This window comes from Klebsiella sp. R445, assembly GCF_051131755.1.
In the GTDB taxonomy this organism is placed as follows: domain Bacteria; phylum Pseudomonadota; class Gammaproteobacteria; order Enterobacterales; family Enterobacteriaceae; genus Klebsiella; species Klebsiella lignicola.
Map to the genome: position 1 here is coordinate 4,240,979 of NZ_CP180446.1, position 56,568 is coordinate 4,297,546.

Below are 56,568 nucleotides of genomic sequence, written 5' to 3' on the forward strand. Positions count from 1 at the left end.
ATACGGGCCGACGGTAGCCCGGACAGGCAGCGTGCTATCCGCTATACGGCGTTTTGATTCCTGGCATTTTGCAGGCTTCCCGCGTGACATTATCCATCTCATCCAGCAGTTCAAGCAGCTCCGGCTCCAGATCTTCAGCTGCGGTTCCGGTCCGCAGCTGGCTTTCAAGGGTCTGACACAACTTTTTCAGCCGCGGCACACCGCTGTAGCTACAGCTGCCGTGGAGCTTATGAATCAGATCCAACAGCCCCTCCGGTTCTTCGCCCACCAGCTGCTCTTCCACTTTATTGCGCACCTCCGGCATAAAGGCGATCAGCATTTGCAGCATTTCTCGCGCCAGGTCAGGCTTCATTGCGGCCTGGCGTAGCGACAGCTGCCAGTTGAGTGTTACGTTATGGTCGATGGGCGGCTCGATGGTTTCTGCCGTTAACGGCGGCGCGACATGGCCTCCCGGCTGATAGCGCAGCAGCAGGTTGTATAACTTCTCTTCCTCGATGGGCTTCGCCAGATAGTCATTCATGCCGGCGTTCATCAGCTTTTCTTTCTGCCCGTCGAAGGCGTGGGCGGTCACGGCGATCACCGGGGTTTGCTGCTGATGGGGAAGATGACGAATCAGCTCGCAGGCACGAATGCCGTCCATATCCGGCATCTGGATATCCATCAGAATCAGATCCAGCTGCATCTCTTTGGCCTGCTCCACCGCGCGCTGGCCGCTTTCGCACAGCGTCACGTGCTGCACCAGATCCTCCAGCAACACGCCGATAAGCTTGAGGTTTGCCGGATTATCATCCACCGCCATGACCGTCATCGGCAGCTTATTGCTGTCGGTGTGGGGAAGGGCGGCGGGGGTTCTGGTGCGGCTGGAGGCGATAAGCGCCGGCACTAAACGCGTGGCGGTCAGCGGTTTGAGCAGGCAGGCGGCGACGCCATCCTGCTTCAGGGATTCGGCATTTATCTGCGCGTGGCAGGGGAGCGCCAGCAGCAAATGATCTGCGATGGCGCAGGCTTTCGCCAGGTTGTCTTTCTGCTGGCTAATATCGCGCATCGACACCGGGAGCCCGGCCAGCAGAATATCGTAGTGCGCTTTCGGCAGCGCGGAGAAGGTTGGGCTGTAGACCACCTCCAGCGGCGTGGTGGCCAGCAGCTCCAGAGTGCACTGCGCCGCCGTCGCGTTGGCCTCGATATAGGCCAGCGTTTTGCCCGCCAGAAGCGGCGTCAGCGGACTCTCCTGAACGGCGTTCGGGTTGAGGTCGAGACTGATATGGAACCAGAAGGTGGAGCCGCGATTGGGCTGGCTGTGGAAGGAGATATCGCCGCCCATCTCTTTGACCAGCCGCTGGGTAATCACCAGCCCAAGCCCGGTGCCGCCGTGACGGCGGGAAATACTGGCATCGGCCTGGCGGAAGGCCTGGAACAGCCGGGACTGGTCGCGCTCGGGAATACCGATGCCGGTATCGTGGATTTGGATCTCTATCTGCACGCTGGTGTTGCTGAGCGCCCGCTGTTCGACCAGCACGTCGATATTGCCATGTTCGGTAAACTTGATGGCATTCCCGACCAGATTGGTGATGATTTGCTGCAGGCGCAGCGGATCACCGATAATATTATCCGGCACATCGTTTTTGATGTTTAACGTCAGCTCCAGCCCCTTATCATGGGCCGAATGCGCCAGCAGGGTGACGACTTCATCCAGGGTATTGCGCAGCAGGAACGGAATGCTTTCCAGGATCAGCTTACCGGCTTCCAGCTTGGAGAAGTCCAGCACGTCATTGATGATCGCCAGCAGGTTATTTGCCGAGCGTTCAATCGTGGTGAGATGGTCACGCTGGGTGGTGTTCAAGTCAGTTTTCAGCGTCAGGCGGGTGAAGCCAATCACCCCATTGAGCGGGGTTCGCAGCTCGTGGGACATATTAGCAAGGAACTCCGACTTGATACGCGCGGCTTCCTGGGCGCGCTTCTTCGCCAGATCCAGCTCAACGTTCTGAATCTCCATCTGCTCGAGAGTTTCGCGAAGATCGGACGTCGCCTGATCGATATTGTGCTGCATCTCTTCGTGGTAAGCCGCCAGCGACATCGCCATCGAGTTAATGCCATTTTTCAGCATATCCAGCTCGCCGAGCATAAAGCCTTCGACGCGGCTATCCAGTTGCCCACGGCGAATTCGGTCAACGGTATTCACCATATTGCGGATCGGGCCGGTGACATCGCGCATCAAGCGCCAGCCGAAAATGAGCGCAATGCCAATGCAGAACAGCATCATGACGCTGGAGATAAAGATCTCTTTGTACTGCTGCAAGCGTACCGATTTCAGATCGAGCTCGAGGGCCACATAGCCCAGCATATTGCCGGGCATCTTGGCGTCGGTCCCCGGTGATTCATCTGGCGAATAGCTTTCGGAGACGATCGGGGTACGCAAAATCATCACGTCGCCTTCGCGTATCGCGGTGAGCTGAGTGGGAAATTTCGCCCCTTTCGGCAGACGCAGTTCGCTGGGGTTCAGCTGAAAGTTAGAGGTGACAAACAAGCGGTTCTGCGAATCGTAGATGGAAATGGCCCGCACAATATCGGAGTGGCGGCGATGCAATACGCTAATGAGCTGGCCGATTGACTCGCGGTTTTGCAGATTCATGCCATATTCACTGGAGACCGCCAGTGGTTCAATAATGCTGGCTCCGGCGTCTTCCAGCTGACGCTGCAGGTCGTGATAGCGATGGGCGACGAAGAAAATACTGAGCAGCAAACCAATGAGTACGGTAGGTGCCAGAATAAGAATCATCATGCGAGCACGTAGGCTGTAGTTGGTCATGCGGTTCCGTTATGGGAGAATATACGCTTCATCCTTCAAGTGCCTCTGCGTTGCTGGCCTCAGTGCCGGGCTTACACACGCTGTCGTGGACTCCTGCCCGCCGCGCTGATGTATCTTGAAAGGACTCGTGTATAGAGTCGGTTTATTTTGATTGAGACAAATCTCTACGATGGCGCAATTCTACTCTGCAAAACGGCGTGTGACGACGCGCCAGATCATAACCGTGACAGTAAACGACCTCGATCCCTTTGGCCAGGGCGTTGCGCGTCACCATGGTAAAGCGCTATTTGTTAGTGGCTTACTGCCACAGGAACAGGCCGAAGTTGTGCTGGTGGAAGACAAAAAACAGTACTCCCGGGCCCAGGTCAAACGCCGTCTGAGTGATAGCCCGCAGCGTCAGGCACCGCACTGCCCGCATTTTGGCGTTTGCGGCGGCTGCCAGCAACAGCATGCCAGCATTGAGCTACAGCAGCACAGTAAGCGTGCCGCGCTTGCGCGACTCATGAAACACGATGTTGACGATATTATAGCCGCTTCGCCGTGGGGATATCGCCGGCGTGCGCGTCTGAGCTTGAATTACCAGCCGAAGTCCCAACAATTACAGATGGGGTTTCGCAAGGCCAATTCCAACGACATTGTCGATGTGGTGCAATGCCCTGTTTTGGTGCCCGATCTTGAGGCATTACTGCCGGCGGTGCGGGCCTGCCTGACGGGGCTGAAATCCCAGCGTCAGTTGGGGCATGTCGAACTGGTGCTGGCGGATAATGGCCCGGTGATGATCCTGCGCCACACGGCGGCGTTACCGGCAGGCGACAGAGAAAAACTGGAACGATTTTCGCAAACTCATGATCTTGCCCTGTATCTGGCCCCACAAAGCGAGATACTGGAGCATATTCGTGGCGAAGCGCCATGGTATACGTCAGACGGGCTACGCTTAATGTTCAGTCCGCGCGACTTTATTCAGGTGAATGACGGCGTCAATCAACAGATGGTGCAGACCGCTCTGGCGTGGCTGGACGTTCAGCCGCAGGACCGGGTGCTCGATCTGTTCTGCGGTATGGGTAATTTCACGCTGCCGCTGGCGACACGCGCCACTGAGGTCGTCGGGGTTGAAGGTGTTCCGGCGCTGGTGGAGAAGGGGCGGGAAAATGCCGCACTCAACCAGTTGCACAACGTGACATTCTTTCATGAAAATCTGGAAGAAGATGTTACCCGTCAGGCGTGGGCGAAGCGTGGTTTTGATAAAATATTGATCGATCCGGCGCGAGCCGGGGCGCCAGCGGTGATACCGCAGATTATAAAACTCGCGCCGCGTCGCGTGGTTTATGTCTCCTGTAACCCGGCGACGCTGGCACGTGATAGCGAACACCTGTTACAGGCAGGCTATACGATCCAACGCCTGGCGATGCTGGACATGTTCCCGCATACCGGACATCTGGAATCGATGGTGTTGTTCGAGCAAAAGCTTACATAACATCATTCGTATCGTATCGAGGTGGCAACATAGTCAGTTCCCAAGCACAGGCCCAGGTCGGTGGCTGAGGTGAACGAAAAAGCCAACGCTGATGCGGTTTGAAGGATGAGGTGTAAAAGTTGAGGCTTGCCGACTTCGGCAGGCCAGGTCCCTTAAGGAGAGGACAATGGTTGCGGTAAGAAGTGCACATCTTAATAAAGCTGGTGAATTTGACCCGAAGAAATGGATCGCGAGTCTGGGAATTTCCAGCCAGCAGTCGTGTGAACGCTTAGCCGAAACCTGGGACTACTGTCGCGAAAAAACGCAGGGACATCCTCGAGCGGACCTTCTGTTATGGCGCGGCGTGGAGATGGTGGAAATACTCTGCACGTTGAGTATGGATATCGACACGTTACGGGCCGCCATGCTGTTCCCGCTGGCGGACGGCAACGTCGTTAGCGAAGAGGTGATGCAAGAGAGCGTCGGTAAATCCGTCGTCACATTGATTCACGGCGTGCGCGATATGGCGGCTATTCGCCAGCTTAAAGCCACCCACACCGATTCCGTCTCCTCGGAGCAGGTTGATAATATCCGCCGCATGCTGCTGGCGATGGTCGATGATTTCCGTTGTGTGGTCATCAAGCTCGCCGAGCGTATCGCCCACCTGCGGGAAGTCAAAGATGAGCCCGAAGACGAACGCGTGCTGGCGGCAAAAGAGTGCACCAACATCTATGCGCCGCTGGCTAACCGCTTAGGGATCGGCCAGCTGAAATGGGAGCTGGAGGACTACTGCTTCCGCTATCTGCATCCCGATGAATACAAACGCATTGCTAAACTGCTGCACGAACGGCGCATCGACCGTGAACACTACATCGATGAGTTCGTGGGGCATTTACGCTCCGAAATGAAAACCGAAGGCGTCAAGGCTGAGGTCTACGGGCGGCCGAAGCATATCTACAGCATCTGGCGAAAAATGCAGAAAAAACACCTCACCTTTGATGAGCTGTTTGACGTGCGGGCCGTGCGTATTGTCGCCGAGCGCCTGCAGGACTGCTATGCCGCACTGGGGATCGTCCATACCCACTATCGCCACCTGCCGGATGAGTTCGATGATTACGTTGCCAACCCCAAACCGAACGGCTACCAGTCGATTCATACCGTGGTGCTGGGGCCAGGGGGAAAAACGGTCGAGATCCAGATCCGTACCCGGCAGATGCATGAAGATGCCGAGCTGGGCGTCGCGGCGCACTGGAAGTACAAAGAGGGCGCCAGCGCAGGCGTGAGCGGCGGGCGCGGCTATGAAGACCGTATCGCCTGGCTGCGTAAACTGATCGCCTGGCAGGAAGAGATGGCCGATTCGGGTGAAATGCTGGATGAAGTCCGTAGCCAGGTCTTCGACGACCGGGTGTATGTCTTTACGCCGAAAGGCGATGTGGTGGATTTACCCGCCGGTTCCACGCCGCTCGACTTTGCCTACCACATTCACAGTGACGTCGGTCACCGCTGCATTGGTGCCAAAATCAGCGGGCGCATCGTGCCGTTTACCTACCAGTTGCAGATGGGCGATCAGATTGAAATCATCACCCAGAAGCAGCCGAACCCCAGCCGCGACTGGCTGAACCCGAACCTCGGCTATGTGACCACCAGCCGCGGGCGTTCCAAAATTCACGCCTGGTTCCGTAAACAGGATCGCGACAAAAACATTCTTGCCGGGCGGCAGATCCTGGACGATGAGCTTGAGCACCTGGGGATCAGCCTCAAGGAGGCAGAGAAACACCTGCTGCCGCGCTATAACTTCAACGAGCTGGACGAACTGCTGGCGGCTATCGGCGGCGGCGATATTCGCCTTAACCAGATGGTCAACTTCCTGCAGGCGCAGTTCAATAAGCCGAGCGCCGAAGAGCAGGATGCGGCAGCGCTGAAACAGCTACAGCAGAAAAGCTGGGCGCCGCAGAGCCGCAGTAAAGACAATGGTCGGGTGGTGGTGGAAGGCGTCGGTAACCTGATGCACCACATTGCGCGCTGCTGCCAGCCCATCCCGGGCGATGAGATTGTCGGCTTTATCACCCAGGGACGCGGGATTTCGGTACACCGGGCAGACTGCGATCAACTGACGGAACTGCAGTCGCATGCGCCAGAGCGTATCGTCGATGCGGTGTGGGGAGAAAGCTACTCCGCCGGTTATTCGCTGGTGGTTCGTGTTGTCGCCAACGATCGCAGCGGCCTGTTGCGGGATATCACCACGATCCTCGCCAATGAAAAAGTTAACGTGCTCGGCGTCGCCAGCCGTAGCGATACCAAACAGCAGCTGGCGACGATCGACATGAACATTGAAATCTACAACCTACAGGTGCTGGGCCGCGTGCTCGGGAAACTGAACCAGGTACCGGATGTGATTGATGCCCGCCGTCTGCACGGTGGCTAATTGATCGTATTTTGCTTTCTCCGGCAGCGCCGGGGATACGCTTTCACGTTAGCCGGGTAAGGCGAAATCCGTACCCGGCATTATCGTTTTCAACAGGAAAAAAGATGAACCAAATCGACCGGCTGCTCGGCATTATGCAGCGCCTGCGCGACCCGGAAAACGGCTGTCCATGGGATAAAGAGCAGACCTTCGCCACCATCGCCCCCTATACCCTCGAAGAAACTTACGAAGTGCTGGATGCCATCAGTCGTGAAGATTTCGACGATCTGCGCGGTGAGCTGGGCGACCTGCTGTTTCAGGTGGTGTTCTACGCGCAGATGGCGCAGGAAGAAGGGCGCTTTAACTTCGACGATATCTGCGCGGCTATCAGCGACAAGCTTGAGCGCCGCCATCCGCATATCTTCGGAGAAGCGACCGCCGGCGATAGCGCCGAAGTGCTGGCGCGCTGGGAGCAGATAAAAAGCGCCGAGCGGGCCGAAAAATCACAGCATTCCGCGCTGGATGATATTCCGCACAGCCTGCCGGCGTTGATGCGCGCGCATAAAATTCAGCGCCGCTGTTCGGCGGTAGGGTTTGACTGGACCTCGCTGGGCCCGGTGCTGGACAAAGTGCATGAAGAGATCGACGAGGTCATGCATGAAGCGCAGCAGGCCGTCGTGGATGAGGCTAAACTGGAGGAGGAAATGGGCGATCTGCTGTTTGCGACCGTCAATTTATCCCGCCATTTAGGGGTAAAAGCCGAAGTGGCGCTGCAAAAAGCGAACCTTAAATTTGAACGCCGTTTCCGCGAAGTTGAACGAATTGTGGCCGCCCGTGGGCTAGAAATGACCGGCGTTGACCTCGAAACCATGGAAACCGTGTGGCAAGAGGTAAAACGGCAGGAAACTGATCTCTAACGAGTTTTCGTGATCAAGCGCCATTTGTGTGATTTTTTAAATAACAAGCGCTTGATTTGCGTCAAAAACATTTCGCCAAAAGCGGCTATTTTCTCACTCCCTGTGTTTGTGTGAGCCTGCTGAAAAGGAGGGAGAATGAAAGTTTGTGGCGTCAGTCATGATCGGGTATACTGCTTTCCCGTCTTGGTTATTCCATCGTCTTTTAAACCTAACTTCTCAGGTTCAGCATGACAACGAACTATATTTTTGTGACCGGCGGGGTCGTATCCTCTCTGGGTAAAGGCATTGCCGCAGCTTCCCTCGCCGCTATTCTTGAAGCCCGTGGGCTTAACGTGACCATGATGAAACTGGATCCGTACATCAACGTCGATCCGGGTACCATGAGTCCAATCCAACACGGGGAAGTGTTCGTTACTGAAGACGGCGCTGAAACCGACCTGGACCTGGGTCACTACGAGCGCTTCATCCGCACCAAAATGAGCCGCCGCAACAACTTCACTACGGGCCGTATCTACTCCGACGTTCTGCGTAAAGAACGCCGCGGTGATTATCTGGGCGCGACCGTACAGGTCATCCCACACATCACCAACGCGATCAAAGAGCGCGTGCTTGCCGGTGGTGAAGGTCACGACGTGGTGCTGGTTGAAATCGGCGGTACCGTCGGTGATATCGAATCCCTGCCGTTCCTCGAAGCTATCCGTCAGATGGCCGTAGAGATTGGTCGTGAGCATACTCTGTTTATGCATTTGACCCTGGTGCCGTACATGGCAGCCGCCGGCGAAGTCAAAACCAAACCGACTCAGCACTCCGTGAAAGAGCTGCTTTCTATCGGTATTCAGCCAGATATTCTGATCTGCCGCTCCGATCGGGCGGTACCGGCCAACGAACGTGCTAAAATTGCATTGTTCTGTAACGTTCCGGAAAAGGCTGTTATTTCTCTGAAAGACGTCGATTCCATTTATAAAATTCCGGGCCTGTTGAAATCTCAGGGGCTGGACGATTATATTTGTAAACGATTCAGCTTAAGCTGTCCGGAAGCGAACCTGGCCGAATGGGAACAGGTTATTTACGAAGAAGCCAATCCGGCTGGCGAAGTCACCATTGGTATGGTCGGTAAGTACATTGAACTGCCGGACGCCTACAAATCGGTGATCGAAGCGCTGAAACACGGTGGTCTGAAGAACCGCGTTACCGTCAACATCAAGCTGATTGATTCGCAGGATGTGGAAACGCGCGGCGTCGAAATTCTGAAAGATTTGGACGCTATCCTGATCCCGGGTGGCTTCGGCTACCGCGGTGTTGAAGGTAAAATTGCCACTGCACGCTATGCGCGTGAAAACAAAATTCCATATCTGGGTATTTGCCTGGGTATGCAGGTTGCGCTGATTGAGTTTGCGCGTAACGTCGCGGGAATGGAGAACGCCAACTCGACGGAATTTGTGCCAGACTGTAAGTACCCGGTTGTGGCCCTGATTACCGAATGGCGTGATGAAGAAGGCAACGTTGAAGTTCGTTCTGAGAAGAGCGACCTCGGCGGCACCATGCGCCTTGGCGCGCAGCAGTGCCAGCTGGAAGACGAAAGCCTGGTTCGCCAGCTGTACGGCGAATCAACCATTACTGAGCGTCATCGTCACCGCTACGAAGTCAACAACATGTTGTTGAAACAGATTCAAAATGCGGGCCTGCGTGTTGCGGGCCGTTCCGGGGATGATCAGTTGGTCGAGATCATCGAAGTGCCGAATCACCCGTGGTTTGTCGCTTGTCAGTTCCATCCGGAGTTTACTTCAACGCCACGTGATGGCCACCCGCTGTTTGCAGGTTTTGTGAAAGCGGCAGGCGAGTATCAAAAGCGTCAGGCGAAGTAAAATGAGTTAGAACGGCAATGCACCCATTTGGGTGCATTGTTTGTCTGGAGTTTTAGTTTAACTTGTACTGAGGAAAACCTAATGTCCAAAATCGTTAAAGTCATCGGTCGTGAAATCATCGACTCCCGTGGTAACCCGACTGTTGAAGCCGAAGTACACCTGGAAGGTGGTTTCGTTGGTATGGCAGCAGCTCCGTCAGGTGCTTCTACTGGTTCCCGCGAAGCGCTGGAACTGCGCGATGGCGACAAATCCCGTTTCATGGGTAAAGGCGTACTGAAAGCTGTTGGCGCTGTCAACGGCCCGATCGCTCAGGCAATCCTTGGCAAAGACGCCAAAGATCAGGCTGGCATCGATAAAATCATGATCGACCTGGACGGTACTGAAAACAAATCTAACTTCGGTGCAAACGCCATCCTGGCCGTGTCTCTGGCTAACGCCAAAGCAGCTGCTGCCTCTAAAGGCCAGCCGCTGTTCGAGCACATCGCTGAGCTGAACGGTACTCCGGGCAAATACTCCATGCCGGTTCCGATGATGAACATCATCAACGGTGGTGAGCACGCTGACAACAACGTCGACATCCAGGAATTTATGATTCAGCCGGTTGGCGCTAAATCCCTGAAAGAAGCCGTACGTATGGGTTCTGAAGTGTTCCACAACCTGGCTAAAGTTCTGAAAGCTAAAGGTATGAACACTGCAGTTGGTGACGAAGGTGGCTACGCGCCGAACCTGGGTTCCAACGCTGAAGCTCTGGCAGTTATCGCAGAAGCGGTTAAAGCTGCTGGCTACGAGCTGGGTACCGACATCACTCTGGCGATGGACTGTGCAGCTTCTGAATTCTACAAAGACGGTAAATACGTTCTGGCTGGCGAAGGCAACAAAGCGTTCACCTCTGAAGAGTTCACTCACTTCCTGGAAGACCTGACCAAACAGTATCCGATCGTTTCTATCGAAGACGGTCTGGACGAATCTGACTGGGATGGTTTCGCATACCAGACTAAAGTCCTGGGCGACAAAATCCAGCTGGTTGGTGACGATCTGTTCGTAACCAACACCAAGATCCTGAAAGAAGGTATCGACAAAGGCATCGTTAACTCCATCCTGATCAAATTCAACCAGATCGGTTCTCTGACCGAAACTCTGGCTGCGATCAAAATGGCGAAAGACGCTGGCTACACTGCCGTTATCTCTCACCGTTCAGGCGAAACTGAAGACGCTACCATCGCTGACCTGGCTGTTGGTACCGCTGCAGGCCAGATCAAAACTGGTTCTATGAGCCGTTCTGACCGCGTTGCTAAATACAACCAGCTGATTCGTATCGAAGAAGCGCTGGGTGAAAAAGCACCGTACAACGGTCGTAAAGAGATCAAAGGTCAGTAAGTCTGACTTTCGCTCTTAAGAAAAAACCCGCTTCGGCGGGTTTTTTTATGTCTGCAATCCGTCTATTTAAAATCAACGGCCATCTGCTGCGGAATGGTCAGCCCACGGGTGGTCTGCACGCAACGGTCGATATAATCGGTAAAGCGCGGCGGCTTCGGCATTCCCATACTGAGCAGCTTATCGTTGCTGAACCGTACGTTAAGCGTGGCGAAAGCCCCATACAGGCGCATCGCTTTGAGCATCAGGCGTTCATTGCAGGGCCCAAAGATATCCTTCAGCTCACGGCGCATCTTCACCAGCGTCTCATAGCTCACCTGGGCATACTTATCGCCGACGGGAACCTTCTCCAGCGCGCACGCCATGGCGTTATCAATCTCGGCAAATTTCACGCTATTCTCCTCCCCGGCAGAAATATGAACCACCTCGCCACGGGCCAGCGGACTGCTGAGCAGCATCAGCAATGCATCGGCACAGTAATCGACGGGGATCACATCGATACGGTCTTCCATCGAACACATGAATTTTTGCAGCATCAGCCCCATGCTGAACACCCAGAAGATACTGCTGGAAGGCTGGCAACCGTGGTGAGTGTGGCCCACCACAATCGAGGGGCGGGCGATGACCAGCGGTAGCGTCGGGCATTCCTGCTGCATCAGGCGTTCGATGGTTGATTTGGAATGGGTGTACTCAACCAGATGCTCTGCACGTTCACGGAATACTGCGCTTTCCGCCACCAGTGAATCGGGTTCTGGCGAGCAGGACATCGCGGTGCCCACATGCAGGAAGCGTTGCAGCGTACCTACCTGCGCCATGGTCTGGGCAAACTTCAACGTGCCTTCGACATTCACTTTCCAGATCAGTGGATTGTTGCCAAAGGAAGCGACGGCGGCACAGTTAATCACGTGGGTCACCTGCTGCAGTCGCGGGTCGCTGAGAAAGGTGTCGGGATTGGCCAAATCTCCCAACAGCATATTGCGCGGGGTCAGCGCCGCCAGATTCTCTTCGGCGATGTTGAATTTACGCAGGTTTTCTTTGACCCGTTCCACCGCGGCCATGTCCGAATCGGCACGGACTAACAGCAGCAGGTTCACCTCATTCATCTGATTAAGAATGTTTTCTAAAACCGCTCCGCCCAGAAATCCGGTCACGCCTGTAATTAATAATGTGTTCATGAATACCGTCTCATCATGGTTGATTTGCGGATTTTAGGCGCGGGAAATTAAACGGTGGGTAAATAAAAAAAGGGCTATTTGTGCGCTGTCTTAAGACTATTTTAAGTTAATGAAGCGCGGCGGATTAGGTTGGACTATGGCAGCCGATAATAGATTCACAATAATATGTATCTGTTTGTACGTATTTGAAATTTAGCTGTTTTATTATTTTTGTTTGATTTTTATATGACGGTTATTAAACATATTCTGTTACATCAAAATGACCCCGCAGCTGCGGACAAGACCTGAGCCGACAAATCTGCGATAATGTGCGCTCATAACCCCACACCGAGATGATTATGCAGTACCCGATTAACGAGATGTTCCAGACCTTGCAAGGCGAGGGTTACTTCACCGGCGTGCCCGCCATTTTTATCCGTCTGCAGGGATGCCCGGTCGGTTGCGCCTGGTGCGACACCAAACATACCTGGGATAAGCTTGCCGATCGGGAAGTGTCGCTGTTCAGCATTCTGGCGAAAACCAAAGAGAGCGATAAATGGGGTCCGGCTAGCGGCGAAGATCTGCTGGCTATTATTGGCCGCCAGGGCTGGACGGCCCGCCATGTGGTGATCACCGGCGGAGAGCCCTGTATTCATGATTTAACGCCGCTGACCGTGTTGCTGGAGCAAAACGGCTTTAGCTGCCAGATAGAAACCAGCGGCACCCATGAAGTGCGCTGTAGCCCTCATACCTGGGTGACGGTATCGCCGAAGGTGAATATGCGCGGCGGCTATGATGTGCTGTCCCAGGCATTGCAGCGGGCCGATGAAATTAAACATCCGGTAGGACGCGTGCGCGATATTGAAGCCCTCGATGAACTGCTGGAAACGCTGACGGATGACAAGCCGCGGATTATTGCCCTGCAACCGATCAGCCAAAAAGAAGACGCAACGCGCCTGTGCATCGAGACCTGCATTGCGCGGAACTGGCGCCTCTCCATGCAAACGCATAAGTATCTGAATATCGCCTGATAAAAAGGCCCGGTCACATACTGTGAACCGGGCCTTTTTGCTCGACAGACCAGGCGGACGACACGCCGCCCGACCGGGATATCACTCGCCGCGATAGATGCATCCTGCAGTACAGGTTTCTTTAATCATCACTGCGCTCAGCAACGGCACGACAGGTTTCATCTGTTCCCAGACCCAACGGGCCAGCACTTCGCTGGTCGGGTTTTCCAGGCCAGGAATATCGTTCAGATAGTAGTGATCCAGACGATCGTAGATCGGCTTAAAGGCGGCCTTGAGCTCGGCAAAATCCATGATCCAGCCCGTGTGGGGATCGACTTCACCGGTAATCTCCAGACGCACCATAAAAGAGTGACCGTGCAGGCGACCGCACTTATGACCTTCCGGTACGTGAGGCAGGTGATGGGCGGCTTCGAAGGTGAAATCTTTAAACAGGGTGGTGGACATCTTTCATTCTCATAAGACAAAAAAACCGCCGTAGGGTACCGGAAAGTCTATTTTTTATCATTAACTAAAACCGATCCTGAGGGAAAACAGCATCATTGACTATGTTGTCAGGAAAGATATCGTTATATTTTATGTAGTTAGATAATCGTTTTTGTTGTTAATAACTATAACTAAAACAGGTTAGTCCATTTGGTTATTTGTTATTTCCATCCCTTCTTTAATTGTTATTATCTGCGCCGTTAACCTTACAATCTCTTCTGTTTTTGCCGCGCTGACAGGGTGCGATGAACAGCTTAGCTTACTGGAACATAACGACGCATGACGACACAGGCCCCATCTTCCAATTTGCTGCCGCTTAACCCGGAGCAAATGGCGCGCCTTCAGGCGGCCACGACAGATTTCACCCCAACTCAGCTTGCCTGGGTTTCTGGCTATTTTTGGGGCGTGCTGAATCAGCAGTCCGGTGCCGCGGTTGCGGTACCTGCCCAGGCGGCAGAAGCCCCGAGCATTACTCTTATCTCCGCATCGCAAACCGGCAACGCCCGTCGGGTAGCGGAAGCGCTGCGGGACGATCTCCAGGCAGCGCAGCTGAACGTGAAGCTGGTTAACGCAGGCGACTATAAATTCAAACAAATTGCCTCCGAAAAACTGCTGGTGATCGTGACCTCTACTCAGGGTGAAGGCGAGTCGCCGGAAGAAGCCGTCGCGCTGCATAAGTTCCTGTTCTCGAAAAAAGCGCCAGCGCTGACCGGGACGGCTTTTGCGGTCTTCGGCCTGGGCGATACCTCTTATGAATTCTTCTGCCAGTCCGGGAAAGACTTCGATAGCCGCCTGGCGGAGTTGGGTGGTGAACGCCTGCTGGATCGCGTGGATGCCGATGTCGAATATCAACCGGCGGCGGCAGAATGGCGTGCGCGGGTGGTCGAGGTGCTGAAAGCACGGGCACCGGTCGCGGCGCCGGTTCAGGCTGTTGCATCCGGTGCGGTCAACGACATTCACTCCAGCCCGTATACCAAAGAAGCGCCGCTAACGGCGACGCTGGCGGTGAACCAGAAAATCACCGGCCGTGATTCCGAAAAAGACGTGCGCCACATTGAAATTGACCTTGCAGATTCCGGCCTGCGCTACCAGCCGGGCGATGCGCTGGGCGTGTGGTATCAGAATGACCCGGCGCTGGTAAAAGAGCTGGTTGAACTGCTGTGGCTGAAGGGCGATGAGCCTGTTACCGTTGACGGTAAAACGCTGCCGCTGGCCGAAGCGCTGGAATGGCACTTTGAACTGACGGTGAATACCGGCAATATCGTCGAGAACTATGCCACCCTGACCCGCAGCGAATCACTGTTGCCGCTGGTGGGCGATAAGGCGCAGCTGCAACATTATGCGGCGACCACACCGATCGTCGATATGGTGCGCTTCTCCCCGGCGCAGCTTGATGCCGAGGCGCTGATTGCGCTGCTGCGTCCGTTAACGCCGCGTCTGTACTCTATCGCCTCGTCGCAGGCGGAAGTGGAAACTGAAGTCCACGTGACCGTGGGCGTCGTGCGCTTTGATATCGAAGGCCGCGCTCGTGCAGGGGGCGCCTCCAGCTTCCTCGCCGACCGTCTGGAAGAAGATGGTGAAGTTCGCGTCTTTATTGAACACAACGATAACTTCCGTTTGCCGGCTAACCCGCAAACGCCGGTCATCATGATTGGTCCGGGTACCGGCATTGCGCCGTTCCGTGCCTTCATGCAGCAGCGTGCGGCGGAAGGGGCAGACGGGAAGAACTGGCTGTTCTTCGGCAACCCGCACTTTACGGAAGATTTCCTGTATCAGGTCGAGTGGCAAAGCTACGTCAAGGAGGGCGTACTGAGCCGTATCGATCTGGCCTGGTCCCGCGATCAACAACAAAAAGTCTATGTTCAGGACAAGCTGCGCGAGCAGGGGGCCGAACTGTGGCGCTGGATTAATGACGGTGCCCATATTTATGTCTGCGGCGATGCCAATCGTATGGCAAAAGACGTCGAACAGACGTTGCTGGAAGTGATTGCCGAATTCGGCGCGATGGACGCCGAAGCGGCGGACGAATTTTTAAGTGAGCTGCGCGTTGAGCGCCGTTATCAGCGAGATGTCTACTAATGAGCGAAAAACATCCTGGACCCCTGGTGGTTGAAGGTAAACTGGCCGACGCCGAGCGTATGAAGGTAGAGAGCAACTACCTGCGCGGCACGATTGCAGAAGACTTAAACGACTCCCTTACCGGTGGCTTTAATGGCGACAACTTCCTGCTGATTCGCTTTCACGGCATGTATCAGCAAGATGACCGCGACATTCGCGCCGAGCGTGCGGCTCAGAAGCTGGAGCCGCGCCATGCGATGCTGCTGCGCTGCCGCCTGCCGGGTGGCGTGATCACCACCACGCAGTGGCAGGCGATTGATAAATTCGCCGCCGATAACACCATTTACGGCAGCATTCGTCTGACCAACCGCCAGACCTTTCAGTTTCACGGCATTCTGAAGAAGCATGTGAAGCCGGTGCACCAGATGCTGCACTCGGTGGGCCTGGATGCGCTGGCGACCGCCAACGACATGAACCGTAACGTCCTGTGCACCTCGAACCCGAACGAGTCTCAGCTGCATGCTGAAGCCTACGAGTGGGCGAAAAAGATCTCTGAGCATCTGCTGCCGCGTACCCGCGCCTATGCTGAGATTTGGCTCGATCAGAAAAAGGTCGCCACCACCGACGAAGAACCGATCCTCGGCCAAACCTATCTGCCGCGTAAGTTCAAAACCACGGTGGTGATCCCGCCGCAGAACGATATCGATCTGCACGCCAACGACATGAACTTCGTGGCGATTGCTGAAAACGGTAAGCTGGTTGGTTTTAACCTGCTGGTGGGCGGTGGTCTGTCTATCGATCACGGCAACAAAAAAACCTATGCCCGCACGGCGAGCGAGTTCGGCTATCTGCCGCTCGAACATACGTTAGCGGTGGCGGAAGCGGTGGTGACGACTCAGCGCGACTGGGGTAATCGTACCGACCGTAAAAATGCGAAGACGAAATATACCCTTGAGCGCGTTGGCGTTGAGACCTTCAAGGCTGAAGTTGAGCGCCGGGCAGGCATTAAGTTCGAGCCGATCCGGGCGTATGAGTTCACCGGTCGCGGCGATCGCATTGGCTGGGTCAAAGGGATCGATGATAAATGGTATCTGACGCTGTTTATTGAAAACGGTCGTATCCTTGATTATCCGGGCCGTCCACTGAAAACTGGCCTGCTGGAGATCTCGAAGATCCACCAAGGTGAGTTCCGGATTACGGCGAACCAGAACCTGATTATCGCCAGCGTACCGGAAGCGGAAAAAACGCGGATTGAAAAGCTGGCGCGCGATCACGGGTTGATGAATGCCGTCACTCCGCAGCGTGAAAACTCGATGGCCTGCGTCTCCTTCCCGACCTGTCCGCTGGCGATGGCCGAAGCCGAGCGCTTCTTACCGTCGTTTATCGATAAGGTGGACGGGGTGATGAGCAAACATGGCGTCAGCGATGAGCATATCGTAACGCGTGTGACCGGTTGCCCTAACGGCTGTGGCCGTGCGCTGCTGGCGGAAGTCGGGCTGGTGGGTAAAGCGCCGGGTCGTTACAACCTGCACCTGGGGGGTAACCGCAGCGGAACGCGTATTCCACGCATGTATCGCGAGAACATTACCGAGTCGGAGATCCTCGACTCGATTGACCAGCTGGTAGGGCGCTGGGCGAAGGAGCGTGAAGCGGGTGAAGGCTTCGGCGACTTTACGGTGCGTGCGGGCATCGTTCGCCCGGTGCTCGACCCAGCCCGTGATTTCTGGGAATAACTCAGCATCGCCCGCTAAGGTTATGCTTATCGGGCGTACTGGTTTTGTAGGCCGGGCACAGGCAGTATCGCCCGACGAAACAGGCTAATGAGGTCCTTATGTCCGTACTCGATCTAAACGTGCTTAACGAATTACCGAAGGTCGATCGCGTTTTGCAACTAGCGGAAACCAACGCGCAGCTGGAGAAGCTCAGCGCCGAGGAGCGCGTCGCGTGGGCGCTGGAAAACCTGCCGGGCGACTATGCGCTCTCTTCCAGTTTCGGTATTCAGGCGGCGGTCAGTTTGCATCTGGTGAATCAGATCCGCCCGGATATCCCGGTGATCCTCACCGATACCGGCTACCTGTTCCCGGAAACCTATCAGTTTATCGACGAGCTTACCGACAAGCTGCAGCTCAATCTGAAGGTGTATCGCGCAGAAACCAGCCCAGCCTGGCAGGAAGCACGCTACGGCAAGCTGTGGGAGCAGGGCGTTGAAGGGATTGAGAAATACAACGAGATCAACAAAGTCGAACCGATGAACCGGGCGTTGAAATCGCTGAACACCCAGACCTGGTTTGCGGGCCTGCGTCGGGAGCAGTCCGGCAGCCGCGCCACGTTACCGGTGCTGGCTATCCAGCGCGGCGTCTTTAAGGTGCTGCCGATCATCGACTGGGATAACCGTACCGTCTACCAGTATCTGCAAAAACACGGCCTGAAGTACCACCCGCTGTGGGACCAGGGCTATTTGTCGGTGGGCGATACCCATACGACCCGCAAATGGGAACCGGGCATGGCGGAAGAAGAGACGCGCTTCTTTGGCCTGAAGCGCGAGTGCGGATTGCACGAAGGGTAAATAGCTGGCCCTGTAGCCATTTTCCTGTAATGCCCTCTGTCTGAACGACGAGGGCATTTTTGTAACCAGCCAGCCCAGTCAACGCTGCGTTTCGGTCTTCGCCAGCTCTTTGATCAGCGGCAGCATCACTTTGACGACATCGCGGCTGCGGTGCTCGATGCGGCCCGGCAGGGCTTTATCGATATGCTGTTGGTTATCCAGCTGCACGTCATGCCAGCTGGTGCCCTGCGGGAAAGAGGCCGATTTGTTGCGCTGCTGATAGCCATCTTTCTTGCCCAGCGCCCAGTTGGTAGCCTCTACGGATAACACCGGGATCCCGGCGCTATCAAAAACGCTGGCGTCATTACAGCACCCGGTACCTTTGGGATAATCAGGATTGAGCCCAGGATTGGTGTAGGCGGCAATGCCTTTGCTGCGGGCGATGGCCAGGGCGCGGTCACGGGTAAGTTTGCGGATCGCGGCGGGAGTGCTGCGGCCGCTGTTAAAATAGAGCTTATCGCCGACCACCAGATTGTCGAGATTAATCACCAGCAGCGTATTTTTCTTCTCCGCATCGCTCATCCGTTTGAGGACATTTTGCGCGCCGAGGCTACCTTCTTCTTCGCCGCTGGAGGCGATAAAGCGGATGCTGTAACGGGTCGGGACATTTTTCAGGTGTTCCGCCAGCTCCAGCAATACGCCTACCCCGACGGCGTTATCGTCAATACCCTGCAGGGTTAAGCCACCGAGGTTGTTCTCGACATCGGTATCGCTTCTTGGCGCATAGGTATCGAGGTGTGCCATCACGATGATCTGCTGGCGATCTGAGCCCTCATGTGCCGCGATGACGGTGCTGCCGGTGACGTTTTGCCAGTTTTTGCGCGCATCTTTATTACTGTAGATATAGCGCGCGTGGAAGCTGCGAATGTCGCTCTGGTAGCCCATCTGGGCAAATTGCTGGCGAACGTAATCCGCCGACAGCATCTCTGCGGGCGTTCCGGTCATTCTGCCGGGGAAAACTGTCGCGATATGACGAGCCTGGGTATTTGCGGTATCACCCATGGCGCTGAACGCCGGGGCGGAGAAGACAAAACCTGCGCCAAGCGCCAGGGGAAGCAGGCGGCGGCACAACGCGGAATACATAGAAAGGTCCTTTCTCGGCGGGAATATTTTAACCCATGTAGTATGAAACTGTGACCGGGGTTAAACAATTTCATTTCCTCTTAAATCGCGGAAAAATCGCGTGTTAAGCACTTTTTGATATTTGTATTTCCAGCTCGTTATTCTTTTGGGTAACAACTCATTCCATTTAGTAATTTCATTTGCTCTAAGCAGCACCCTATAGTCGCTCTATGACTGAATGTAAGCGAGTTGTTGCACCGTGGACTATTTGCCCTTATTTGCCGAAGTGAAAGAAAGACCTGTGCTGGTAGTTGGCGGTGGGGAGATTGCTGCGCGCAAAATTCTGTTTCTGCGCAGGGCCGGCGCCAGGGTTCAGGTGGTGGCAGCGGAGCTATCCGAAGCCATCGCCGGGCAGGTTGAACGCCAGGAAATCAGCTGGCGCGCTAAGGCGTTTGAAGAGCAACAACTTGACGATGTTTTTCTGGTGATTGCCGCGACCGACGATGATGCGCTTAATCAGCGAGTCTCGGCGGCGGCAAATGCCCGTTACCGCCTGGTTAACGTTGTCGACAATCAGCCGCTGTGCTCGGCGGTGTTTCCCTCCATTGTGGACCGCTCCCCGCTGCTGATTGCCATTTTCTCTGGCGGTTCGGCGCCGGTACTGTCCCGGCTGATTCGCGAAAAAATTGAAGCCTTACTGCCGACCAATCTCGGACGCGTTGCCGAAGCGGCAAGCTACTGGCGGCATCATATTAAAACCCATCTGACCACCACGGCAGCGCGGCGTCGCTTCTGGGAGCGGGTGTTCAATGGCCGTTTTGCCAGCCTGATGATCGCCGGCAACAAAGCCGCCGCCGATAAGGCGCTGGAAGATGAACTGCATCAGCCGGAAAAACGGCTGGGCGAAATTATTCTTGTCGGAGCAGGGCCGGGAGATGCCGGGCTGCTGACGCTGCGAGGCCTGCAGGCGGTCCAGCAAGCCGACGTGGTGTTTTATGACTCTCTGGTGACGCCGGAAATCCGCGAGCTGGTGCGTCGTGATGCCGACATGATCTGCGTCGGCAAACGGGCTGGCGAACACTCCGTGCCTCAGCATGAAACCAACCAGATGCTGGTGGATGCGGCGCGAGAGGGCAAAACGGTAGTGCGTCTGAAAGGCGGCGATCCGTTTATTTTCGGTCGCGGTGGCGAAGAGCTGCAGGCGGCTGCGGCGGCGGGGATCCCGTTTCAGGTGGTCCCGGGCGTTACGGCAGCGGCAGGGGCCACAGCCTACGCCGGTATTCCGCTTACCCATCGCGATTATGCCCAGAGCGTGACCTTTGTGACCGGCCATTTCAAGGCGGACAGCGCGTCGCTCGACTGGACGCAGCTGGCACAAAGCCGACAAACCCTGGCTATCTACATGGGCACCCTGAAAGCGGCAGAGATCAGCGCACAGCTGATCGCCCATGGCCGGGATGCTAACACGCCAGTGGCGGTGATTTCTCGTGGTACCCGTGCCGATCAGCAAACGACGACGGGCACGTTACAACAGCTGGAACAGCTGGCGAAAGAGGCTCCGATGCCAGCTCTGCTGGTCGTGGGCGAAGTGGTGCAACTGCATCAACAGCTCGCCTGGTTTCAACACTCAACTCAAGCAGAGGCATTTAATGCGTCTGTGGTAAATCTGGCTTAGTCCCGGCGCGACAGGCCTTATAAGGAACGGTTATGGACCAAAAACGACTCACTCACCTGCGGCAACTGGAAGCAGAAAGCATCCATATAATTCGTGAGGTGGCCGCCGAATTCTCTAACCCGGTGATGATGTACTCCATCGGTAAAGATTCCAGCGTGATGCTGCATCTGGCGCGTAAAGCGTTTTATCCGGGAACCTTGCCTTTTCCGCTGTTGCACGTGGATACCGGCTGGAAATTCCGCGAGATGTACGAGTTCCGTGACCGTACCGCGAAAGCCTACGGCTGCGAGCTGCTGGTGCATAAAAACCCGGAAGGGGTGGCGATGGGCATTAACCCGTTCGTTCACGGCAGCGCCAAGCACACCGATATCATGAAGACCGAAGGCCTGAAGCAGGCGCTGAACAAATACGGCTTTGACGCCGCGTTTGGTGGAGCCCGTCGTGATGAAGAGAAGTCGCGCGCCAAAGAACGTATCTACTCGTTCCGCGATCGCTTCCACCGCTGGGATCCGAAAAACCAGCGCCCGGAGCTGTGGCACAACTACAACGGCCAGATTAACAAAGGCGAAAGCATCCGCGTCTTCCCGCTCTCCAACTGGACCGAGCTGGATATCTGGCAGTACATCTACCTGGAAAATATCGAGATCGTTCCGCTGTATCTGGCAGCCGAGCGCCCGGTGCTGGAACGCGACGGGATGCTGATGATGATCGATGACGATCGCATTGATTTACAACCGGGTGAGATGATCAAAAAACAGATGGTGCGCTTCCGTACTCTGGGCTGCTGGCCGCTGACCGGCGCGGTAGAATCCAATGCGCAAACGCTGCCGGAAATTATTGAAGAGATGCTGGTTTCCACAACCAGCGAACGTCAGGGTCGCATGATAGACCGCGACCAGGCCGGCTCCATGGAGCTGAAGAAACGTCAGGGGTATTTCTAAGGAGCCGCCATGAACACGACAATTGCACAACAAATTGCTAATGAAGGCGGCGTAGAAGCGTACCTGCACGCGCAACAGCACAAAAGCCTGCTGCGTTTCCTGACCTGCGGTAGCGTCGATGACGGCAAAAGTACCCTGATTGGCCGCCTGTTGCACGATACCCGTCAGATTTACGAAGATCAGCTCTCATCGCTGCATAATGACAGTAAACGTCACGGTACCCAGGGTGAGAAACTGGATCTGGCGCTGCTGGTGGATGGCCTGCAGGCCGAGCGCGAGCAGGGCATCACCATCGACGTGGCCTATCGCTATTTCTCCACCGAGAAGCGCAAATTTATCATCGCCGATACCCCGGGGCATGAGCAGTACACCCGTAATATGGCGACCGGTGCCTCCACCTGCGACCTGGCGATTCTGCTGATGGACGCGCGTAAAGGCGTCCTCGATCAGACCCGTCGCCACAGTTTCATTTCTACCCTGCTGGGGATTAAAAACCTGGTGGTAGCGGTGAATAAAATGGACCTGGTGGACTTCAGCGAAGAGACGTTCAACCGCATTCGCGAAGAGTATCTGACCTTTGCCGGACAGCTGCCGGGCGATATCGATATCCGCTTTGTACCGTTGTCTGCCCTGGAAGGGGACAACGTCGCTTCCCAGAGCGCCAGCATGCCGTGGTACAGCGGCCCGACGCTGCTGGAAGTTCTGGAAACCGTTGAAATTCGCCGGGCGGTAGAAAACCAGCCGCTGCGTTTCCCGGTGCAGTTCGTCAACCGCCCGAACCTCGACTTCCGTGGTTTTTCCGGCACGGTAGCCTCAGGCAACGTGACGGTCGGACAGCGTCTGAAGGTGCTGCCATCTGGCGTAGAATCCAGCGTTGCCCGCATCGTGACCTTTGACGGCGACCTGCAGGAAGCCGGCGCCGGTGAAGCCATCACCATCGTACTAAAAGATGAAATTGATATCAGCCGTGGCGATTTGCTGGTGGATGCGCAGGTTTCTCTGCCGGCGGTACAGAGCGCCAGCGTGGATGTGGTGTGGATGGCAGAGCAGGCGTTAGCTCCGGGCCAGAGCTATGACATCAAAATTGCCGGCAAGAAAACCCGCGCGCGGGTCGACGGCATTCGCTATCAGGTGGACATCAATAACCTGACCCAGCGTGAAGTCGACGCACTGCCGCTGAACGGCATTGGGCTGGTGGATCTGACCTTTGACGAACCGCTGGTGCTGGATAAATACCAGCATAACCCGGTGACCGGGGGACTGATCTTTATCGACCGTCTGAGCAACGTCACGGTAGGGGCTGGCATGGTGCGTGAGCCGCAGGAACAATCCCAGGCATCGGCATCGTCCTTCAGCGCATTTGAACTGGAGCTGAATCAGCTGATTCGCAAACATTTCCCACACTGGGACGCTCGCGATCTGCTGGGAGGCAAGTAATGGCCCGGCATGACGAAAATGTCGTCTGGCACGCCCATCCTGTTACTCAGCAGCAACGTGAACAACACCACGGCCATCGCGGCGTGGTGCTGTGGTTTACCGGGCTGTCCGGCTCCGGTAAATCCACCGTCGCCGGTGCGCTGGAAGAGGCGCTGCATCAGGCCGGCGTCAGCACCTATCTGCTGGATGGCGATAATGTGCGTCATGGCCTGTGCAGTGACCTGGGATTCAGTGATGACGATCGCAAAGAGAACATTCGCCGCGTTGGCGAAGTCGCCCGACTGATGGTTGATGCGGGACTGGTTGTGTTGACCGCATTTATATCTCCGCATCGTGCTGAGCGACAGATGGTGCGGGAACGGCTGGGGGAAGGACGCTTTATCGAAGTGTTCGTCGACACCCCGCTGGCTATCTGTGAAGCGCGGGACCCGAAAGGGTTATACAAGAAGGCGCGTGCGGGTGAGTTGCGTAACTTTACCGGGATTGATTCAGTGTATGAATCACCGGAACAGGCGGAAATTCATCTGGATGGGGAACAATTGGTAACAAATTTGGTGCACCAACTATTAGACCTCCTCAGACAGAGCGATATTATCAGATCCTGAAACGGCGACGGCACTGCGATACCGGTCGCCCGGTCAACAGGATTCGATATGCGTAACACCCAGAACCTCAGTCTTATTCGTTCAGAACCACCCGCGGTGGCCAATGACGAGACCACCTGGTCTCTGTCAGGGGCGGCCGTGGGCTTTATATCATGGCTGCTGGCGCTGGGTATTCCCTTCCTTATGTATGGCAGCAACACGCTGTTTTTCCTGCTCTACACCTGGCCGTTTTTCCTTGCACTGATGCCGGTCGCCGTGGTGGTCGGTATTGCACTGCACTCTTTGTTGAACGGTAAACTCCTCTACAGCGTCTGCGCGACGATTTTGACGGTAGGACTGATGTTTGGCCTGCTGTTCCTCTGGTTACTGGGATAGTTCTTTTTGTGTGAGAATCTAGCCTGGGTATCAGCGACAGAAATGTGTTACAGTCCCCGCGTTACGCGGCATCGTCCGCGCGTCGGAGCAACAAACTCAGACGAGTTTTGGGATGATGATGCCGTTTTTCAGGGGGCAGAATGGGTAAATTAACGCTGCTGCTATTGGCTTTGCTGGTCTGGCTGCAGTACTCACTGTGGTTCGGTAAAAATGGTCTGCATGACTATAGCCGGGTGAACGACGACGTCACCGCGCAGCAAACCACTAACAGCAAATTAAAAGCGCGCAACGATCAGCTCTTCGCAGAAATCGACGACCTCAACGGTGGTCAGGAAGCGATCGAAGAACGCGCACGCAATGAATTAAGCATGACCCGCCCGGGCGAAACCTTTTATCGTCTGGTCCCGGATGCGTCTAAACGCAACCAGGGGTCGGCGCAGAACTCTCGATAAACCAGCCCAGGATTAAGACATGGCAGCCACTTTTCCGGGTGTTTGCGCCGTGGTGCCGGCCGCCGGCTTTGGCCGCCGGATGCAAACGGAATGCCCGAAACAATATCTCTTAATCGGTAACAAAACGATTCTCGAACACACGGTTGCCGCGCTGCTGGCCAATGCCTGTGTTCAGCGCGTGGTGATTGCCGTCAGCCCTGGCGATGTTCGCTTCAGCCAGTTGCCGTTAGCCAGCCACCCACAAATTACCGTCGTCGACGGCGGCGCAGAACGCGCTGACTCTGTACTGGCTGGCCTGCAGGCGCTGCCAGACGCCGGGTGGGTGCTGGTGCATGATGCGGCGCGTCCGTGCCTGCATCAGGACGATCTTAACCGTCTGCTGACGCTGCGTGAAACCAGCCGCGTGGGCGGTATTCTCGCCGCGCCGGTGCGCGACACCATGAAACGCGCTGAACCCGGCAAGACCGCCATTGCTCATACAGTCGATCGCAATGACTTATGGCACGCCTTAACACCGCAATTTTTCCCTCGTGAATTACTCCTCGAATGCCTGACGCGTGCGCTCAATGAACGGGCCACCATCACCGATGAAGCGTCGGCGCTGGAGTACTGTGGCTTCCATCCCGAACTGGTAGCCGGACGAGCTGATAATATTAAAGTGACGCGCCCGGAAGACCTGGCGCTGGCAGAATTTTACCTTACCCGTTCCCCACACCAGGAGAAAGCATAATGCGAATTGGACACGGTTTTGACGTACACGCTTTTGGCGGTGAAGGCCCAATCATTATTGGTGGGGTGCGAGTGCCTTATGAGAAAGGGCTGCTGGCCCACTCTGATGGTGACGTAGCGCTGCACGCGTTGACCGATGCTCTGCTGGGGGCCGCGGCGCTCGGGGATATCGGCAAGCTGTTCCCGGACACCGATCCGGCTTTCAAAGGCGCCGACAGTCGCGAACTGCTGCGTGAAGCCTGGCGGCGGATTCAGGCCAAAGGCTATACCCTTGGCAACGTCGATGTCACCATTATTGCCCAAGCGCCGAAAATGCTGCCGCATATTCCTCAAATGCGCGTCTTTATTGCCGAAGACCTCGGATGCCACATGGATGACGTTAACGTAAAAGCCACCACCACCGAAAAGCTGGGGTTCACCGGCCGCGGCGAAGGTATCGCCTGCGAAGCGGTGGCGCTGCTGCATAAGGCTGCGCAATGATTGCTTTCAACGACCTCACCTGGCTGCATGGTCAACCGCAGGGGCAGGGGCTTCTGAAAGCCAATCCGGAAGATTTCGTGGTGGTCGAGGATCTGGGCTTTGGGCCTGATGGCGAAGGCGAGCATCTGCTGGTGCGGATCCTCAAGAAAGACTGCAATACGCGGTTTGTCGCCGACGCGCTGGCGAAATTCCTTAAAATCCATGCCCGTGAAGTGAGCTTTGCCGGGCAGAAGGACAAGCATGCCGTCGCCGAACAGTGGCTATGCGCCCGGCTGCCGGGTAAAGAGATGCCTGACCTGAGCAAGTTTCAGCTGGAAGGCTGCCAGGTACTGGAATACGCGCGGCATAAACGCAAGCTGCGTCTCGGCGCCCTGAAGGGTAACCAGTTTACCCTGATTCTGCGGGCAATCAGTGACCGTGACGATGTTGAACAGCGTCTGCAGGCCATCGCTGCGCAGGGCGTGCCGAACTATTTCGGCGCCCAGCGTTTTGGGATCGGCGGCAGCAACCTGCAGGGCGCACTGCGCTGGGCGGAGAGCGGCGCACCGGTTCGCGATCGCAATAAACGCAGTTTTTGGCTGTCGGCGGCACGTAGCAGCTTGTTTAATCAACAAGTCAGTATTAGATTAAAAAAACCGGAATTTAATCAGGTTGTTGATGGCGATGCGCTACAATTAGCGGGGCGCGGGAGTTGGTTTGTCGCCACCTCTGAAGAACGCGAGCTGCTGCAGGCACGGGTTGATAGCCGTGAACTGATGATTACTGCTGCCTTACCGGGGAGCGGTGACTGGGGCAGCCAACGCGATGCGCTGGTTGCCGAACAGGCGGCCATTGCTGAAGAGACGCAGCTTCAGGCTCTGCTGGTGCGTGAAAAAGTGGAAGCGGCACGCCGGGCGATGCTGCTCTATCCGCAGCAGATGAGCTGGAACTGGTGGGATGACGTAACCGTTGAACTGCGTTTCTGGCTGCCAGCGGGCAGCTTCGCCACCAGCGTGGTAAGGGAACTTATCAATACAACGGGTGACTATGCGAATATTGCTGAGTAACGATGACGGGATTCATGCGCCGGGCATTCAGACCCTGGCGAAGGCCTTGCGCGAGTTTGCTGAGGTCCAGGTAGTTGCACCCGATCGTAACCGCAGTGGCGCATCGAATTCCCTGACACTGGAGTCTTCGCTTCGTACTTTCACCTTCGATAACGGCGATATCGCCGTCCAGATGGGCACGCCAACGGACTGTGTCTATCTCGGCGTTAACGCCCTGATGCGTCCTCGCCCGGATATTGTGGTCTCAGGGATCAACGCCGGGCCAAATCTCGGCGATGACGTCATCTACTCTGGCACCGTCGCAGCCGCGATGGAGGGCCGCCACCTTGGCTTCCCGGCACTGGCCGTCTCTCTGAACGGCCACAAACACTACGATACCGCGGCGGCCATCACCTGTTCCATTCTGCGCGCCTTAAACCGCGAACCGCTACGAACCGGTCGAATCCTCAATATCAACGTCCCGGATCTGCCGCTGGAGCAGATTAAAGGCATTCGGGTCACCCGCTGTGGCAGTCGTCATCCCGCCGATCAGGTGATCCCGCAAAAAGATCCGCGCGGCAATACGCTGTACTGGATTGGTCCGCCGGGGGAAAAACACGACGCCGGGCCGGATACCGATTTTGCAGCAATAGATGAAGGCTATGTCTCAGTGACTCCGCTGCACGTTGATTTAACCGCCCATCAGGCTCACAGCGTGGTGAGTGACTGGCTGAATCGCGTTGGGGTGGATACACAATGGTAAGCAAACGTGTTGAAAGTCTGCTGAATCAACTGCGCACGCAGGGCATTGTCGACGAGCGGGTGCTGGAGGCGATAGCCCTGGTACCCCGTGAAAAATTCGTTGATGAAGCCTTTGAGCATAAGGCGTGGGAAAACACGGCATTGCCAATCGGCCAGGGGCAAACTATCTCGCAACCCTACATGGTGGCGCGGATGACGGAGCTTCTGACCTTAGCGCCGGAGTCGCGAGTGCTGGAAATTGGCACCGGTTCCGGTTACCAGACGGCGATCCTGGCACACCTGGTGCATCACGTCTGTTCGGTCGAACGTATTAAGAGTTTGCAGTGGCAGGCGCGTCGTCGTCTGAAGCAACTTGATTTACATAATGTTTCAACCCGCCATGGTGATGGATGGCAGGGTTGGACCGCACGCGCGCCTTTTGATGCGATAATCGTCACTGCCGCGCCGCCGGAAATTCCGCCTGCGCTGCTGGCGCAGCTGGATGAAGGTGGCGTGCTGGTTTTACCGGTCGGCGAGGAACATCAGTATCTGAAACGGATCCGCCGTCGCGGTGATGAGTTTGTGATTGATACCGTCGAAGCCGTACGCTTTGTTCCCCTGGTTCAGGGGGAGCTGGCGTGAGACCCGGATTAATCCATGTTTTTTTTGCCTGACTTTAGGCGTAGGGTGGACACATTTTCAGTGTCCTGGCCGGGTGTTACCCGGTAAGCAAGATATTGGCAGTTAACATATTCCTGGGGGATAAATGAGCGCGGGAAGCCCAAAATTTACCTTAAGTCGCATTGCGGCATTATCACTGGTTTCACTCTGGCTGGCAGGTTGTTCAAATAACAATAACCCGCCTGCACCGGTTAGTTCAGCGGGTGGAACCTCCTCTTCCGGAACCAATTCCGGGATGCTGATTACCCCGCCGTCGCCAACAGGATCCTCCACAGCGGTACAGACCGCACCGCAGATTCAGCCGGTTCAGACGCCGACAACGCAGGTTCAGCCTGTAGCGCAACAGCCGGTGCAGACCGTCGATGGTAAGATCGTCTATAACCGTAAATATGGCGATATTCCGAAAGGTAGCTACACCGGTGGCAGCACTTACACCGTGAAACGCGGCGACACGCTGTTCTATATTGCGTGGGTTACCGGCAACGATTTCCGTGACCTTGCCCAGCGTAATAATATCCCCGCACCGTATGGCCTGAACGTCGGTCAGACGCTGCAGGTTGGCAACTCTGCCGGCCAGCCGATTACCGGCGATAACGCGGTTGCCCAGGCCAGCGCACAGTCCAGCGGCGGTATGACGGCGGCCACAACTTCTGCACAAAAATCCACCGCAGTGGTTGCGTCGCAACCAACTATTACGTATTCTGAATCTTCAGGTGAACAGAATGCTAATAAGATGTTGCCGAACAATAAGCCTGCGACGACTACCGTCGCGCCGGTTACGGCTCCAGCTGTCAGCACTACCCAACCGACTGCAAGCAGTACGTCAACCAGTTCGCCGATCTCCGCATGGCGCTGGCCGACTGACGGCAAAGTTATCGAAAACTTTAGTGGTGCCGAAGGCGGCAATAAAGGGATTGATATTGCAGGCAGTAAGGGACAGGCTATTGTCGCGACAGCTGATGGTCGCGTCGTCTATGCCGGTAATGCGCTGCGCGGTTACGGTAATCTTATTATCATCAAACACAACGATGATTACCTGAGTGCCTACGCTCATAACGATACAATGCTGGTCCGGGAGCAACAGGAAGTTAAAGCGGGGCAGAAAATCGCTACCATGGGTAGCACCGGCACCAGCTCAACAAGATTACACTTTGAAATTCGTTACAAGGGGAAATCCGTCAACCCGCTGCAATATTTACCGCAGCGATAATTTGGCAGAGTACGGATAAGCGTCATATCAATTTACTGGCGTCAGGCCGGTTGTCATCGCCCCTTCAGTGGGGCAAAAGTTTCCGTCCTGGCGTTGTTTAATTGATATATACCCTAAATAATTCGAGTTGCAGGAAAGCCAACGCTTATGCAGCTTGAAGTAGGACGGGTAATCGCGAAGGTGCTTTGCTCAGGGATCACGGGTAGGAGCCATCTTTATGAGTCAGAATACGCTGAAAGTTCATGATTTAAATGAAGACGCGGAATTTGATGAGAACGGAGTCGAGGCCTTCGATGAGAAAGCCTTAGTAGAAGAGGAACCCAGTGATAGCGATCTGGCTGAGGAAGATCTCCTGTCGCAAGGCGCAACACAACGCGTGCTTGATGCGACACAGCTCTATCTTGGTGAGATTGGTTATTCCCCACTGCTGACGGCGGAAGAAGAAGTTTATTTCGCTCGTCGCGCGTTGCGTGGTGATGTCGCATCACGCCGCAGGATGATCGAAAGTAACCTGCGGTTGGTGGTGAAGATTGCTCGTCGTTACAGCAATCGTGGTCTGGCGCTGCTGGATCTGATTGAAGAGGGCAACCTGGGGCTGATCCGTGCGGTTGAGAAGTTTGACCCGGAACGTGGTTTCCGTTTCTCAACTTACGCAACCTGGTGGATCCGTCAAACGATTGAACGGGCGATCATGAACCAAACCCGTACCATCCGTTTGCCTATCCATATCGTTAAAGAGCTGAACGTCTATCTGCGTACCGCCCGTGAGTTGTCCCATAAACTGGACCACGAGCCGAGTGCGGAAGAGATTGCCGAACAGCTGGATAAGCCGGTTGATGACGTGAGCCGTATGCTGCGTCTGAACGAGCGCATTACCTCGGTGGATACCCCGCTGGGTGGTGACTCGGAAAAAGCGCTGCTGGATATTCTGGCCGATGAGAAAGACAACGGTCCGGAAGACACCACGCAAGACGATGATATGAAACAAAGCATCGTTAAATGGCTGTTCGAACTGAACGCCAAGCAGCGTGAAGTGCTGGCCCGTCGTTTCGGTTTGCTGGGTTATGAAGCCGCTACGCTTGAAGATGTTGGCCGTGAAATCGGTCTGACCCGCGAACGCGTTCGTCAGATTCAGGTTGAAGGTCTGCGCCGCCTGCGGGAGATCCTGCAAGGCCAGGGGCTGAACATCGAAGCGCTATTCCGCGAATAAGACATTTTCTCTCAAAAAGGCCCGATCGAAAGATTGGGCCTTTTTCTTTTCCAGCCAGCCTGACTCTACCCCTGCCAGGTCTCCTGCAGGTGGCGCCACAAAATCCGCTCGCCCTCCTGCCTGAACACTACCGTTGACCAGCGCACCGTCGGCGCCTGCCCAGGAAGGGTCTGCGTTTCCCGATAGAGAACCGCCGCGCCGTCGTGCCAGCGGGCAAGTTCCGTGAGGCTATCAATGGCGATCTTCAGGCCCGTGCGGCTGCCGCCGGCCTGCTGGAAAAAGTCGCTGACCTTTGGATGGTCCAGACAAGTGCCGCCGGTGGCCAGCAGCGTAAAATCGTGGGTAAAGCGCGCCATTAACGCCGCCGCGCTCCCTTCCTTGCGGCCCAACCAGTTTTCAATAACGACGTGGGCATCAATAACTTCATCAAAATAAGCGCTCATTTGTTCTCCATTTTGCTATGCAGGCGCAGGATCAGCGCCTGGTTGTCGAATCGCAGGCAGCTCAGCAGGGGGATGAGGGTGATCCCGGCTGCGGTCATAAACACTCCGCGCCACGCCAGCGTGGTGGGATAGTGGTGGAGCAGGACGCTGAGCAGCGTCGCCAGCAGCGCCGCGCCGGCTAAAAAGCTGAGCTGGCGGTTGATATTCCACAGCGCGCTGGCGTCCGGCAGGTGGTGATTGGCGATATTCAAAAAGGCGCTGCTCTGCGCCGTGCTGCTGCACAGGCTGCCACCCGCGCCCATCAGCGTGAAGGCGCTTATCAGCGTGTTCGCCGAAGTTTGCGGGCCGACGCCGATCAGCAGCAGGATCCCCGCCGCCTGGAGCAGACATCCGCTGATAATAAACGGCCGGGGGCCGAATCGATTGTAGTATCTGCCGGTCAGCGTAATCGCCACAAACGATGCCAGTGACCACGGCAGCATCAGCGAGCCGACGGCGGAAGGCGACATACCGGTGAGGGTTTGCAGGTAAAACAGGCCGACCACGTTGATGCCAATGAAGGTGCCGGGGACGCAAAGGTAAATCAGCATCGCGAAGCGCAGCAGCGGGTCGGCCAGCAGCGGCAGGTGTAAAAAGCGGCCCGGACGCGTCGTTTTTGCCTCTTTTTTAAGCCAGCAGGTGGCTAAGGTAAGCGTCAGAAAAGCCACGGGCAGGCTGGCAAAGAAGACCCAGCGCCAGCTGAACGTCTGTACCAGCACCCCGCCAAGAGCCGGAGAGCAGGCGGGAGCCAGCAGCCCGACCAGCATCACCGCGGCAGAGAGTTTTGCCCGCTCGTGGCTCTGAAAATACTGCCAGGTCATTGCCTGGCCGACGGGAATTAAGAGTCCGCCGCCCATCCCCTGCAGTGCGCGCCAGAAAATCAGCGTGCTCAGCGATTCCGCCATTCCGGCACCCAGCGCCGCCGTGCTGAACAGCAGAAGCGACAGCAGAAAAACGTGTCGGGCACCAAATCTCTGCGCAAGCCAGGCGCTAAAGGGGAGCACCAGCGTGAGCCCGGCAATGTAGCCGTTGCTGACCCAGGTGAGTTCTCCCACGGAGGCGTTAAGCGCCCGGCTCATATCGGGAAAGGCAACGCTGGCGATAAACATATTGATTAAGTCGAGAAAAAAACCGAGCAGAAAAACGGTGGCAACCTTGCTGCGATAGGTCATGGCGATCTCCGGTTAAGAAGGTCGCTACTCTAAACCCCTACGTCGGGCGGATAAACGTCATGAAGCGGGATATACTGTCTGAAAATTTTTGACAATAAGCTGAATTAGCATGCTGAATCTGCAACGTATGGCCATGTTTGTGGCGGTAGTGGACTGCGGAAGTTTTACCGCGGCGGCGGCGGCCCTGGCCCAGACCAAAGCGGTGGTGAGCTTTAACGTGCGCCAGCTGGAGAGTGAGCTTGGCGTCACCCTGCTTTTACGCTCCACGCGGCGGCTGACCCTGACGGACGCGGGGACGGTGTTCTATCAGCGTGGCGTCGGGCTGCTGAAGGCGGCGGAAAATCTCCAGGATGAGGTGCGGGCCGGCCACACCGGATTGAGCGGCGAGCTGCGCATCACTACCACCCTGGAGTACGGGTCTCAGGTGATTATTCCGGCGCTGGCCGAGTTTAGCCGGCTGCACCCGGCGCTGCGCGTGCGCCACGTTTCATCCTCGCATCATGCCGACTTAATTTCCGAACGTTTTGATGTCGCCATTCGCCTCGGGACGCTGGCGGACTCGCGCTACCGTGCGGCGCTGATCTCGCGTTTTGCAATCCTGCCCGTTGCCGCACCCGCGTGGCTGGCGCAGCATCCGCTGGCAGCGCTTGAAGACCTGGCCCAGGCCGAGTGGATTATTCACGAGCGGCTGCAAACCCCGCTGCGCTGGCAGCTCAGCGGTCGGGATCGCAAGGTTATTGATTTTGAGATTAAAAAGACCCCGCGTCTGTCGGCGGACAGCGCCACCGCGCTGATGGCCTTCGCTATCGCCGGCAGCGGCGTGGCGCTGTTGCCGGAGTGGCTGGTGGCCTCATCGTTGGCTCAGCAGCGTTTGATCCATCTGCTGCCGGAGCTAAGCTTTCCGCCGCAGGGGGTCTATGCGGTCTATCCGGACGCGCGGCACGTGCCGACTAAGGTCCGGGCGTTTATCGATTTTTTACGCCAGCGGGTGGGGTAACCCGCCGGCATCTTCGGCCACTCCTGCGGTACAGACCCGGGCGGCGCGTTGCCGCGCGCCCGGGAGTGACGTTCAGAGGAGGAGGGGATTAGGCCAGGCTTTTCAGCCGATAAATCCACTCCAGCGCCTGGCGCGGGGTCAGCGTATCGGGGTCAAGATGCTCCAGCGCTTCGAGTGCCGGGGAGGTCTCTTCCGGAGCCGACAGCAGCGACATCTGGGTGCCGTCCACCTGAGTGGCCGCCGCGTTGGGGGCAATGCTCTCCAGCTCGCGCAGCTTCTGGCGCGCACGTTTGATCACCTCTTTCGGCACGCCGGCCAGCGCGGCAACCGCCAGACCGTAGCTCTTACTGGCCGCGCCATCCTGCACGCTGTGCATAAAGGCGATGGTGTCGCCGTGCTCCAGCGCGTCCAGATGGACGTTGGCGACCCCTTCCATTTTCTCCGGCAGCTGCGTCAGCTCGAAGTAGTGGGTGGCGAACAGCGTCAGCGCCTTAATCTTATTGGCGAGGTTTTCCGCACAGGCCCACGCCAGCGACAGGCCGTCGTAGGTGGAGGTGCCGCGGCCGATTTCGTCCATCAGCACCAGGCTGTGCTCGGTGGCGTTATGCAGAATATTGGCGGTTTCGGTCATTTCAACCATGAAGGTTGAACGACCGCTTGCCAGGTCATCCGCTGCCCCGACGCGGGTAAAGATACGATCGATGGGACCGATCTCGACTTTCTCTGCCGGCACATAGCTGCCGATATAGGCCAGCAGCGCGATAAGCGCGGTCTGGCGCATATAGGTACTTTTACCGCCCATATTCGGCCCGGTAATAATCAACATCCGACGCTGTGGGGCCAGGTTCAACGGGTTGGCGATGAACGGCTCTTTCAGCACCTGTTCGACGACCGGGTGGCGGCCTTCAGTGATACGAATGCCCGGCTTGTCGCTAAAGGTCGGGCAGCAGTAGTTCAGGGCTTCGGCGCGCTCGGCGAGGTTGATCAGCACATCGAGCTCAGCCAGCGCACTGGCGCTCTGCTGCAGGTCGGCCAGGTGCGGCAGCAGCATGTCGAACAGCTGCTCGTAAAGCTGTTTCTCCAGCGCCAGGGCTTTGCCTTTCGAGGTCAGAACCTTGTCTTCATACTCCTTCAGTTCCGGAATAATGTAGCGCTCGGCGTTTTTCAGGGTCTGGCGACGGACGTAGTGGATTGGCGCATGCTGGCTCTGGCCGCGGCTGATCTGGATGTAGTAACCATGAACGGCATTGTAGCCGACCTTCAGGGTATCCAGACCCAGACGTTCACGTTCGCGAATTTCCAGCTTATCAAGATAGTCGGTGGCACCATCTGCCAGGGCCCGCCATTCGTCGAGCTCCTCATTGTAGCCCGGGGCGATGACTCCGCCGTCGCGCACCAGCACCGGCGGCGACTCGATAATCGCCTGCTCCAGCAGTTCGCGTAGTTCGCTGAACTCGCCCATTTTGTCACGCAGTTGCTGAACCGGCGCGCAGCTGACGTCAGCCAGCATTTCACGCAGAGCCGGCAGCTGCTGGAACGCGTAACGCATGCGGGCAAGATCGCGAGGGCGCGCGGTACGCAACGCCAGTCGCGCCAGGATACGTTCCAGATCGCCAACCTGGCGCAGAACCGGCTGCAGGTCGCTGTAGTACTCCTGCAACGCGCCGATGGTCTGCTGACGCTCAACGAGCACCGCGGTGTCGCGTACCGGCATATGTAGCCAGCGTTTCAGCATACGGCTGCCCATTGGCGTAACGGTGCAGTCGAGCACTGATGCCAGGGTATTATCGAAACCACCGGCCAGGTTCTGGGTAATTTCGAGGTTACGGCGGGTCGCCGCATCCATGATGATGCTGTCCTGCTGGCGCTCCATGGTGATGGAACGAATATGCGGCAGGGTGGTGCGCTGGGTATCTTTGACGTACTGCAGCAGGCAGCCGGCGGCGCACAAGCCGCGCGGTGCATTTTCGACGCCGAAGCCGACCAGGTCGCGGGTGCCAAACTGTAAGTTCAGCTGCTGACGGGCGGTGTCGATTTCAAACTCCCACAGCGGACGACGGCGCAGGCCGCGACGACCTTCGATCAGCGCGGACTCGGCGAAATCTTCGGCGTACAGCAGTTCGGCAGGGTTGGTGCGCTGCAGTTCTGCGGCCATGGTGTCGCGGTCCGCCGGTTCGCTGAGGCGAAAACGGCCGGAGCTGATATCCAGAGTGGCATAGCCAAAGCCTTTGCTGTCCTGCCAGATGGCGGCCAGCAGGTTATCCTGACGCTCCTGCAGCAGTGCTTCATCGCTGATGGTGCCGGGGGTGACGATGCGCACCACTTTGCGCTCGACCGGCCCTTTGGTGGTGGCCGGATCGCCAATCTGTTCGCAAATTGCCACCGACTCGCCCTGATTCACCAGCTTCGCGAGGTAGTTTTCCACCGCATGGTGGGGGATCCCGGCCATTGGGATCGGCTCGCCTGCCGAGGCACCGCGTTTGGTCAGCGAAATATCAAGCAGCTGTGAAGCGCGTCTGGCGTCGTCATAAAACAGTTCGTAGAAATCGCCCATCCGGTAGAACAGCAGGATCTCCGGGTGTTGAGCTTTCAGCTTCAGATACTGCTGCATCATCGGCGTATGGCTAGAGAAGTCCTTATCAATGGCATCATTCATGTTGATTTTACTCATTTTTTAATTCTTTCAAGTGCTCATGTGGCCCAGGTAAAACCCCTTTAAACCCACATAAACCCATAAATTTGTCGCTCACTTGTAGCTCAGAACGAGATAGATTGGTTTTACTCTTTCTCTGGGCTACAAATGGTGGTGATACTTTGAAAATAACTCTCACTCAGTCTTTTATTATCAACAAGTTAAGTGTCTATGTTAAGCCAGAACTCAGTAGCTCTGGAAAAGTTGTTTTCGAAGTTAACCCTGACCAAAAACCTGACATAGTTTTTGATGATCACAGGGACGTGCCTGTGGGATTCGGGGTGAAGGTAAGTTTGACGAAAAAAGCCTATGTAATCCAGCGAAGAGTATCTTCTGGTGAGCGTAGTGTGAGTGACGGTAAGAAACGCAAGTTCTGCGTTGAAAGTAAAAGTGGGCAATGTTTCTGATTTTCCGAGTATCGATCAAGATCGTGAAACAGCCCGGCAGTTGGTTCAGACAATGATCGCAACAAAGAGAAATCCCAACAAAATTAAACGAGAAACAGATGCTTCTGAACTCACTATGAGTGAAGTATTTGCTCAATATCGTCAACATCTGTTAGGAAGATCAAAACCAGCTAAACCAAACACACTGAATGTGCTGAACAAAGCAGAAGAAAGGTTTTCCGCGTGGTCTGGCCTTAGTGTCAAAGATCTTTCAGGTAATGCGATCCTTGGTAAGTTTGATGAAATCGCAAACAGAGACAGAACAGCAGCGGAACAGACATTCCGATGGGCAACTATTGCTGTCAGTAGCGTTAAAGCAGTATGCGAGGGCGGGATGAACACGACCAATGGAACACCGATCGTGTCTATGGAAGATCTTACTTTTTTCTATACATCTCTATGTTGAAGTTTTTGCCGAAGGGATTTATACCTTCTAATAACTTTTTGTCATGGTCATCATTTTTTATAATGTAAGACTGACTTGCTCCAGATGCTGTGAAATCTTCTATGGTTTTAATTTTCTGATTGGAAATTCGTTCCAGTATATCAAAATCTTGAGATCTCAACACTTTCCCTTTATAAACCATGTTAGTTGGAGTCGACTTTAGAGTATTCAGTGTTGTTATTAGTTCGTTATCATGAATACTCCACTCTCCAGCACCATTAATAGCAAAGGTTATGATGGTTGTGCTATCTGGTTGAAAAGACATGTCAGCATTAACATTGTATTTTCCATTAGAAAAATATGATGTATTTCCATTTGTTCTAACTATAATTCCTCCATTATCATATGAATAATCTGATGTCCACGTACCAATAATGTCATCACTCTTGTGCGCATCTGGAGTATTTGGAAATAAGTAGGTACATATTCCTGCAATAGCAGCTACGAATAGTACGATCTCCATGACTAGTTTTATTTTTTTATCCATAATAAGATGCCCGCTAATGAACGCTTGATGATTGTAGATAAATTTTATCATTTTTCATCTGGAGTTAAAAAACAATTTTTACCTATCAATTAAAAATTTTAATTATTGTTTTGTTTATATAAAAAGTAATATTTGTGAAAGGTGTAAATTAAAAATGATGTAAAATATCATTGTGTTTATTTTATCCTTACAAATCAAGAGTTATTGGCATCATTCAATGAGTTATTTTTATTAGGTGAGTATAAAATTCCCGGCCTATCAATGCTCATATTTCGTAGGGAGAGCAATATATAATAAATACAGCTGTTTCCCCCATCCCTTCTGGACGGAGAACGGCAAAGCCTGTCTTCAATCGTATAGCCACTTACCCGCTTTTGCTGATTCAGCAAACATCTCTGCGGTTAAGGGTTTACGAGTTCGTTCTACATCTTCCCGTTTTGCTAAAAAGCCCCGCAGGGCTTTGTTTATGCTGTTGGTCGTTCGTTCCAGGCATCAGTATACTGAATATTGCCATCAACAATTCGCCAGCTGATTTAACATTTGGCACACCACAGTTAACACCAGTGATTTTCACATTTTCCATTAAAACAGTGTAGTAGCAAACTTCTTGTCCGGCATCACTGATATGGTAAAAACGGATTTCAGCACTTTTTAAAGTCTGACCAGTAGCTGCCGCTTTATAAAGATAAGGTGTAGAGCTATCAACTTCTTTTTCAATCATCATAGATGAATGTTGACGAGTGCCGGTGATTTTACCATTAGCATTATCCACTGGAAGATTGATACCGTGGTTTAACCCGATAATTTATATGCTATCGTCACGATCCTGAACATCGACAGAACCTTTAATGTCTGCACCACCATCATCGTTAAGCCACATATACGGAGGGATTGGCATATTATTTGTTCATTATTTTGTTAAATAGCATCATTAATATGATATAAATAATTATGGCTACTGAAAATACAGAAGTGATGTCTATATAAAAATAAGCATCGTAAATCGATTCTGCATTTACATCTCCACTTATGAATAGAGCTAACTTACTCGCAAGATCGTGATTTATGTAGGCTTCCGGACCGCCAAAAGATCGTGCCACAACAAAGGTTATAATAATAAAAAATATCGTTTTAGCCATTTTACGGGCAAGTATTCGAGCCATTGGCTATCACCTCGATCCAACCACGAGCCATAAGATTTTTCATGCATGGAACTTGTATTGGAGTGGTGTTAAGGAGTGCGTTTCTGATTAAGGCATAATCTGAGTTATGAGCAATGGTAATACAACCCTCCGATACCGTTCCGGGATGTAGCCTGAACAATCCACGGTAGACACCATCAATCCAGGTTCCGTCATCAATACCCCAATCATCCTTATATAAAGCGAACCATTCGTCCCGTGAAAAGACAGCACCGTAGCGAATTTTGCTCCATGTATCCTGAATATCTGCCTTTCTTCTTGAAAAGAACCCGCCAGATCCCCTTTCAACAATCCAGTATTTACCCGGTGGCAAAGGACCATCACCTTTTACGGCTCCACATGCTCCTTTATTTCGATAAATGCCATTACCAGAGAAAGCCATAAAAACACCCACACCATACAGATTGAAAGGTGCATAATCTGCCTCGTTCAATATAAATTTTCCGTGTAAGGCCATATTCCTTTTCCTTATGGTATTGTAAATCCTCACAAACATTGTATCTATTGCGCGGAGGTGAGTAAATAACCAATGTGTAGGTGTTTTGCTCCCTGGAGAGTGAGTTACCTGCTTCTATCAAACCGTACTCACATTCCCTGAAATGCATGCCACCAGTAAGCTAGAAATATTGGACTGACCCCGCCCCGGTAGACGATCCTGCCCAAGCTTCCTATTTTATAAAATATAACACTATTATTTTATCAGTCATAAAGCCATTTTCCAGCTTCCGCTGATTCGGCAAACATTTTGATGGTTAAAGGTTTACGAGTTCTTTCGACATCCTCCCGTTTTAATTTAAACCACCGTGTAAGCAGTGGCGTATTTTCCCAAGGAAAATAAAACGACCATTTAACACTGGAAAGATCAACATTAAATTTTTTTTCAAATTTATCCAAAGCTTCATGCAGATCATCGCCAGGAGCCTCAAATAAATCAGAATCAAGTTCTAAAGGGATTTCTTTCCAATGGTTGTCTAAATATCCGGGAATTTCTTTTCTAAATAAATCCAGAACAATGTATTCAACAGTGGTCATTAGAATGGTCCCATTATGCTTGGTATTTACTTTCCGTTTTGCTAAAAAGCCCCGCAGGGCTTTGTTTATGCTGTTGGTCGTTCGTTCCAGGCATCAGTATACTGAATATTTCCATCAACAATTCGCCAGGTGATTTTTTCATACTGTAAGCTGACACTTTCGACATGGTTCATTTTATCGTTGCCAGCTAATTTAACATTAGGTACACCACAGTTAACACCAGTGATTTTCACATTTTCCATTAAAACAGTGTAGTAGCAAACTTCTTGTCCGGCATCACTGATATGGTAAAAACGGATTTCAGCACTTTTTAAAGTCTGACCAGTAGCTGCCGCTTTATAAAGATAAGGTGTAGAGCTATCAACTTCTTTTTCAATCATCATAGATGAATGTTGACGAGTGCCGGTGATTTTACCATTGGCATTGTCTACTGGAAGATTGATACCGTGGCTTAACCCAATAATCTCTATACTACCGTCACGATCCTGAACATCGACAGAACCTTTAATGTCTGCACCACCATCATCTTTAAGCCACATATACGGAGGGATTGGCATATTATTTGTTCCTTATTTTGTTAATTAACTTCATTGTAACTAAATAGATTAAAGTTGTTATAGAAAAAACTGTTATTACGGACACATAGAAATAAAGATCATAGTAATTGTCTGCACCTATTTCTCCTGAGCCATAAATAAGATGACCAAGCCATGAATAGAACTTGTCACTAACCCAATTTTCAGGAGCACCTAAGGTGCGAGCTATAACCAGAGACAAAAAGATATAAAATATAACTTTCGCAATTCTACGGGCAAGTGTTGTTATAGTCACCAGCTATTACCCCCACCCAGCCACGAGCCATAAGTGACCGCATACATGGAACTTGTATTGGGGCCGTTCTTAGAAGTGCATTTCTGATGAGTGCATAGTCTGAATTATGTGCAATTGTGATACAACCCTCAGAAACTCGACCTGGATGAAGTCTAAACAATCCACGATGAACACCATTGATCCAGGTTCCGTCATCAATGCCCCAATCATCTTTGTATAGGGCAAACCACTTATCCCGACCAAACTCAGCACCATAGTAAAATTTATTGTATAGATCTTGTGCCTTAGCTTTAACCCATGAGCCTAGCCCACCTGCTCCTCGCTCTACTATCCAGTATTTTCCCGGTGGTAGTGGTCCGTCACTCGGAATAGCTCCACATGCTCCTTTATTCCGATATACTCCTTTACCAGAGAAAGCCATAAAAACACCCACACCATACAGATTGAAAGGTGCATAATCTGCCCCGTTCAATATCAATTTTCCGTGTAAGGCCATACTCCTTTTCCTTATGGTATTGTAAATCCTTATAAATAGTGTATCTATTGAGAAGAGGTGAGTAAATAACCAATGTGTAGTTGTTTTGCTCCCTGGAGGGTGAGTTAACTGCTTCTATCAAACCGTACTCACATTCCCTGAAATGCATGCCACCAGTAAGCCAGAATATAGCTGGAAACTAATTAATTCCTCTATTTCAATAGATTAACCATTGAAAAATGATACTGCTGCATCATGGGTGTGTGGGCGTCTAAATTTTCTATTGTACTCATCGGTTTGTGATGTCCATTATTCTTAATTTTAAATGAGTTAGTGATTTTTTGTGTTTATCATTAAGTTTCACGTTGTTTCATCGACTATCATGAAAGCCTGCATTTATGTTCATGACTGCATAAGGAGCATGATAACGGAGTCTTTATAGCAGGAAAACAAGAGGGGAAGATGCTTTCGTTTAAAGCGGTCAAAATGATGAAGCCAGGCGACAAAGATCGGGCTGATGTTGGCGAAAATTGTGGTTTACGTATCACCCGCGGTGCAACAGGGGGTTAAGTCGTTTTCTATTGTGGACGTATTGCAGCTGGGTTGGCCTCTATATTTCCATATGTCGGTTTGCGTCTTTACGGTCAATAAATAGATTGCGGGACAGGCAGCTAAGACATTTCATTGTGCCCCAGCGTAAAATGTTTCCGAGTCGGAATGAAGAAAATAATATACATTAAAAATAAGCCTCCGGCGGTGTGGTGGAGGCTTAACTGTCTTTGTATCTTAAACTGGTAATGCAATTAAGTAATTTTCTTGCATTTTCTTAAAGTCACTGTCGCTGAAACCCAGCTCATTTTTAATATAGCTTCTCACACTACCGGACATCGTCTTCATGGCATTGAGCGATTCAACAATAAACGTATCGCGGGTATCGATCAGCGTGAGCAAATAATCGAGTACATCCTGATTATCAGTAATTTGTCGATAGGCGGCCATTTTAACGTTGTTGCGTTCCAGACGATTAGCACCTGTGAGCATATAGTCGGCAATAATGTCCTGCTCGGACACGCCAAGCATAGAGAGAACCAATAAGGCCCCATAGCCTGTACGATCTTTGCCACCGCGGCAGTGTTGGATATTCGGCGCATTCTCCAGGTCCAGTAGCACATTTATCACCGCCTTAAAGGCATTTTTTGACTTTTCACTGACCACGAAATTTCGATACTGCTCAATAACCTGATCTCCCTGTCCGTTGATTAATTCAGCAGGGATATCGCGTACCACGCTCTCTATCAGGGCGCGATCCTCATTGCTCGGTTCGGCGGCAAACTGAGCTGCTAATTCCGCCGTTTGCGCTGTGGCATCCAGGTGAAAGGTTTCTTTTTCACCGATATAGCCATTGGGGTTTTTCGCGATTTCATTAGCGCTGCGGTAATCGATGATAGTGTTTATGCGCAGCCCTTCCAGATAGGCCTGAGCCTGCGGAGTCAGATTGTGCAGATGGTTTGAGCGATAGAGCATGCCCCATTTAACGCTTTTGCCGTCTGCTCCAGTGTATCCCCCCATATCCCTGAAATTGTTTATGCCTGATACCGGTAGGGTTCTTTCGCCAAACAGCCAGGATTTTCCCGCATACTCCAGAATAAAATAGATACGCTGCCGCGCCTGCAACGGATCGTCTAAATAGACAGGGCCAGCGGTACACCCAGTAATGAGATTACGTTCAGCCGTATTGATATCATGGTCCCGCGTCCAATAGAGCGTGGCGTTATCTAATACTTTGGAAAAATGAATTTCAAGCTGCGTCTGGTTTTTACGAATAACGGAAAACTGCAGTGTTTCATTCATACATCATCCCTTAATTTAAAATTCCCAGCGTCGAACAAATAACCCCAACACACATCATGCAAACGATAAGCGCTACGGTATGCTTGCCTTTAAATCTTTTGACGAGGAAGAAAATACCAAGTGCGAACAGCAGCGTGAGCAGGTTTGGAATAACCTTGTCGAACATCTCCTGCACTTTTATTGACTGTTCACCCACGGCGATAACCAGCGGTGTTGATATTTTTACGGTGGTGGCAATGAGCGACCCCAGGACCATCACGCCAACCACGTTGGCGATATTGGAGATGCGCTGAATGATATTTGAGTTTTTAGACTGCTCGATTAAATTAACACCTTTATTATAACCATAATGGATAAAGAAATACTTTGAACCGACGTTGACGACATTAAATAGAATAAACATCAGAATAGGGCCGATGATATTACCCTGCAGAGCAAATGCCGCACCAATACTGCCGCAGATTGGCAGCCAGGTAAATTTTAACAAACTGTCGCCGAGACCAGCAAACGGTCCCATGAGCCCGGCTTTTACTGAGACGACGGCCTCTTTTTCCTCTTCCGTGGTTTTCTCTTCCAGGGCTGCGGTGACGCCCAGAATAAGCGCGCCGGTGTTCACCTGCGAGTTGTAAAACTCCAGATGGCGCTTCATAGCTTTAATACGCGTGGCCTGGTCGGCATCAGCATAGAGCCGCTCCAGAACCGGAATCATGCAGTGGGCAAAGCCAATGGTCTGCAATTTTTCATAGTTATAGGAGAATGACATTGACTGGATATTCCAGAAAATGCGGTTAAGGTCCTGTTTTGTCAGTTTTTTATTTTGGGTTGAGGTCTCAACTACACGATAAGAGGCGATGTCGCTCATAAGTCATATCCTTCTTCAGGCTCGGTATCGGGCTGTTTCTCTTTTTCCGCTGGTGAATTCGTGGCGTTATTCCCGTTGCTATAGGCCATGTCATAAAGCACAGCGAAGGCGAGAGCGATAAAGGTGATTGGAATGATCGGCAGCTTTAGGTAGGTAGTCAGCATGAAGCCGAGCAGAAAGAAGAACCACATCCGGCCTTTTAGCAGCATCAACAGCAGGATACAAACGCCTATTGCCGGGATCATTTTGGCGGCGACGCCCATGCCCGTGAGGATGCTGTCCGGGATGGCTGCCAGAATCCGACCAACCAGGTCACCACCGAAATAGACCGCCAGGAAACAGGGGACAGCGCGAATTAAGAACCACAGCGGGGTGGAGAAATAGTGGATTTTGAGTAATCGACGATAGTCGCCATCGTGGATAGATTTCTCCGCCCAGACGTTCAGGAAGCTGGCGAAAGAACGCCAGATAATCAGGAGCTGCTGGCAGAGTATGGATACCGGGACGGCGAGGGCGATGCCCGCGGCAATACCGCCATTGGAGGAGATGCCCAGGGCGACGCCGATGATTGATCCGGCAATAATATCAGGTGCGGAGTACGCACCGACGTTGCCGATGCCCATCCACATCAGTTCCAGCGTAGCGCTAATCGCCAGCCCTTGAACCATGTCGCCCATAATGATGCCGGCAACGGTTCCCGTTAATAGCGGGCGTCGCAGCATCTGCGGCCCGACATCGTCCAGTGAGCAGATACCTGCCCAGATGGCGACTAAAATAGCTTCAATTAACATAGAGTTATCCCTGTAAATTTAATGTCGTCGTTCCCATTGGTGCTAAATTAACGTCTGCAGATCAACTACCGGATCTTTAGGTACCATCTGTATTTCCACTGGAATATTTCTGGCAATAATCGATTTAAATGCTTGTTCTTCTTCTGGCGTCACCGCAACGGCACGGGAAAGGCTTTTTCTGCCTTCCTGCATTCGCATTCCGCCGACGTTGAGCTTGTCGATTTTTACCCCATTTTCTACTAATGTATTTACGTCAATACTGTTGGTGAACAGCAGCATGGTGCGTCTTTTAATTTCCGTCTTTTGCAGAATTTCAATAAATTTCTGCACGCCGAATACCTGCACCTTTAATTCCGGTGGGGCGGACATGGTTAAAACCGATTGCTGGATTTTATCGCCAGCAACTTTATCGTTGATGATCAGCACTTGTTCGATATCGTGATTTTTTACCCAAGTGGTAATAACCTGTCCATGAATAAGGCGGTCGTCAATTCTTGCAAGATTAATGGGCATAATGATTTCCCCTACAGATCGGTTGATTGTGTGTATTCTGCTTGTAACGTTTCCCCGACGTTAAAACAGCTACCAGGGAAAACCTCTTCGATTATTGCGCCAATCTCTTTTAACGATAAATCACGGTTGCTGAGTACTTCCAGCAGCGTCGGGATATTGAATCCGCAGAACAGCAGAATATCGTCGTATGTCAGATAAAGCTCACTGGCTAAGTTGCAGGGTGAACCGCCCATCATATCGACAAGAATTACTACGCCGTTTCCCTGGTTTATCGCCTGGTAGGTTTCCAGCAAAGTGGCGCGGACGTCGTTGATATTAGCCTCAGGGGTCAGTGATACGACGGCAACGTTGTGTTGTTCACCAATCAGCATTTCCGCACAGGAAAGCGCGCCCTGGGCAAAGGGACCGTGGCTGATCAGAATGACAGGAATCTCAGTTTGCATGTTTTCTCCCGATCCTCTTTGGTTACATTGTTACTAAATGTTTGGTTATTTATAGTAACTATATTACTTTGAGGCGTGGGAATACACAGGCTAAAAGCCCATTTATCTATTCTGCGAGGGTGATCACTCTTGAGGTATTCATCGCCGCGTTGCGATTGCAATACGGCTGGTGGAGAAAGGGTACGACAGCGCGTTATCCGTCAGGATTTATGATTCTGGTTGTAGAAGCGCTGAGCGCGGTTCTGAGTTTGTTTCAACAAGCGTTCGTCATATTGCTGAATAAAGAGGTTTGTCACCAGCATATTGATAACCGAGAGCTGAGACATTTTTGAACGGATAGGGATCAGGCGCGATACGCTTTCGCTGGTGATGGTATGCAAAAGGATGGTGGCGAGCGTTGAGATGCGGCTTTGACCCATTTTGGTGATGGCAATCGACGGAACGCCCAACTCCTTCGCCATGGTAAGCAGCTTAACACCTTCCAGATTTTCGCCGGAGTGGGAGAGAATAATCACCAGGTCATGCTCATCCAGCGTATTGACGATGCTGTACTGGATGCTGTAATCCGAGTGACAGCTGACGTCCTTTTTAATTTTGATGAGCTGATACTCCAGCTCTTTACCCACCAGCCCGCTGCTGCCGGCACCGTAAATAACAATCTTATTGCTTTTTCTGATGAGCTTAATCGCCTGGTCGAGTTGCTCGACGTTGACGATAGCGTGAGTCTCATCAATAGATGATTTTTCGATCAGCTGAATTTTATGGTTTACGCTCTCGATAGATTCATCGAGATTAATGTCTTCCTGCAAAATCTTGTCGTGATTGTTGTTACCTGAAGAGGTTATCAGGTCAATTTTAAGATCGCTAAACCCCTGATAACCGAGTTTGTGACAGAGTCGCAATATGGTTGTCGTGCTGACATCGTTAGCCTTTGCCAGGGACTGAATGCTCATGCTTTTCAACAAAGATTTATTCGCCAGAATATAGTCGGCGACAAGGCGCTCTTTGGTGGACAGGCTGTTATTAATTTCTCTTAGCTTTAAGTCAAGCATTTGACCACCTTAATGGAATGAAACGAGCAATCACGCCGAACATTGTACTAGTTGGTTTGACACCAATCAAACAGGTGAGTTTATTGATGTCGACGTCAGAAACGGATTATTGGTACGGGGGAAAATTCTACAACACCGGGATTCCATCCTTGCATGTAATAGTCGTGTGATGGTTGCACTATCGCTATCCGCCTTTGCCCGGCAGTCACGCCAGCGCTTGCCATTGGTTCCGTGTGTAGGTGAGCGTCTTTGCCCGATCTGAGTCTCATAACAAAGTGTCCACCATTTCACGCAACCAATTATCCAGTGATGGAAGAAGCCGTTTTGTTTTCCACGAGCGTTCAGTCAGGCACTCTACTGTCAGTTTTCCCACTCCGATATAGCCGAACAGCAACAGGGAAATGTAAGGTTATTGTTCACAACGATACTTACAGAGATTGACGCTGGTAAAAACTTATCGCTCTATTTGTTAGTGATTCGCTATTAAACTCGTACAGATAACAGGGAACGCATATCTGATTTAACCGCCTGTCGATGATGAATAACGATGGAATATATTTACCATTTATCATTTACGTACATGGCTTGTGAAGTGTATCAATGTGGTCGCATGTTAATTGATTACTATCAATAATTTCCTTATGTTCAAATGTAATATTATTTGACCGGAAGCGAATTCAGGATGAATAAAATTAAATGAAAACAATAATCAATAAACTATTGCAACATGGCCTGTCCCGCAGACAGGTTATTGTGAACACGACCAGGATGAGTGCTGCGGTTGCGGCATCAAGCACACTGACCCTACCGTTTACTCTCAATGCGGCTGATACGGCCTCGGCTTCGGGAAAGGATGGGGCTGAGACCATAAGACATAGTGCCTGCTTAGTAAACTGCGGCGGCCGTTGCCCGCTGAAAGTGATCGTTAAAGATGACCGTATTGTGCGTATTGAACCGGAAGATGCCAAAGACGATGCGGTATTTGGCGAACACCAGATTCGTCCTTGTTTGCGCGGCCGTTCCAGTCGCTGGCGTGTTTACAGCCCCGATCGGATTAAATATCCGATGAAACGCGTGGGTAAACGGGGCGAAGGGAAATTTAAACGTATTTCCTGGGACGAAGCGACAGCATTTGTCGCTGAAGAATTAAAACGCGTGACGGAAAAGTATGGCCGTGAGGCAATTTATTATAACTATCAGTCGGGCGCTTATTATCATACCCAGGGTTCGCCTGCCTGGAAACGTCTGCTAAATCTTACCGGCGGCTATTTAAATTATCATAACACCTATTCCACGGCGCAAATTGCCACCGCAACGCCCTATACCCACGGCGCGTATATCGGGAGCCACTTTACGCAAATTGCTCATTCCGATCTAGTGGTGCTGTTTGGTCTGAATTTGTCTGAAACGCGCATGTCTGGCGGTGGACAGGTGGAAGAGTTACGTCGTGCGCTGGAAGCCTCGAAGGCGCGGGTGATTATTATCGATCCGCGTTATACCGACTCGGTGGTTACCGAGCATGCCGAGTGGCTGCCGATTCGCCCGACGACCGATGCCGCGCTGGTGGCCAGTATCGCGCACACGTTGATTACCGAACAGTTGATCAATGAAACAGAGGTAAATAAGTACTGCGTGGGCTATGACAGCAGCACGCTGCCCGAAGGTGCTGCGCCGAATGCCAGCTATAAAGACTACGTGACCGGTAAAGGTGATGACGGCATCGCTAAAACGCCGGAGTGGGCGGCTGAGATCACCGGTATTCCGGCGACGCGCATTCGCCAACTGGCGCGCGAAATTGCTTCGGCTCGTGCCTGTTACATTTGTCAGGGTTGGGGACCGCAGCGTCACGCCAACGGCGAGCAAACCGTGCGCGCCATTCAGACGTTACCCGCACTGACGGGCCACTTTGGCCTGCCGGGAACCAACAACGGTAACTGGCCATATGGCACCCGATACGGCGTGCCGCTGTTACCGATTTTGACCAACCCGATCAAGACCTCTATTCCGTGCTACCTCTGGACGGATGCGATTCAACGCCCGGAAATGATGACGGCCACCACGATGGGCGTGAAGGGGGCGGATAAACTGAAAACCGGCATCAAGCTGTTCTTCAACCAGGCCGGTAACACGCTGCTGAACCAGCACGGTGAGACCAACCGCACGCGCAAAATTCTCGCGGATGAAAGTTTATGCGAAACCATTATCGTCATTGAAAACCACATGACGCCGAGCGCGAAGTACGCCGATCTCCTGCTGCCGGAAACCAGCTATCTCGAAGCGGAAGATCTGGTGGACAGTTCCTATGCCACAGGCTCTCACAACTACATGATTGCCCTACAGAAAACGGTCACCCCGATGTGGGAAGTACGTAGCACCTACGATATCTGTGCCGATATCGCCGGCCATCTGGGGCTGCGTGAGCAGTACACCGAAGGGCGGACACAGGCGCAGTGGGCAGAAATGCATTATCAGCAGATCCGCGAAAAACGTCCGTACCTGCCGGAATGGCCGGTGGCGAAAGAGATGGGGGTCATCGACCAACGTATCGCGACAGACAAACAGAGCCTGGCGTTTGCTGATTTCCGTGCCGACGCCGTGGCCAATCCGCTGACCACGCCGTCCGGCAAGATTGAGATCTACTCGCAGGCGCTGGCCGATCTCGCGAAAGCGTGGACGCTGCCGGAAGGCGACCGCATCCCGGCGGTACCGGAGTTCTGCGCGGTGACAGAGTCGCATCTGAATAAAGCGCTGACCGCGAAGTATCCGCTGCAGTTAAGCGGTTTTCACACCAAAGGCCATACCCACTCAACCTATACCAACGTGCTGATGCTGCATGAAGCGGTACCGGATGAGGTCTGGATCAACCCGATAGACGCCAGCGCGCGTCAGTTGAAATCCGGCGATCTGGTGCATGTCTTCAACGATCGCGGTGTGGTGGCGATTCCTTGCAAGGTGACACCGCGCATTCTCCCGGGTGTGGCGGCGATGCCACAGGGGGCGTGGACCCGGCTGGACAGCAACGGTGTGGACGTGGGCGGGTGTATGAACACCCTGACCAGCCACCTGCCGTCGCCGTTGGCGAAAGGGAACCCGCAGCATACCAACCTGGTTGAAATCAAACGCGCTTAAGGAGTGTCCGCAATGAAACAGTATGGCTTTTATGTTGACTCCTCGCGCTGCTCAGGCTGTAAAACCTGCCAGGTCAGCTGTAAGGATAATAAAGATCTGGACGTCGGTCCGAAATTCCGCCGGGTCTATGAGTACGGCGGCGGAAGCTGGGTGAAAGAGGGGGAAAGCTGGCACAACGACACCTTTACCTACTACCTCTCTATCGCTTGTAACCACTGTGATGAGCCAGTCTGCGTATCAGGCTGCCCGACCGGCGCGATGCACAAGCGTGAAGAAGACGGTCTGGTACTGGTCGATGACAGCGTCTGTGTCGGTTGCCGCTATTGTGAAATGCGCTGCCCGTATGGCGCGCCGCAGTTTGATGCTAAGGCTAAAGTCATGCGCAAATGCGACGGCTGTCTCGACCGGCTGGAGCAAAATCTGCGCCCCATCTGTGTGGATTCCTGCCCGCAGCGCGCACTGGATTTTGGCCCAATCGATGAACTGCGCGCGAAGTACGGCAGCGAGAACGAAATCGCACCGCTGCCCACCGCGTCGTTTACTCATCCTAACCTTATTATTAAACCCCATCCGAAGGCTCGCCCAACGGGAGATAAAGAAGGGGCCATCATGAACATGAGTGAGGTGCGTCATGCATGAGTTACCTTTGGTCTTTTTTACCGTCTTTACTCAGAGCGCAGTTGGCGCGTTTATTCTATTGCTGATTGGCGGCACTCTGGGACAGATTGACAGGCGGCGTATGGCTGTTGGCCTTTTCTCGGCGATGTGTCTGTTTGGCGCTGGCGTGTTGCTGGGGATTTTCCATGTAGGCCAGCCTTTACGCGCATTGAACATGTTGCTGCGAGTGGGCCATTCGCCGATGAGCAACGAAATTGTGCTGTCGGCAGTGTTTGCCACGCTCGGCGGGCTGGGTTCTCTCGGTCTGCTGCTGAACCGTGGCGCGACCACGCTGTGTAAAGCGTTGGTGTGGCTGGCAGCGGTGGTGGGCGTGGTCTTTATTTTCGCCATCCCGCAAATCTACCAGCTGCCGACGGTGGTCACCTGGCGCACCTCGTATACGACGGTGATGATGGTACTGACCCCGCTGATTGGCGGCGGCATTCTGGCTGGCCTGTTCGGGCTGCGTCTGGGGTTGCTGGTGAGCGTGCTGGCGATTCTGGTGAGTTTCTGCCTGCGTCCAGGCTATGTTTTGACGCTTATGGATGCTGATGGAGTGCTGACCGCGGCGCAATCCAGTTGGTTCACTGCTCAGGCAGTGCTGCTGGCTGCCGGCATTGTCGGGGTGGTGGCCTGGGCACGACTCAAAACTAATATGGCCGTTCTGGCGGCCACGTCGCTGGTGGTTATTGCTGCGGAGCTGGTGGGTAGGATCGCATTCTACAACCTGTGGACGTTGCCGATGTAATCTATGAGCGGCTGTCGCCGCTCTGTTTTCAGGAGAAGTCAGGGATGTCCCCCGATATTTTATTACCGAGGATCCTCGGTGCACTGTTCTACTACTCTCCGGGACGACCGGAGGTGAAAGCACTTGTCGATTGTCTGCCCACGCTGTCAGATCTGTATCCTTGGCACGATCCAGAGCAGATTGCGGTGTGGTGTGCGGACTGGCCGTTGCACGATGATGACGAACTGGCATGGCAATTCTCTGTGCTGTTTGAAGGGCAGGGCGAGATGCCAGTGCCACCCTGGGGATCTGTCTGGCTGGAACGCGATAACCTGCTGATGGGCGACACCACAGCTGAGTACCGGACGTTTCTGCAGTCTCAGGGAATGGCTTTTAACTCGCGTCAGAATGAACCGGAAGATCAGTTTGGGCTGATGTTGTTAGCCTGCAGCGCGTTACTGGATGCCGGAAAAGATGCGGCGGTGAATCAGTTGTTAGAGGCTCATTTGCTACCCTGGGGATACCGCTATCTCGACAAGCTACAGTGCAACGCGGTGAGTCCGTTCTATGCCCGTCTTGCCGTCGTGACCACGCATTATTTACAGGATGTGCAGCAGCAACGGGCGTTGAAACCTGCGGCAAAACGGCTTTATTTTGGATGAACAAGTCTGAGAAATATTATCAGGAGTTGATGACTCACCGACACGTCAGTCGACGCGGGCTGTTTCGGGCGTTTGTCAGCGCGGCAAAACACACCACGCCAGAAGTACGGCCTATCCGGCTGGGGCATTCGCTGCCGCCAGGCGCGGCTCCTGACGCGGAGTTCGTTGCCCAGTGCACCCAATGTGGCCAGTGTATTGATGTCTGCCCAATGGGCGTCCTGTCCAGGCATGAAGACGGTTACCCGCAACTGATGATTGAGTTTGCCAGTTGTGATGGCTGCAGTTTGTGTATCGCCGCATGTTCGAGCCATGCGCTACGCGTACAGTCTCGTTTTGATACCGGACTGCGCCCGGTATTCAGTCATTCTGCCTGTGCGAATCCTGTCAGACAGTGTAAACAGTGCGCGGATGTATGCCCGCGACTGGCCTGCTTTATTGATGAGTCAGGGCTGGTGTCGGCTGACAACGAACGCTGTGATGGGTGTGGCGAATGCGTTGTACAGTGCCCTCACAATGCTCTCGCAATGCAGTAACGTTCTACCGATGAGCCAGAGACTCGTGCGCCAGTGCCTGCAGAATCTCCTTCAGCCAGTGGGTCACATCGCGCTTGCCGCTGCGCTTATGTGAATAAATCTTCACTTCAAACCTTGGTATCTCAAACGGTAGCGGAAAGATCTTGATATCCGCTGCCGGAAGCAGTTTCGTCGCGGCAAAACGGGGGATCGCCATCAGCAGGTCGCTTTCCGCCACGATAAACGGTGCGCTAAGCATCGATGGTGTTTTGATGGTGGTCTGGCGGGTATATCCCATCTGTTCCAGCTGTAAATCCAGCACCCCCAGCTTCTCATTCCAGGGCGTCACCACCAGATGCCGGGCGGCGAGATAATTCTCCAGCGTCAGCGCTGTCCGTCGGGTATTGCTGATGACGACGTACTCATCTTCGAACCAGCTGAGCTCATCCAGCTCCGGATGCCGGATATCTTCTGCCGTACTGAATCCAAGCGCCAGATCCACTTCGCCCGCCAGCAATTCGGTTAATGCCGGGCTGTGCGGCAGATAGTGGAGCTCAAAGCGCAGGCCCGGCGCGGCATGCTGCAGCTTATGCATTAGGGCCGGGAAAATGCAGAATGCGGTAAAATCGGTAATCGCAATATGTAAGCACTCGGTACTGCTGGCTGCTTCAAATTTCGGCTGGGGCGTCAGCTCCTGGTTCAGCAGTTTCAGCGCCGCGGCCAGGGTCGGCGCGAGCTGAATAGCATACACGCTGGGGCACATCCGGTGGCCTTCGCGATAAAACAAAGGATCATTGAGGGAGAGCCGTAGTCGCGATAACGCGTGGCTCAACGCCGAGGTGCTCATCGCCAGCTCATCCGCCGCCAGGCGAACCGAACGATGACGATAGATCGCATCAAAAACAGGCAGGAGATTCAAATCAATACGCCGCAGCGCCGGATGCATAATATTCATCATTACGTGATTTCATTGCACTTAATTCTCCTGACAATAACCCTTATGCTTAGCGCCATCAATGTTCACGCCAGACCGTAATGACAGGAAAACTTATGAGCATCAGGATTCGCCAGGCCCGCCCGGAAGACGTCACCACTATTTACGATATGATCTATGAACTGGCGGTGTATGAAAAAGCCCCGGAGCAGGTCGTTACCACGCCAGATGAGATCCGCGACACGCTGTTTGGCGCAGACAGCAAGACCGAAGCGCTCATCTGCGAAATTGATGGTACATCGGTAGGCTATGCCGTCTTCTTTACCAGCTATTCCACCTGGCTTGGACGGAATGGTATCTATATGGAAGATTTGTATATTTCCCCTGAGTATCGCGGCCAAGGGGCGGGCAGGGCGATGCTGAAGCATATCGCGCAATGTGCGGTACAACGCCAGTGCGGCCGCCTTGAATGGAGCGTGCTGGACTGGAACCAGCCCGCCATCGATTTTTACCTGAGCATCGGCGCGTTGCCGCAATCTGAGTGGGTACGCTATCGTCTGGATGGTGAGGCGCTGCTTAAGTTTGCCGAATGACCCTGCGCTAAATAAAGAAAACTCCGCCGAAGCGGAGTTTAGCGGATGGGCCGGTTTTGCCTCCGTCAGCAAGGCGATGGCGTTCGACGTTTACGGCGCCAGATAGACCTGCGGAATGGCGATGTCCGGGTGCTCGCCCAGGCGCACGTCGGCGCCGTACCAGCGGCCGATAACCGACTGACGGATGACCTCATGCGGCGTGCCCTGAGCCACCAGTTTGCCCTGATGCAGCAGCAGAATTCGGTCCGCCCAAAGCGCGGCGAGATTGAGATCGTGCAGCACCACGCAGACGTGCAGCAGGCCGCTGCGGGTCATTCGTTTGAGCAGGCGCAGCAGGTGCTGTTGATAGTACAGATCCAGCGCTGAAGTCGGCTCATCAAGAAACAGCCAGCCCTGAGGGGCGTTTTCATGCCACAGCTGGGCGAGACTGCGGGCGAGCTGCACCCGCTGCTGCTCGCCACCGGAAAGCGACGGGTAGCTTCTGCCTGCCAGATGGTCGCAGCCGGTTTCCACCATCACCTGCTGGATCATCTGCTGGTCCGGGTTTTTGCCCCACGGCGAGCGCCCCATGGCGATCACCGTTTCAACGGGCCAGTCGGCCTGCAGCTGTGTGCGCTGTAGCATCACCGCCCGGCGGCGGGAGAGCGCTCCGGGCGACCAGCTTTCCAGCGGACGGCCTTCCACCTGGCGTTCGCCGTCATCCGGGACCAGGAAACCGGTTAGCAGCCGGAGCAGCGTCGATTTCCCGGCGCCGTTCGGGCCAATCAGCGCCGTCACTTCTCCCGTGTGCAGCTGCACCGAGACATCATCGATCACCCGGCGTTGACCCAGCTGCAGAGAGAGCGAGGTGGCGCTATAAGCGTGATTCAGGTTAGCCATAAGTTGCCCTCTGCTGGCGAAAAATAAGCCACAGAAACCACGGCGCACCGAGCATGCTGGTCAGCAGACCGACCGGCATTTCAGCTGGCGCCGCGACGGTACGGGCGAGGGTATCCGCCAGCAGCAGCAAAATTGCCCCGGCCAGCAGCGATCCCGGCACCAGCCCGCGATGGTCTGGCCCCAGCCACATGCGCATCAGGTGTGGCACCACCAGGCCGATAAAGCCAATCACCCCGCTGATCGCCACCGACGAGGCCACCAGCAGTGCGCTGCACAGCAGCAACAGCCGCTGTAATGCCCGGACGTTGATGCCAAGGTAGTGCGCTTCTTCATCGCCAAGCTGGAGCAGATTAAGGCGCGATGCCATCAGCCAGACGATCGCCGAAGCGGGGATCATTAAGGTGGCCGCCACCAGCAGCGTTGACCACTCGGCCTGGCCGAGGCTGCCCATGCCCCATAGCGACAGCTGGCGCAGCTGGGTATCGTTGCTGATCCACGCCAGCACCCCCACCAGCGCGCTGCACAGCGCGTTAATCGCGATGCCGACCAGCAGCAGACGCGAAAGCGAACCATCCCCGGCTTTGCTGAGGATAAAAATCACCACCATCACTGCCATGCTGCCGATAAATGCCGCCAGCATCGGGGCATACAGCGCCACCAGTACCGGAACCGACAGCGGCAGCACCAGCCAGCAGGCGACCGCCAGCGCCGCGCCGCTGCTGATCCCCAACAGGCCGGGATCCGCCAGCGGGTTGCGGAACAGCCCCTGCATGACGCAGCCAGAAAGCGCCAGCGCGGCGCCCACCAGCAGCGCCAGCAGCACCCGTGGCAAACGAATGGTCAACCAGATATGGCGGAGCATCTCATCGCCCGGTGGCAACAGGCTGACAATCGGCAACGGCATCGCCCCGAGAGTCGTGGCGAACAACGTCAGGCCGATCAGCAGTAGCACCATTAACCACAGATTGCGGGAGGTGGTGGGGCGCATCAGGGGAGCTGCTCCGCTTTTTGGCGCAGCTGGCTGACGGCGTCAGGCGTGCGTGGGCCAAAGCCGAGCAGGGCCATATCATCAATCACCAGCACCTGCTTGTTGCGACCGGCCGGGGTTTGCGCGAGACCGGGCAGTTTCCACAGTCCGGCTTCGCCGCCCATGCCTTTGAGGCCATCGGCGGAGATCACCACCAGGTCCGGCAGACTCGCCACCACTCCTTCCTGGGACATGCTGCGATAGTGGTCAAAACCCTGCATCGCGTTTTGCAGCCCGGCCGCCCGAATGGCGCCGTCCGCCGAGGTCTGTTTCCCGGCAACCATGGTGTTCATGCCGCCATGGCTGAGAATAAACAGCACCCGCTTGTTGATGGGCTGCGTCGGTATCCGGGCTATTTGAGCGGCGACCGTCTGGCGTAGCGTATTGCCTTCCGCCTCTTTACCCAGCGCCTCGGCCACGGCCGCGATTTTGGTATCAATTGCCGCGAGGTCGTTTCCGCCCGGAATATTGACCACTTTCACCTGGTTCTCCTGCACCTTTTTCAGCACCAGCGAAGGCTGGGCCTGCGCGCTCGCCAGCACCAGCGTCGGGCGCAAAGAGAGGATCCCTTCGGCATTCAGCTGGCGGATATAACCCACATCCGGGAGTGAATGCGCGGCAGGAGGCCAGGTGCTGGTGCTGTCTTTGGCGACCAGTTGCTGTTGCGCCTGCAGGGCATAGACGATCTCCGTCACGTCGCCGCCGAGCGACACGATGCGCTCGGTCGCCGCATGGGCCCACAGCGGAAATGCGGCACATAACATCAGCCAGTATTTCATGCGGTTTGTCCCTGCGTCGTCAGGCTGTCAACCTGGTTCCGCCACGTCGCTTGCTCCGGGTGGCCTTCGCTGCGTTGCCCATACAACTGAGCAATCTGGGTTCCGTCCTGGGCAAACAGCTCC

General features: G+C 54.0%; 53 protein-coding genes and 3 pseudogenes (1 of these 56 running past the window's edge). 30 read left to right on the forward strand and 26 right to left on the reverse strand.

Features of this window, described 5'->3' with window-relative positions; translation table 11 throughout:
• Positions 1–34: 34 nt before the first annotated feature.
• The gene (gene barA, locus ACMYSN_RS20015) at positions 35–2,806 is read right to left on the reverse strand and encodes a two-component sensor histidine kinase BarA (protein WP_462495923.1); all 2,772 of its coding nucleotides are present in this window, start codon (positions 2,804–2,806) and stop codon (positions 35–37) included.
• 169 nt (positions 2,807–2,975) lie between these two features.
• On the opposite strand from barA, the gene rlmD reads away from it, so the two are divergent.
• From rlmD to eno, 5 genes are all read left to right on the forward strand, one after another.
• On the forward strand, positions 2,976–4,280 hold the full coding sequence (rlmD, locus tag ACMYSN_RS20020; protein ID WP_462495924.1) for a 23S rRNA (uracil(1939)-C(5))-methyltransferase RlmD: 1,305 nt from the start codon (positions 2,976–2,978) through the stop codon (positions 4,278–4,280).
• Positions 4,281–4,446: 166 nt separating this feature from the next.
• Entirely contained in the window at positions 4,447–6,684 is a 2,238-nt protein-coding gene (gene relA / locus ACMYSN_RS20025; RefSeq protein WP_123756717.1) for a GTP diphosphokinase, read from the forward strand.
• A gap of 104 nt (positions 6,685–6,788) precedes the next feature.
• Positions 6,789–7,580, forward strand: coding sequence for a nucleoside triphosphate pyrophosphohydrolase (mazG, locus tag ACMYSN_RS20030; protein ID WP_462495925.1), 792 nt, complete (start codon positions 6,789–6,791; stop codon positions 7,578–7,580).
• A 227-nt stretch (positions 7,581–7,807) separates the two neighbouring features.
• Positions 7,808–9,445: a CTP synthase gene (gene pyrG, locus ACMYSN_RS20035; RefSeq protein WP_462495926.1), complete on the forward strand. Its 1,638-nt coding sequence runs from the start codon at positions 7,808–7,810 to the stop codon at positions 9,443–9,445.
• 81 nt (positions 9,446–9,526) lie between these two features.
• Entirely contained in the window at positions 9,527–10,822 is a 1,296-nt protein-coding gene (eno, locus tag ACMYSN_RS20040; protein WP_462495927.1) for a phosphopyruvate hydratase, read from the forward strand.
• 62 nt (positions 10,823–10,884) lie between these two features.
• Here eno and ACMYSN_RS20045 read toward each other — a convergent pair whose 3' ends face one another.
• Positions 10,885–11,994: a Rossmann-fold NAD(P)-binding domain-containing protein gene (locus tag ACMYSN_RS20045; protein ID WP_462495928.1), complete on the reverse strand. Its 1,110-nt coding sequence runs from the start codon at positions 11,992–11,994 to the stop codon at positions 10,885–10,887.
• A 338-nt stretch (positions 11,995–12,332) separates the two neighbouring features.
• Here ACMYSN_RS20045 and queE point away from each other — a divergent pair, with 338 nt between their 5' ends.
• A complete protein-coding gene (queE, locus tag ACMYSN_RS20050; protein WP_123756943.1) occupies positions 12,333–13,004 on the forward strand; it encodes a 7-carboxy-7-deazaguanine synthase QueE in 672 nt (223 codons plus the stop codon).
• A gap of 81 nt (positions 13,005–13,085) precedes the next feature.
• Here the strand turns inward: queE and queD are convergent, their stop codons facing one another.
• On the reverse strand, positions 13,086–13,448 hold the full coding sequence (queD, locus tag ACMYSN_RS20055; RefSeq protein ID WP_174509763.1) for a 6-carboxytetrahydropterin synthase QueD: 363 nt from the start codon (positions 13,446–13,448) through the stop codon (positions 13,086–13,088).
• 318 nt (positions 13,449–13,766) lie between these two features.
• Between queD and cysJ the strand changes: the two genes are divergently transcribed.
• The 3 genes from cysJ (at position 13,767) to cysH (ending at position 18,111) form a co-directional block, all read left to right on the forward strand.
• Positions 13,767–15,566, forward strand: a complete 1,800-nt coding sequence (cysJ, locus tag ACMYSN_RS20060; protein WP_123756723.1) for an NADPH-dependent assimilatory sulfite reductase flavoprotein subunit — start codon at positions 13,767–13,769, stop codon at positions 15,564–15,566.
• Positions 15,566–17,278 carry an assimilatory sulfite reductase (NADPH) hemoprotein subunit gene (gene cysI, locus ACMYSN_RS20065; protein WP_462495929.1) on the forward strand — a complete coding sequence of 571 codons (1,713 nt, stop codon included), beginning with the start codon at positions 15,566–15,568 and terminating at the stop codon, positions 17,276–17,278. The genes cysJ and cysI overlap by 1 nt, the downstream gene beginning before the upstream one ends.
• A gap of 98 nt (positions 17,279–17,376) precedes the next feature.
• Positions 17,377–18,111 carry a phosphoadenosine phosphosulfate reductase gene (gene cysH / locus ACMYSN_RS20070; protein WP_123756725.1) on the forward strand — a complete coding sequence of 245 codons (735 nt, stop codon included), beginning with the start codon at positions 17,377–17,379 and terminating at the stop codon, positions 18,109–18,111.
• A gap of 78 nt (positions 18,112–18,189) precedes the next feature.
• Here cysH and ACMYSN_RS20075 read toward each other — a convergent pair whose 3' ends face one another.
• The gene (locus ACMYSN_RS20075) at positions 18,190–19,233 is read right to left on the reverse strand and encodes a Zn-dependent exopeptidase M28 (RefSeq protein WP_462495930.1); all 1,044 of its coding nucleotides are present in this window, start codon (positions 19,231–19,233) and stop codon (positions 18,190–18,192) included.
• Between the two features lie 247 nt (positions 19,234–19,480).
• On the opposite strand from ACMYSN_RS20075, the gene cysG reads away from it, so the two are divergent.
• The 13 genes from cysG (at position 19,481) to rpoS (ending at position 30,773) form a co-directional block, all read left to right on the forward strand.
• Positions 19,481–20,887, forward strand: a complete 1,407-nt coding sequence (cysG, locus tag ACMYSN_RS20080) for a siroheme synthase family protein (RefSeq protein WP_462498299.1) — start codon at positions 19,481–19,483, stop codon at positions 20,885–20,887.
• Between the two features lie 32 nt (positions 20,888–20,919).
• Positions 20,920–21,828: a sulfate adenylyltransferase subunit CysD gene (cysD, locus tag ACMYSN_RS20085; protein ID WP_434583303.1), complete on the forward strand. Its 909-nt coding sequence runs from the start codon at positions 20,920–20,922 to the stop codon at positions 21,826–21,828.
• Between the two features lie 9 nt (positions 21,829–21,837).
• Complete coding sequence (gene cysN, locus ACMYSN_RS20090; protein WP_123756730.1) at positions 21,838–23,265, forward strand: sulfate adenylyltransferase subunit CysN; 1,428 nt, start codon at positions 21,838–21,840, stop codon at positions 23,263–23,265.
• The gene (cysC, locus tag ACMYSN_RS20095) at positions 23,265–23,870 is read left to right on the forward strand and encodes an adenylyl-sulfate kinase (RefSeq protein WP_462495931.1); all 606 of its coding nucleotides are present in this window, start codon (positions 23,265–23,267) and stop codon (positions 23,868–23,870) included. Before cysN ends, cysC begins: the two co-directional genes overlap by 1 nt.
• 48 nt (positions 23,871–23,918) lie before the next feature.
• The gene (locus tag ACMYSN_RS20100) at positions 23,919–24,245 is read left to right on the forward strand and encodes a DUF3561 family protein (RefSeq protein ID WP_123756732.1); all 327 of its coding nucleotides are present in this window, start codon (positions 23,919–23,921) and stop codon (positions 24,243–24,245) included.
• Positions 24,246–24,385: 140 nt separating this feature from the next.
• Positions 24,386–24,697 carry a cell division protein FtsB gene (gene ftsB, locus ACMYSN_RS20105; RefSeq protein WP_123756733.1) on the forward strand — a complete coding sequence of 104 codons (312 nt, stop codon included), beginning with the start codon at positions 24,386–24,388 and terminating at the stop codon, positions 24,695–24,697.
• Between the two features lie 19 nt (positions 24,698–24,716).
• The gene (gene ispD, locus ACMYSN_RS20110; RefSeq protein WP_462495932.1) at positions 24,717–25,427 is read left to right on the forward strand and encodes an IspD/TarI family cytidylyltransferase; all 711 of its coding nucleotides are present in this window, start codon (positions 24,717–24,719) and stop codon (positions 25,425–25,427) included.
• Entirely contained in the window at positions 25,427–25,906 is a 480-nt protein-coding gene (gene ispF / locus ACMYSN_RS20115; protein WP_123756735.1) for a 2-C-methyl-D-erythritol 2,4-cyclodiphosphate synthase, read from the forward strand. The genes ispD and ispF overlap by 1 nt, the downstream gene beginning before the upstream one ends.
• Positions 25,903–26,952: a tRNA pseudouridine(13) synthase TruD gene (gene truD / locus ACMYSN_RS20120; protein ID WP_462495933.1), complete on the forward strand. Its 1,050-nt coding sequence runs from the start codon at positions 25,903–25,905 to the stop codon at positions 26,950–26,952. Before ispF ends, truD begins: the two co-directional genes overlap by 4 nt.
• On the forward strand, positions 26,933–27,694 hold the full coding sequence (gene surE / locus ACMYSN_RS20125) for a 5'/3'-nucleotidase SurE (RefSeq protein WP_462495934.1): 762 nt from the start codon (positions 26,933–26,935) through the stop codon (positions 27,692–27,694). Before truD ends, surE begins: the two co-directional genes overlap by 20 nt.
• The gene (locus ACMYSN_RS20130; protein ID WP_123756738.1) at positions 27,688–28,314 is read left to right on the forward strand and encodes a protein-L-isoaspartate(D-aspartate) O-methyltransferase; all 627 of its coding nucleotides are present in this window, start codon (positions 27,688–27,690) and stop codon (positions 28,312–28,314) included. The genes surE and ACMYSN_RS20130 overlap by 7 nt, the downstream gene beginning before the upstream one ends.
• Before the next feature lie 124 nt (positions 28,315–28,438).
• Entirely contained in the window at positions 28,439–29,563 is a 1,125-nt protein-coding gene (gene nlpD / locus ACMYSN_RS20135; protein ID WP_462495935.1) for a murein hydrolase activator NlpD, read from the forward strand.
• A gap of 217 nt (positions 29,564–29,780) precedes the next feature.
• Positions 29,781–30,773 (forward strand): RNA polymerase sigma factor RpoS, encoded by a 993-nt coding sequence (gene rpoS / locus ACMYSN_RS20140; protein ID WP_123756740.1) that lies wholly within the window; start codon positions 29,781–29,783, stop codon positions 30,771–30,773.
• A gap of 65 nt (positions 30,774–30,838) precedes the next feature.
• Here the strand turns inward: rpoS and ACMYSN_RS20145 are convergent, their stop codons facing one another.
• Positions 30,839–31,216 (reverse strand): DUF4440 domain-containing protein, encoded by a 378-nt coding sequence (locus ACMYSN_RS20145; RefSeq protein WP_462495936.1) that lies wholly within the window; start codon positions 31,214–31,216, stop codon positions 30,839–30,841.
• On the reverse strand, positions 31,213–32,427 hold the full coding sequence (locus ACMYSN_RS20150) for an MFS transporter (RefSeq protein WP_462495937.1): 1,215 nt from the start codon (positions 32,425–32,427) through the stop codon (positions 31,213–31,215). Before ACMYSN_RS20150 ends, ACMYSN_RS20145 begins: the two co-directional genes overlap by 4 nt.
• Positions 32,428–32,536: 109 nt before the next feature.
• Between ACMYSN_RS20150 and ACMYSN_RS20155 the strand changes: the two genes are divergently transcribed.
• Positions 32,537–33,424, forward strand: a complete 888-nt coding sequence (locus ACMYSN_RS20155) for a LysR family transcriptional regulator (RefSeq protein WP_462495938.1) — start codon at positions 32,537–32,539, stop codon at positions 33,422–33,424.
• Between the two features lie 88 nt (positions 33,425–33,512).
• On the opposite strand, the gene mutS is transcribed toward ACMYSN_RS20155, so the two are convergent.
• Positions 33,513–36,080 carry a DNA mismatch repair protein MutS gene (gene mutS / locus ACMYSN_RS20160; protein WP_462498300.1) on the reverse strand — a complete coding sequence of 856 codons (2,568 nt, stop codon included), beginning with the start codon at positions 36,078–36,080 and terminating at the stop codon, positions 33,513–33,515.
• 158 nt (positions 36,081–36,238) lie between these two features.
• Here mutS and ACMYSN_RS20165 point away from each other — a divergent pair.
• Positions 36,239–36,867: pseudogene (locus ACMYSN_RS20165) on the forward strand (integrase); the annotation flags it as partial.
• Positions 36,868–36,939: 72 nt separating this feature from the next.
• Here the strand turns inward: ACMYSN_RS20165 and ACMYSN_RS20170 are convergent.
• From ACMYSN_RS20170 to ACMYSN_RS20235, 14 genes and pseudogenes are all read right to left on the reverse strand, one after another.
• The gene (locus tag ACMYSN_RS20170) at positions 36,940–37,494 is read right to left on the reverse strand and encodes a hypothetical protein (RefSeq protein ID WP_462495939.1); all 555 of its coding nucleotides are present in this window, start codon (positions 37,492–37,494) and stop codon (positions 36,940–36,942) included.
• A gap of 348 nt (positions 37,495–37,842) precedes the next feature.
• Positions 37,843–37,947, reverse strand: a pseudogene (locus ACMYSN_RS20175) (DUF1493 family protein); the annotation flags it as partial.
• Positions 37,948–37,958: 11 nt separating this feature from the next.
• A pseudogene (locus tag ACMYSN_RS20180) lies at positions 37,959–38,392 on the reverse strand (Hcp family type VI secretion system effector).
• A 1-nt stretch (position 38,393) separates the two neighbouring features.
• Positions 38,394–38,657 (reverse strand): hypothetical protein, encoded by a 264-nt coding sequence (locus tag ACMYSN_RS20185; RefSeq protein ID WP_462495940.1) that lies wholly within the window; start codon positions 38,655–38,657, stop codon positions 38,394–38,396.
• Complete coding sequence (locus ACMYSN_RS20190; RefSeq protein WP_462495941.1) at positions 38,635–39,153, reverse strand: DUF2778 domain-containing protein; 519 nt, start codon at positions 39,151–39,153, stop codon at positions 38,635–38,637. Before ACMYSN_RS20190 ends, ACMYSN_RS20185 begins: the two co-directional genes overlap by 23 nt.
• A 242-nt stretch (positions 39,154–39,395) precedes the next feature.
• The gene (locus tag ACMYSN_RS20195) at positions 39,396–39,728 is read right to left on the reverse strand and encodes a DUF1493 family protein (RefSeq protein WP_462495942.1); all 333 of its coding nucleotides are present in this window, start codon (positions 39,726–39,728) and stop codon (positions 39,396–39,398) included.
• A gap of 65 nt (positions 39,729–39,793) precedes the next feature.
• Positions 39,794–40,285, reverse strand: a complete 492-nt coding sequence (locus tag ACMYSN_RS20200) for an Hcp family type VI secretion system effector (RefSeq protein WP_462495943.1) — start codon at positions 40,283–40,285, stop codon at positions 39,794–39,796.
• Positions 40,286–40,533: 248 nt separating this feature from the next.
• A complete protein-coding gene (locus tag ACMYSN_RS20205) occupies positions 40,534–41,055 on the reverse strand; it encodes a DUF2778 domain-containing protein (RefSeq protein ID WP_462495944.1) in 522 nt (173 codons plus the stop codon).
• 765 nt (positions 41,056–41,820) lie between these two features.
• Positions 41,821–42,885 carry a tyrosine-protein phosphatase gene (locus ACMYSN_RS20210; protein ID WP_462495945.1) on the reverse strand — a complete coding sequence of 355 codons (1,065 nt, stop codon included), beginning with the start codon at positions 42,883–42,885 and terminating at the stop codon, positions 41,821–41,823.
• A 10-nt stretch (positions 42,886–42,895) separates the two neighbouring features.
• Complete coding sequence (locus ACMYSN_RS20215) at positions 42,896–43,747, reverse strand: PTS system mannose/fructose/sorbose family transporter subunit IID (RefSeq protein WP_462495946.1); 852 nt, start codon at positions 43,745–43,747, stop codon at positions 42,896–42,898.
• A complete protein-coding gene (locus ACMYSN_RS20220; RefSeq protein ID WP_462495947.1) occupies positions 43,744–44,538 on the reverse strand; it encodes a PTS mannose/fructose/sorbose/N-acetylgalactosamine transporter subunit IIC in 795 nt (264 codons plus the stop codon). The genes ACMYSN_RS20215 and ACMYSN_RS20220 overlap by 4 nt, the downstream gene beginning before the upstream one ends.
• Before the next feature lie 42 nt (positions 44,539–44,580).
• A complete protein-coding gene (locus ACMYSN_RS20225; protein ID WP_462495948.1) occupies positions 44,581–45,051 on the reverse strand; it encodes a PTS system mannose/fructose/N-acetylgalactosamine-transporter subunit IIB in 471 nt (156 codons plus the stop codon).
• Positions 45,052–45,062: 11 nt separating this feature from the next.
• Positions 45,063–45,494 carry a PTS sugar transporter subunit IIA gene (locus ACMYSN_RS20230; protein WP_462495949.1) on the reverse strand — a complete coding sequence of 144 codons (432 nt, stop codon included), beginning with the start codon at positions 45,492–45,494 and terminating at the stop codon, positions 45,063–45,065.
• Positions 45,495–45,694: 200 nt separating this feature from the next.
• Positions 45,695–46,546: a MurR/RpiR family transcriptional regulator gene (locus tag ACMYSN_RS20235; RefSeq protein WP_462495950.1), complete on the reverse strand. Its 852-nt coding sequence runs from the start codon at positions 46,544–46,546 to the stop codon at positions 45,695–45,697.
• A gap of 696 nt (positions 46,547–47,242) precedes the next feature.
• On the opposite strand from ACMYSN_RS20235, the gene ACMYSN_RS20240 reads away from it, so the two are divergent.
• The 5 genes from ACMYSN_RS20240 to ACMYSN_RS20260 are packed head-to-tail and all read left to right on the forward strand — an operon-like array spanning position 47,243 to position 52,254.
• Positions 47,243–49,675 (forward strand): DmsA/YnfE/YnfF family dimethyl sulfoxide reductase, encoded by a 2,433-nt coding sequence (locus ACMYSN_RS20240; protein WP_462495951.1) that lies wholly within the window; start codon positions 47,243–47,245, stop codon positions 49,673–49,675.
• Between the two features lie 12 nt (positions 49,676–49,687).
• Positions 49,688–50,314 carry a DmsB/YnfG family anaerobic dimethyl sulfoxide reductase iron-sulfur subunit gene (locus tag ACMYSN_RS20245; RefSeq protein WP_462495952.1) on the forward strand — a complete coding sequence of 209 codons (627 nt, stop codon included), beginning with the start codon at positions 49,688–49,690 and terminating at the stop codon, positions 50,312–50,314.
• Complete coding sequence (locus ACMYSN_RS20250; RefSeq protein WP_462495953.1) at positions 50,307–51,080, forward strand: dimethyl sulfoxide reductase anchor subunit family protein; 774 nt, start codon at positions 50,307–50,309, stop codon at positions 51,078–51,080. The genes ACMYSN_RS20245 and ACMYSN_RS20250 overlap by 8 nt, the downstream gene beginning before the upstream one ends.
• A 44-nt stretch (positions 51,081–51,124) precedes the next feature.
• Positions 51,125–51,721, forward strand: a complete 597-nt coding sequence (locus ACMYSN_RS20255) for a molecular chaperone TorD family protein (RefSeq protein WP_462495954.1) — start codon at positions 51,125–51,127, stop codon at positions 51,719–51,721.
• Between the two features lie 29 nt (positions 51,722–51,750).
• Entirely contained in the window at positions 51,751–52,254 is a 504-nt protein-coding gene (locus ACMYSN_RS20260) for a 4Fe-4S dicluster domain-containing protein (protein WP_462495955.1), read from the forward strand.
• Positions 52,255–52,258: 4 nt separating this feature from the next.
• On the opposite strand, the gene ACMYSN_RS20265 is transcribed toward ACMYSN_RS20260, so the two are convergent.
• Positions 52,259–53,191, reverse strand: coding sequence for a LysR family transcriptional regulator (locus ACMYSN_RS20265; RefSeq protein ID WP_462495956.1), 933 nt, complete (start codon positions 53,189–53,191; stop codon positions 52,259–52,261).
• Positions 53,192–53,283: 92 nt separating this feature from the next.
• Here ACMYSN_RS20265 and ACMYSN_RS20270 point away from each other — a divergent pair, with 92 nt between their 5' ends.
• The gene (locus tag ACMYSN_RS20270; protein ID WP_462495957.1) at positions 53,284–53,760 is read left to right on the forward strand and encodes a GNAT family N-acetyltransferase; all 477 of its coding nucleotides are present in this window, start codon (positions 53,284–53,286) and stop codon (positions 53,758–53,760) included.
• A gap of 90 nt (positions 53,761–53,850) precedes the next feature.
• Here ACMYSN_RS20270 and ACMYSN_RS20275 read toward each other — a convergent pair whose 3' ends face one another.
• The 4 genes in view from ACMYSN_RS20275 to ACMYSN_RS20290 are tightly spaced (at most 1 nt apart) and all read right to left on the reverse strand, a layout consistent with a single transcriptional unit that may run on beyond the window.
• Positions 53,851–54,630 carry a heme ABC transporter ATP-binding protein gene (locus ACMYSN_RS20275; protein ID WP_462498301.1) on the reverse strand — a complete coding sequence of 260 codons (780 nt, stop codon included), beginning with the start codon at positions 54,628–54,630 and terminating at the stop codon, positions 53,851–53,853.
• 1 nt (position 54,631) lies between these two features.
• The gene (locus tag ACMYSN_RS20280; protein ID WP_462495958.1) at positions 54,632–55,627 is read right to left on the reverse strand and encodes a FecCD family ABC transporter permease; all 996 of its coding nucleotides are present in this window, start codon (positions 55,625–55,627) and stop codon (positions 54,632–54,634) included.
• On the reverse strand, positions 55,627–56,445 hold the full coding sequence (locus ACMYSN_RS20285) for a heme/hemin ABC transporter substrate-binding protein (protein ID WP_462495959.1): 819 nt from the start codon (positions 56,443–56,445) through the stop codon (positions 55,627–55,629). The genes ACMYSN_RS20280 and ACMYSN_RS20285 overlap by 1 nt, the downstream gene beginning before the upstream one ends.
• A protein-coding gene (locus ACMYSN_RS20290) for a hemin-degrading factor (protein WP_462495960.1) crosses the window boundary here: on the reverse strand, positions 56,442–56,568 show its final stretch. Its footprint extends 905 nt past the window's final position; the window shows 127 of its 1,032 coding nt (coding positions 906–1,032); its start codon lies beyond the right edge, outside the window; its stop codon occupies positions 56,442–56,444. The genes ACMYSN_RS20285 and ACMYSN_RS20290 overlap by 4 nt, the downstream gene beginning before the upstream one ends.

Excerpts from the sequence above, each read along its gene's own strand:
- barA (WP_462495923.1), bottom strand. The coding sequence starts at position 2,806 with ATGACCAACTACAGCCTACGTGCTCGCATGATGATTCTTATTCTGGCA.
- rlmD (WP_462495924.1), top strand. The coding sequence starts at position 2,976 with ATGGCGCAATTCTACTCTGCAAAACGGCGTGTGACGACGCGCCAGATC.
- relA (WP_123756717.1), top strand. The coding sequence starts at position 4,447 with ATGGTTGCGGTAAGAAGTGCACATCTTAATAAAGCTGGTGAATTTGAC.
- mazG (WP_462495925.1), top strand. The coding sequence starts at position 6,789 with ATGAACCAAATCGACCGGCTGCTCGGCATTATGCAGCGCCTGCGCGAC.
- pyrG (WP_462495926.1), top strand. The coding sequence starts at position 7,808 with ATGACAACGAACTATATTTTTGTGACCGGCGGGGTCGTATCCTCTCTG.
- eno (WP_462495927.1), top strand. The coding sequence starts at position 9,527 with ATGTCCAAAATCGTTAAAGTCATCGGTCGTGAAATCATCGACTCCCGT.
- ACMYSN_RS20045 (WP_462495928.1), bottom strand. The coding sequence starts at position 11,994 with ATGAACACATTATTAATTACAGGCGTGACCGGATTTCTGGGCGGAGCG.
- queE (WP_123756943.1), top strand. The coding sequence starts at position 12,333 with ATGCAGTACCCGATTAACGAGATGTTCCAGACCTTGCAAGGCGAGGGT.
- queD (WP_174509763.1), bottom strand. The coding sequence starts at position 13,448 with ATGTCCACCACCCTGTTTAAAGATTTCACCTTCGAAGCCGCCCATCAC.
- cysJ (WP_123756723.1), top strand. The coding sequence starts at position 13,767 with ATGACGACACAGGCCCCATCTTCCAATTTGCTGCCGCTTAACCCGGAG.
- cysI (WP_462495929.1), top strand. The coding sequence starts at position 15,566 with ATGAGCGAAAAACATCCTGGACCCCTGGTGGTTGAAGGTAAACTGGCC.
- cysH (WP_123756725.1), top strand. The coding sequence starts at position 17,377 with ATGTCCGTACTCGATCTAAACGTGCTTAACGAATTACCGAAGGTCGAT.
- ACMYSN_RS20075 (WP_462495930.1), bottom strand. The coding sequence starts at position 19,233 with ATGTATTCCGCGTTGTGCCGCCGCCTGCTTCCCCTGGCGCTTGGCGCA.
- cysD (WP_434583303.1), top strand. The coding sequence starts at position 20,920 with ATGGACCAAAAACGACTCACTCACCTGCGGCAACTGGAAGCAGAAAGC.
- cysN (WP_123756730.1), top strand. The coding sequence starts at position 21,838 with ATGAACACGACAATTGCACAACAAATTGCTAATGAAGGCGGCGTAGAA.
- cysC (WP_462495931.1), top strand. The coding sequence starts at position 23,265 with ATGGCCCGGCATGACGAAAATGTCGTCTGGCACGCCCATCCTGTTACT.
- ACMYSN_RS20100 (WP_123756732.1), top strand. The coding sequence starts at position 23,919 with ATGCGTAACACCCAGAACCTCAGTCTTATTCGTTCAGAACCACCCGCG.
- ftsB (WP_123756733.1), top strand. The coding sequence starts at position 24,386 with ATGGGTAAATTAACGCTGCTGCTATTGGCTTTGCTGGTCTGGCTGCAG.
- ispD (WP_462495932.1), top strand. The coding sequence starts at position 24,717 with ATGGCAGCCACTTTTCCGGGTGTTTGCGCCGTGGTGCCGGCCGCCGGC.
- ispF (WP_123756735.1), top strand. The coding sequence starts at position 25,427 with ATGCGAATTGGACACGGTTTTGACGTACACGCTTTTGGCGGTGAAGGC.
- truD (WP_462495933.1), top strand. The coding sequence starts at position 25,903 with ATGATTGCTTTCAACGACCTCACCTGGCTGCATGGTCAACCGCAGGGG.
- surE (WP_462495934.1), top strand. The coding sequence starts at position 26,933 with ATGCGAATATTGCTGAGTAACGATGACGGGATTCATGCGCCGGGCATT.
- ACMYSN_RS20130 (WP_123756738.1), top strand. The coding sequence starts at position 27,688 with ATGGTAAGCAAACGTGTTGAAAGTCTGCTGAATCAACTGCGCACGCAG.
- nlpD (WP_462495935.1), top strand. The coding sequence starts at position 28,439 with ATGAGCGCGGGAAGCCCAAAATTTACCTTAAGTCGCATTGCGGCATTA.
- rpoS (WP_123756740.1), top strand. The coding sequence starts at position 29,781 with ATGAGTCAGAATACGCTGAAAGTTCATGATTTAAATGAAGACGCGGAA.
- ACMYSN_RS20145 (WP_462495936.1), bottom strand. The coding sequence starts at position 31,216 with ATGAGCGCTTATTTTGATGAAGTTATTGATGCCCACGTCGTTATTGAA.
- ACMYSN_RS20150 (WP_462495937.1), bottom strand. The coding sequence starts at position 32,427 with ATGACCTATCGCAGCAAGGTTGCCACCGTTTTTCTGCTCGGTTTTTTT.
- ACMYSN_RS20155 (WP_462495938.1), top strand. The coding sequence starts at position 32,537 with ATGCTGAATCTGCAACGTATGGCCATGTTTGTGGCGGTAGTGGACTGC.
- mutS (WP_462498300.1), bottom strand. The coding sequence starts at position 36,080 with ATGAATGATGCCATTGATAAGGACTTCTCTAGCCATACGCCGATGATG.
- ACMYSN_RS20170 (WP_462495939.1), bottom strand. The coding sequence starts at position 37,494 with ATGGATAAAAAAATAAAACTAGTCATGGAGATCGTACTATTCGTAGCT.
- ACMYSN_RS20185 (WP_462495940.1), bottom strand. The coding sequence starts at position 38,657 with ATGGCTCGAATACTTGCCCGTAAAATGGCTAAAACGATATTTTTTATT.
- ACMYSN_RS20190 (WP_462495941.1), bottom strand. The coding sequence starts at position 39,153 with ATGGCCTTACACGGAAAATTTATATTGAACGAGGCAGATTATGCACCT.
- ACMYSN_RS20195 (WP_462495942.1), bottom strand. The coding sequence starts at position 39,728 with ATGACCACTGTTGAATACATTGTTCTGGATTTATTTAGAAAAGAAATT.
- ACMYSN_RS20200 (WP_462495943.1), bottom strand. The coding sequence starts at position 40,285 with ATGCCAATCCCTCCGTATATGTGGCTTAAAGATGATGGTGGTGCAGAC.
- ACMYSN_RS20205 (WP_462495944.1), bottom strand. The coding sequence starts at position 41,055 with ATGGCCTTACACGGAAAATTGATATTGAACGGGGCAGATTATGCACCT.
- ACMYSN_RS20210 (WP_462495945.1), bottom strand. The coding sequence starts at position 42,885 with ATGAATGAAACACTGCAGTTTTCCGTTATTCGTAAAAACCAGACGCAG.
- ACMYSN_RS20215 (WP_462495946.1), bottom strand. The coding sequence starts at position 43,747 with ATGAGCGACATCGCCTCTTATCGTGTAGTTGAGACCTCAACCCAAAAT.
- ACMYSN_RS20220 (WP_462495947.1), bottom strand. The coding sequence starts at position 44,538 with ATGTTAATTGAAGCTATTTTAGTCGCCATCTGGGCAGGTATCTGCTCA.
- ACMYSN_RS20225 (WP_462495948.1), bottom strand. The coding sequence starts at position 45,051 with ATGCCCATTAATCTTGCAAGAATTGACGACCGCCTTATTCATGGACAG.
- ACMYSN_RS20230 (WP_462495949.1), bottom strand. The coding sequence starts at position 45,494 with ATGCAAACTGAGATTCCTGTCATTCTGATCAGCCACGGTCCCTTTGCC.
- ACMYSN_RS20235 (WP_462495950.1), bottom strand. The coding sequence starts at position 46,546 with ATGCTTGACTTAAAGCTAAGAGAAATTAATAACAGCCTGTCCACCAAA.
- ACMYSN_RS20240 (WP_462495951.1), top strand. The coding sequence starts at position 47,243 with ATGAAAACAATAATCAATAAACTATTGCAACATGGCCTGTCCCGCAGA.
- ACMYSN_RS20245 (WP_462495952.1), top strand. The coding sequence starts at position 49,688 with ATGAAACAGTATGGCTTTTATGTTGACTCCTCGCGCTGCTCAGGCTGT.
- ACMYSN_RS20250 (WP_462495953.1), top strand. The coding sequence starts at position 50,307 with ATGCATGAGTTACCTTTGGTCTTTTTTACCGTCTTTACTCAGAGCGCA.
- ACMYSN_RS20255 (WP_462495954.1), top strand. The coding sequence starts at position 51,125 with ATGTCCCCCGATATTTTATTACCGAGGATCCTCGGTGCACTGTTCTAC.
- ACMYSN_RS20260 (WP_462495955.1), top strand. The coding sequence starts at position 51,751 with ATGACTCACCGACACGTCAGTCGACGCGGGCTGTTTCGGGCGTTTGTC.
- ACMYSN_RS20265 (WP_462495956.1), bottom strand. The coding sequence starts at position 53,191 with ATGATGAATATTATGCATCCGGCGCTGCGGCGTATTGATTTGAATCTC.
- ACMYSN_RS20270 (WP_462495957.1), top strand. The coding sequence starts at position 53,284 with ATGAGCATCAGGATTCGCCAGGCCCGCCCGGAAGACGTCACCACTATT.
- ACMYSN_RS20280 (WP_462495958.1), bottom strand. The coding sequence starts at position 55,627 with ATGCGCCCCACCACCTCCCGCAATCTGTGGTTAATGGTGCTACTGCTG.
- ACMYSN_RS20285 (WP_462495959.1), bottom strand. The coding sequence starts at position 56,445 with ATGAAATACTGGCTGATGTTATGTGCCGCATTTCCGCTGTGGGCCCAT.